The organism is Enterococcus sp. LJL120 (assembly GCF_054871765.1).
The window spans coordinates 230686-287917 of the sequence record NZ_JBTXLV010000006.1; the positions used below are offsets into that span (position 1 = coordinate 230686).

A 57232-nucleotide genomic window follows, 5' to 3' on the forward strand; every position below is an offset into this window, starting at 1 on the left:
GAAAGTATTAAAAATCCGCTTGCCGGAAAAATTCAGGCCGCAGCCATTGAAGAAATTATTTTTGATGATAATGCTATCGACTTCAGTCAAACGGAATTATCATTAGGCAATGAAAATCAGGTGGCCCTATGAGCTATGATTTTGATCAGCTCATAGATCGCCGCCAAAATAATTCTTACAAGTGGGGTATTAAAGAAAATGAGCTGCCGATGTGGGTGGCGGATATGGATTTTGCGACCGCTCCAGCCATTACTGAGGCTCTAAAATCACGTCTTGAGGAAAATGCTTTTGGCTATAATACAGTCCCCGAAGAATTTTTCGCAAGCTTTATCAATTGGTGGCAAGACTATCATCAGGTGAGTATGCAAAAATCAGGTCTGATGTTTTGTACGGGCGTCGTGCCGGCAATTTCCTCGATTGTCCGCAAGGTGACCAAGGTTCATGATAATGTCGTTATTTTGACGCCCGTCTATAATATTTTTTTCAATTCGATTTTAAATAATCAACGGCAGGTCTTAGCTTCACCGATGACTTATCACGAAGGAAATTATCAGATTGACTTTGAAGACCTAGAAGAAAAACTGGCTTTAAAAGAGACCACGCTTTTTATTTTTTGTAATCCCCATAATCCGATTGGCAAAGTTTGGTCGCAGGCTGATTTGGAAAAAATCGGCGCCCTCTGCGTGAAACATCAGGTGCTATTGTTAAGTGATGAGATTCATTGTGATTTGACCCATGAAGGGTATCAATATCGTTCTTTTATTGATATTTCCCCGGCGATTTCGCAACAACTGATAGTTTGTTTGGCACCGACGAAGGCCTTCAATTTAGCCGGACTGCAAACTTCGGCAATTTATGTGGAAAACCCAGCACTTTTTGAAAAAGTAAATCGGGGGATTAATACAGATGAAGTGGCGGAACCGAATACCTTTGCCATTCAAGCGGCAATCGCAGCTTTTACTGACGGTCGCCCTTGGTTAGAGGCGCTAAATTCATATTTAAGTCAGAACCGAAAGATTTTGACGGCGTTTTTTAAAAAGCGTTTTCCTGAAATTCGCCTGATTGAAAGCCAAGCGACCTATCTGGCTTGGTTGGATTGTTCTGCATTGACGAAAGATACGGCTGATTTTTGTCAATTTTTAAGAAGGACAACCGGTTTAATCTTATCGGAAGGGGATATTTTTGGCGGCAACGGTCAGCAATTTGTCCGCTGGAATTATGCTTGTCCTGTCAGCCGTTTACAAGACGGCTTGGAGCGCTTTGAAAAAGGCACTAGAGAATTTCTTTTAGTAAATAAAAAATAAACGCAAGCATTAACAGCTTAAGCAACTTTGTTTAAGCTGTTTTTTTGCATTTTTTTGAAGGACATAGAATAATTTAATACAGCTTATATGGCTGTTTTATAAAGAAGCCATAATTTTATAAAAAGGAAAGAAGTGGTTAGATGTATTCAGAATTAGGCAATAAAGTTGCGATTATCACCGGCGGGTCAAAGGGAATCGGCACCGCCATTGCTGAACGATTTGGCAAAGAAAAAATGAAAGTGGCCGTCAATTATCATTCTGATGAAGCGGGGGCTAAAGAAGCCGTCGCAATCATTGAAAAAGCTGGCGGAGAGGGCATTGCCATACAAGCAGATGTTGCCACAGAAGAGGGCAATCAAAAATTATTAGCTGAAACACTAAAGGCCTTTGGGGATTTGGATATTTGGATTAATAATGCTGGTCTGGAAAATCAATACAATACCCATGAACTACCTCTGGCTGAATGGGAGAAAGTTGTCAGCACAAATCTGACTGGCGTTTTTCTCGGAGCTAAGACAGCTCTTAATTATTTTTTAAGCCAAGATAAAAAAGGCAATATCATCAATACGTCTTCAGTGCACGAACAAATTCCTTGGCCGACTTTTGCTCATTATGCGGCATCAAAAGGCGGTGTCAAATTGTTCACCGAAACGATTGCAATGGAATATGCAGCTAAAAAAATTCGCGTTAACAGCATTGGACCGGGAGCTATTAACACACCAATTAATGCTGAAAAGTTTGCGGATCCCGAAAAATTAGCAACGACCACCAGTATGATTCCGATGGCCCGGATTGGGAAACCGGAAGAGGTGGCGGCAGCGGTCGCTTGGCTGGCATCAGATGAGTCTAGCTATGTGACGGGCATTACCTTGTTTGTGGATGGCGGGATGACCTTATATCCTTCATTTCAAGGCGGACGAGGCTAAAATAAAAAAAGGATGAGAACTCATGGGAATTTTAATTGCATTAATTCCCGCTTTAGGTTGGGGCTTACAGCCGTTAATCTTAGGAAAATTAGGCGGGAAAACTAGTAATGAAGTTTTAGGAACAGGAATTGGCGCGCTTGTCGTTGGTCTGTTAATCAAATTATTTTTTTCACCAGCAGCGATTTCTTGGCCGATTTTTTTAGTCAGCATGGCCTCAGGCGCCTTTTGGATTTTAGGACAGTCGGGGCAATACCGCTCACTAGAAATTATGGGCGTCAGCAAAACGATGCCGATTACCACGGGCTTGCAATTGGTGGGGACTTCGATAATTAGCGTACTGGCCTTTGGTGAATGGCCAGGAGTTACCAATAAAATTTTTGGAGGGGTTGCGATTGTTTTACTAATTATCGGTGCCAGCATGACCTCCTTTAGTGAAAGTAAAGGCGGCAACAATCAGTTAAAACAGGGGATTAGTATTTTGGCTTTGACCAGCTTTGGTTATTGGATTTATAGTGTCATTCCCAAAGCAATTGATGCTTCTGGCTTGTCCATTTTCTTTCCTCAAATGTTAGGAATTTTTGCCGGCGCTGTTGTTTATACGCTGATTAAAGAACCAAAAGCTTTTACCGAGAAAAAAAGTTGGCAAACTAGTATTGTCGGGGTGATTTTTAGTATCGGTGCTTTAGCTTATATTTTCTCTGCAGAAGAAAATGGCGTGGCTACTGCCTATATTATCACGCAGTTAAATGTTATTGTCGCAACTTTAGGAAGTATTGTTTTTCTAAAGGAAAAGAAAACGCCTAAAGAATTGCGTCTGACTTTAGCCGGTCTAGCTCTGATTGTCGGCGGCAGTATTATCACTGTTTTTCTCTAAAATGAACGATAGCCACCTCAATTTTGAGGTGGCTATCTAACTAAAGAATATTCATAATTTAAAGCTTACAGGTAAAACTATTACTATCAGTTAACTATTTCTCATTTAAACAATGACATCCCTACCTCTATGTCATCCTTGCAGCTCTCAAGCTACGCCAGTGAGAATAAATTTCTTCAAAATAAATTAAATTGTCGCATAAAAATATTTTAGTGTAATAAAACTATAGCATACCTTGAGGTCAAGCCGTCGAAATCTTAAGGGAACTTAATAAATATCCGTCTCAAGTCTGAGAGACCGACTCAAAATCAGTCTTCACAAAATCGAAAGAAGCCAACAAAAAAAGCATCTACCATGAGGATTGGCAGATGCTTTTATAAATGGTACGAAGAATAGTTCTTCACGTGAGTGGACACTCCTTAGATAGATTTTTTCAATTCTTGTACAGCTTTTTCAATCGTCGTACCAGTGGCTACTTGATTAGGATTTACTTTGTTGAAAACAACAAACAAATTTAATTTAGTATCCAAGGTTACTCGGTATTGAAAATTTTTGTTATCGAATGTCATAGTCATTCTCCTTTCAATTGTCTTAGGAAAGGCAACGATGTATTGATAACGAAATTCCAATTGTTATTATAGCATAAGTTCCCACGAAGGGGTAATAATCGAGCCGGCAAATTTAAAATCTCTTAATTTTTAGCCAAGTTTCTTCAAATACCAGCGATTCATCTGTGTGTGTTCTGTTTCAATCAGCGGTGCAGATAGCCTTTTAAAGCCAAGTGCTTCATACAATTGACAAGCCTCAGTAAGCTTTGAATGGGTCTCTAAATAGCAATCAGTATAATGCTCACGGGCAAAAGTCAAAGCAGTGTTCATTAATAATTTAGCTAGGCCTTGACCTTGAAAATCATCTCGAACATAAAGTTTTTGTAACTCACAAGTATTTGGATAAGGAAAACTGCCGATACCGACACCGGCGATAATTTCTTTTTGATAAGGAATCACCCAGTAAGTACCAAAGGCTTCTTGTTGATAAAATTCATAGAGTTGAGCCAAATAAGGATCGAAATAAGCAGTCCCCGGCAAGTCCATCTGCCGCTGTTTTAATGAATGTTGAATCAAGTTTTTAATGTCTAAATTATCTGCTCGTTGAATTTCTCGTAGCTCTATTGAATGCTCCTTGGAAGTTTTTTTCATCATAACCTAAAACGAAGCTTTAGCCAAAATTTTTTTTGAAAAAATTTTTAGGGATGAGCTACAGAAAAAGCCTTTCATTTCTCTATAGGGCAAAACAATTTTCAAAAAATAAAGAAAAAATCCTTGGTTTTATCGGAAAGAAAACACTTTTCAAAAAAGTGTTCATTCCAGTTTCAAAAAATATCAAAACTAGTTTAGCGGTGGTATGCTAACCTACGAAATAAATTAAGAGGTGATTGAGATGTTCTTAGCAATAAAAGAAATGAAATATGCAAAACTCCGCTACAGTTTAATTATCGGCATCATGGTCTTAGTCGGCTATGTTGTTTTCATGCTCTCCGGCTTAGCCGATGGACTTGCCAGCGGTCATACAAAAGTTGTCACCGATTGGCAGGCATCAGAAATTGTTTTATCAGAGGATGCCAATAAAGTTGCCACGGCTTCCCAACTGACTGCCGGCGACATTGACCGGGTCAGCACAGATGATGACAATAAAGCGGCCGTCAGTATTTTTTCTGGTTCCATCAGTGAAAATGCCGACTCTGATGATAAAACCAACATCACCGTTTTTGGCGCAGCTCAAACGAGTTTTGTTGTCCCTGAGGTAACGAGCGGCACGACGTATACTGCTGATGATGAAATTGTGATTTCCCAAAACTTAGCCGATCAAGAAGGCTATCAAGTGGGTGACACTGTCAGTATCGGCAATGACGATAGTTTGACAATTGTCGGCATCATTCCAAGTTCTTCTTATAATGTTGCACCAATTATTTATACTTCTTTGGCAACCGAAGCCAAAATCAAATACGGCGATCAAGATTTCGGCGGCGCAGAAAATATTCCCGTCAACTTAATCGTGGTGCAAAATGAAGACAATGTTGCGGTGACAAATGCTGATGGCGATACTAAAATCGAAGCAATTGATGAAGCGACTTTCATTGAAAATATTCCCGGCTACAGTGCTGAAAGTTTAACCTTGAATTCCATGATTGCTTTCTTGTTTGTAGTGGTTGCAGCAATTGTCGGCATCTTCATGTATGTGATGACGTTGCAAAAAACTAGTCTCTTTGGAGTGATGAAGGCCCAAGGGGTGGCAACAAAATATATTGTGCGCTCGATTATCGCGCAAGCCTTCTTTGTCGGCTTGTTCGGCGTTATTATCGCCTTTGCCTTGTCCTATGGTACGAGCTTCATCTTACCAGCAGCGATGCCATTTGCGGTTGATTTAATCAAATGGTTAGGCTTTGGCGGAATTTTAATTGTCGTAGCAGTCTTAGGCGGCGTCTTTTCAATTAGAACCGTCACCAAGGTTGACCCGATTACAGCGATTGGAGGAGAATAATCATGGCAATTTTAGAAATGGAAAATATTAAAAAATCCTTCGGCAGCGGCCACACAGCGGTTGAAGCCCTCAAAGGAATTGATTTCAAAGTTGAAAAAGGTGAGTTTGTCAGTATTATCGGCCCTTCAGGTTCAGGAAAAAGTACCTTTTTAACCATCGCCGGTGGCTTGCAAAATCCCACCTCAGGCACGATTAAAATTTCCGGCAATGACTTTACGCATTTAAAGGAGAAAAAAAGAGCAGCCCTGCGCTTTAAAGAAATCGGCTTTATTTTACAATCAGCCAATTTAATTCCTTTTTTAACTGTTGCTGAACAATTTCAATTTGTTGAAAAAATTGAACACCAAGCAAAAGCTGACTTTGCCAAAGATTTATTAGAGTCTCTCGACATCTACGACTTAAAAGATAAATATCCGAAAGATTTATCCGGTGGTGAAAGACAACGGGTGGCTATCGGTCGGGCGCTTTTCAATGACCCAGATTTAATTTTAGCAGATGAACCGACTGCCAGCCTTGACACAGAACACGCTTATGATGTGGTTAAGCTTTTAGTCAAGGAAGCCCATGCCAAGGAAAAAGCAACGGTGATGGTGACCCATGACCAAAGAATGGTGGAATGGTCTGATCGCGTTTTAAAAATGGAAGACGGCCAATTAATTCCGCAAATGTAAAAAAGTTCAGTCCAGAATTTATTTTGGACTGAACTTTTTTTATAACTGATAACCATTCTCAACTCTCTTTGGTTGTGATATACTTAACGAATAAAGCGAGTGAGGTGTGGTTGTTGAAAAAAATCCTGTTTATTATTTTAGGTGGCTTGATGTTTGGTTTAGGCACGTTAGGTATTTTTTTACCATTTCTACCAACGGCCGTTTTTTATCTGCTGACCGCCTTTTTCTGGGTGAGAAGTTCTGAGAAATTATATGGCAAACTTGTCTCTTCAGATGCGTATCAAAATTACGTGGTGGAGACGCTTGTCAAAAAAAATATTTCGACTAAGAGTTTGCTTCGCATGTTTTTTGTGATTGGGCTGGTCTTTTTGATTCCGGCGATTTTAGTCGATAATCTCGTGATGCGGGTCACAATGGCGATTGTTTATGTCGTCCATGTGATTGCCTTGTCTTGGTATATCAAGGGACGCAAAACTAAAAATAGGAAAGTTGCTGAGGTGCAAAAGCCTTATGATCGATAAACGACTGTTTCAGTTGACGGCGAAAAAGCCGCTGCTTTTATTAGTATTTTATAAACTAATCAACCTTTTATTATCGATTCTGCTGTGGTTTTTAATCGCAGAAACAATTGATTTATATATAAAAAAAGGTACCATCAATCCAGCTGTGCTTTTGGGCGGCGGACTGGTGGTTTTATTTGGTAAAATTTGCTTGAGTCAGCTGACTGATCATGCGACTTATGCGGCCTCCGCTAATTTGCGCCTGCAATTAAGAGAACAGGTGATGGCCAAAGCTTTTCGTTTAGGCAACAGTCAAGCCCAAATTTCAGCTACCCGCTTGAGTCAATACTCAGTCGATGGTATCGAACAGTTGGAAATTTATTATGCTCGTTTTTTGCCGCAGCTCTTTTATTGTTTGGCCGCTTCTTTAGTTATTTTTATTGTGCTGGCGCAATTTGCTTGGCAGCCGGCTTTGATTTTATTAATTTGCTTGCCAATTATTCCGATTGTTATTATGGCGGTGATGAAGCTGGCAAAAAGAATTTTAGCGGGCTATTGGCAAAATTATACTAATCTAGGAGTTAAATTCCACGAAAACTTGCAGGGCCTAAGTGTTTTGAAGGCATTTAATCGGGACCAAGCTAAACAGCAGGAGATGGCAGCAGATGCTGAAAAATTCCGCAGAGTGACCATGAGTCTTTTGTCGATGCAATTAAATTCAATTACGATTATGGATATTGTTTCTTACAGTGGAGCTGCTTTAGGAATCGGGTTAGCGTTATTCGCTTATCAAAGCGAACAACTCTCCTTAGTGGGTGTGCTGATGTTTATTTTATTGAGTGCTGAATTCTTTTTACCAATGCGGCAGCTAGGTTCACTCTTTCATGTGGCGATGAATGGCATCAGTGCCTGCAAAAATTTATTCGATTATTTGGAGCGACCGGAAATAGCTTACGGTAGTCAACAATTAACAGAAGAGTTAACCAGTATTACCGTGAAAAATCTTAGCTTTGGTTATCAAAATCAAGGGAGCGTTTTGAAAAATCTGCAGGTGACCTTTAAGAAAGGTCAGTTCACCGGGATTGTCGGTAAATCAGGTTCCGGCAAGAGCACCTTTGTCCAGTTGCTGACCCATCAGCTGGTGGATTATCAAGGGGAGATTTTATGGAATCAGCAGTCTTTAAATGATTTATCCCGCGCTGAAATTAATCAGCGGGGCAAGTTGGTTAATAATCACGGCTACCTCTATCCCATCAGCTTAAAAGAAAATTTATTGCTGGCTAAGCCGACTGCCACGGAGGCTGAGTTATGGAGGGTCTTAGAAAAAGTTCAGTTGCGAAATTTTGTAGAACAATTGCCGCAACAATTGGCAGAAGTTCTAACTGAAAATGGCGGCAATTTATCCGGTGGTCAACGTCAGCGTTTATTGCTGGCTAGAGCTTTACTAAGTGAAGCCGAGTTGTTTATTTTCGATGAAATTACTTCGGGGATTGACTTAGCTAGTGAGGAAATTATTTTGCAGGTGCTGACAGAATTAGCTGAAGATCATATCGTGATTTTTATTTCCCATCGGTTATACAACATTGCCCATGCCGGCCAAATTTTGGTCTTTGAAAATGGCGAACTAGCTGCTCAAGGTTCGGCTGAAGAATTAGCCGAGAAGTCAGCTTTTTATCGAGATTATTTTGCTGAGGAAAAACGTCAGCTGGAAGGAGTCGTGACAGAATGACGAATATAAGCTTAATTCGCTGGCTTTTAGCTTTTGTCAAACCACTCCGCTGGCTGATGGCTGGCGCAGTCAGCTTAGGCATCATTAGTAATATTGTGGTGATTATCATTCCGGTATTAGCGGCGGTGACCGCCTATCAAATTTTTAGCGGCATGACGGTCAATTTAACAGCGATTATGATTGTTTTAATTTGCTGCGGCGTCATTCGTGGGGTAGCCCGCTATTGTGAACAATATTTGAATCATAATATTGCCTTTCGCTTGCTGGCAATTATTCGGGAGAAAATTTTTGCTCAATTGCGCCTTTTAGGACCAGCCCGCTTGAGCGGTAAAAAAAGCGGCGATTTAATCACAGCCATTACCACGGACGTTGAAGCGCTAGAGGTCTTTTTTGCTCATACTGTTTCCCCCGTTTTAATTGCTTGCGGCACGACCATTTTGACAGTTGGCTTTGTGGCTCGCTATCATTTGGGGTTGGCGCTGATTTTATTGGCGGGACAATTAATTGTTGGTGTTCTATTGCCATTTTTCAGCTACCGCAAACATCAGCAGATTGGCGATAATTATCAAAAAGATTTTGTTGCTTTAAATCAGGCTGTGATGGAGGATATTGCCAGTCTACAGGACATTGACCAATACAATCTCCAGACAGAAAAATTATTCGAGCTGCAGCAAAAAGGAGCCAATTTAAATCAACAATACCGCCTGCGTTTGCAACAGGGGAGTGTTTTGCGGATAGCTGGAGAAGTGACCTTGATTGCCACTTCGGTCATTATTTTAGTCTTAGCTGCTTTTTGGCAGCTGCCAATGGAAACAATTATTGTGGCACCAATTTTGAGTTTAAGCGGCTTTGGGTCAGTGTTAGCTTTAAATGGCTTGGGAAATGATTTATTGATGACCTTTGCCAGTGGCCGCCGCATCTATGCTTTAATGCAAGAAATACCAGCTGTGACCTTTGGAGAAAAAGAAAAAACTTTTGCTTTAGATGAAGTGAGTTTGCAAGATGTTGCCTTTAGCTATGAGCAAGGCAAACCGATTTTAGAAAATATTAATTTTACTCTAGAACCTGGGGAATGGTTGGGCATCGGGGGTGAAAGCGGCAGCGGTAAAAGCACCTTGGTGAAATTATTGATGCGCTATTGGAATCCTGAAAGCGGTCAGATTGATATCAATCAAAATAATCTCAGCGAGCTTTCAGAAGAAGCTCTCCATCAATTAGAAGGCTTGATGGAACAGCAGACTTTTATTTTTGAGACGACTTTGTTGGAAAATATTCGTTTAGGTAATGCCGCTATTTCACAAGCGGCTGTCTTAAAAGCTGCTGAGGAAGCCGAAATTGCGGAATGGATAAACAGTCTACCAGATGGCCTGCAGACGGTGGTAGGTGGCCAGGCCCGCAGCTTATCTGACGGCGAGCGGCAAAGAATCGGCATTGCCAGAATGCTGGCCTATGATGCGCCGCTGCTTTTATTAGATGAGCCGACTAGCAATTTAGATTATCTAAATGAGCGAAGTATCCTGAACACCTTGACCAAGAAAATTCACGGAAAAACAGTTTTATTGATTTCCCATCGTCCAACGACTTTGGCAATCACACAAAAACAATTGCATGTGACTGGAAAAACCTTAAAACCATAAATAAAACCCTCGATTAAACAGACGAGCCATGCATCAATTAATTTAGCAATTAATTGAGTGGCTGAGAGTTTAATCGAGGGTTTTTTTGTTAGTTTTCAGTAGGTAATTGATAGTGCACTTCTGTTTCATTGTTAGCTAACTGAACAATTTTGGTGGATAGTTTGATCGTTTGAGAGTCTTCTTGACATCGGATAAGTTTTTTTGAAGTAGCAAGAAACTGACTAAATAGTTTTTTGAAGCTGACTTTTTGCCGTTGTACTTTTTGCGGTGTCACAACTTCTTCGACAATTTCTGTTTCCAATGGCTGATCATAATCCGTTAATTGGTAGGCTTCAATGATTGCATTTAATTTCAAAGCGTAATTTTGATCTGTTGCATACCGCCCTTGTAAAAAGGCAGTCGCATCGGTATAGGAATTTGTTGTAGTTTTCCAAGTAGACTGGTAAAAATCAGCGTCACTTTCCAAACCATTTTTCAAAAGCTCTGCATAGTCTAGCAAACTTTCTTTGTAAGAAGGATATTGTCTAAAGTCGGCAGTGATTTGATAGATTTGGCCTTCCAGTGATTGTTCGAGGGTTTTCATCGCAACAGCTGCCCCTTGATACTGACCTTTAATGCCAAATAAATTGAAATTCGGTTCTGCACTGAGGGTGCTGTTACCTGAGCCGCTTTCTAAAATGGCTTGGGCAATCATCACGGAAGCATACAAATCATTTTCTTGCGCAATTTCGCGGGCGTCCTCTGCAATTTCAGCAATAAATTCACTAGTTGTTTGATTTTTTGTCACGATAAACTCACTCGACCAAGTGGTATCAACTGAATTGCCCGCAACTCCACCAAGAACACTGATTGCATAATTTGGCATAAAGCCGGCGGAGAAGGTTGAGATTTTAACAGTTTGGCCAAAAGTTGGGGCCGCAATGTATTGATTATTTCCTAAATAAATCGCAACGTGATGGGAATAATTTGAGTCACTATCCTGCCAAAAAAGTAAGTCCCCCGGTTGGGCTTGAGCAACAGGTTTATGCAGACCAATATTTTGTTGTTCACCAGTCCAGCCCCCAATGTTTAGACCTAATGCTTGTTTAAACACATATTGGGTAAAACCCGAGCAGTCGAAGCCTTGAGGAGTTTTTCCACCCCAGACATAAGCAACGCCAATATGCTTTAAGGCCTCTGCAATAATCGCTTGCTGCCCAGCCTGCGATTGAGTTGGCGAAACAAAATCTAAGAGGGGAGCTGCTTCTTGTTTGACAGTAGTCGTTGTTGTTTTTGATTCAGTGGAGGCTTGCGCTTCTGCTGATTTGGTTTCTGTAGTGACATCAGGAGTTGTTGTCTCTTCTTTTGATCCAACTGCTGCATCGTCAGTTTTTGCTGGTTCTTCTATTGTTGGTGTTTCAGTTGCTGCTTCTGATTCAGGAGGAATAGTTGATTCAGGTGTTTCGACCGGTACTTCACTTGGCGTTTCTGGTTCAACCGTATTTTCTTCTGCAGGAACTTCCTCAGGTATGTCAGTTGCTTCTTCATTCTCAGTTACTTCAAGTTTTTCAAAATTAACGGAGACACTTGGTTGCAGGGCGGTCAAAGTAAACGATCCAGTCTTGCTTTTTGCATCATAAAAATAATTTTCAACGTTTCCAATCATCAAGCTGACTAGCTGATAGTCAACGGCGACTGTTGCGGAAAATGTGATTGTTTCCCCTAAAAGTAAGTTGCTGTTTTTACTAAAGACAATCCCGTTAACACCGCTTGCATCATAATAATTATTTAATTGATAATTTAAATTTTGACTATCAGCTTCTGGTTGTTTTAACAGTTCCTCTTGATTTTCTTCGGCTTTCACAGGTAGGGCGAAAGCAAACATTGAAGGAGCAATTAAGACCAGGGCAGTCATTACTTTTGTTAACTTATACTTTTTCATTTCATCACCTCAAGTATAACGATACAAATTAAATGCGTTTCCTGCACTTCAAAATCCAGCCTTTTATGACAAAAAAATGACAAGGAATCAAGCAGCCTGCTGTGATTCCTTGTCATTTGCTTTGTAATTATCTTATCTCAAAAATTTGCTTTCAAAAAAATTGTCCTGATAGCTGATAAAAAAGAAAACTCTATCATTTAAAAGATAACCTCAGCCGGAAATTTCATCGTTACTCTTGAATTAATCCTAACTGGAGGCAAGCTTTCCAAATACCATCGTCGCCAACATCTGCGGTGACTAAGCGGGCTTTTTCTTTAAGCTGGGCAGTAGCATTGCCCATGGCGATTGGAAAACCAACGGCCTCAAACATTTTTAGATCATTCTCTTCATCACCAAAGGCTATTGCTTCGGCAGGTGTGAGTTTTAACTGATTAAGCAACGCTGAAATTCCGGAGGCTTTGCTAATTTTTCCGGCGTGAATATTAGCAATTGTCGGGGCTACTTTTTCCACGACTACTGCTGGATTAGTTAGGGAAAGCGGCTGATTGTCAGTTAGCTGACAAATAAATTGTAAAATATTTGGTGGTAAATGAGTCTTACTTGTCAAAGGCTGTGGATTCAGCTGACTATCGCCACGAAAGTCAGCTTCCGGTGGATAAAAAATGGCCTCGGTTGTTTCAATTAAATAGCCTATCTGGTGCTTTTCCAATTCCTCAATAATTTGCTGAACTAATTGCGGGGCTAATGCATGCTGCTGGATAGTTTGTCCGTGGTGAGTAACTTGGGCTCCATTAGAAGCGACGATGCTGCCAATTTTTAAGCGAGCTGCTAATTCTTTGATAAAAGAATAGCTGCGCCCAGTGGCAATTACCGTTTCAATCTGTTGTTCTTGTAATTGCAGCAACGCTTTTTTAGCCAAAGCGGGGATTCGGTCATAAATACTTAAGTTTTTGGGCAGCTGATTATCAGCTAAAGTGCCGTCAATATCAAAAAAAGCAATTTTATAAGCGGTCATTGGGACTCTCCTTTAACATTAAAGTCAGAGATAAACTTCTGATAGACAGAAATTATTTGATTGCGCTTATTAATCTCTAACTTAATAAAAATATTATGGACATGGGTTTTGACTGTGCCGATGGATAAATACAAGCTATCGGCAATCTCTTGGTTTGATTCTTGTTGCAATAGCCGCTGAAAGATTTCGGTTTCCCGTTGAGTCAATTGATAATGGCTTTCAAAAGCCTGGCAAATTTTTTGATCAGCTAAATCAGGTTTGTCAGGAGAAGCCTGAGAGCTGGTTTGTGTTAGGGGGAGGTCCTTCAAAGTGTAGCGTAAAATCAAAAGACAGCTGGCAATTGAAAATAAATCTTCGCTAAAATTGCGATTGAAAATTTTTAAGGTTAAGGAGCTGTATTGATCAATATTAAAGATAACAAAAGTATCTTCACTTAAAATACAAATGCCGCTGATTAAGGCCAAGACGGCAATCGCCTTTAAATAAAAAGTTGCTGTTTGACTGGGCTGCTTGCTTTTTAATTGAAGCAGACAATAACCACCCAAATAAAATAGTAGGAGTTGATTTGGTAGGTAAAAGAGCCAGACTTTTAAAGCCGAGTCGGCTAGCATCGGCACTGAGAGCATCCAAATTGCCATGATGATTAAAATGGTCAGTTGAGTGGTTTTGATTTTTTCTCCCAAAATCAAATTGATAATCCAAATACAACAAAAGCTGTTCATCAATAGAATGAGGGCTTTAATAATAGGCACGAGCATAAATAAGGAGTTGTAGCTGGCTGCAAAACCGACTAAAAATTCTGTCATATAAATAATGACATTATCGAGAATAAAGAAACTCAATAAACATAGCATAGCTACAAGAAGCGGTTTCTTATCTTTAAGGTAACTGACAAAGACCATCGAAAAACTAAAAGTGTAGAGTAGAAGGAGTAAAATATTATAAATAAAAATAGCGACCATCATCATAAGAACCCTTTCAATTAGCAGTGACAAAAAATTTATTCTGCTTTTTCTTTGACACGTTCAGTATAACATTTTTCCCCTCAGTTATTTTGCTATCTCAGCTAAACTTCCAACTAAACTTTTCTAAACCCTTGATAAAACTTAGGTTTATACCTCAATTTAAACCCGTAATTTTGCTAGGTTTTCAAAATTGGTAGCGTTTACATCTGTGAGTTTATCGTAAACCTGCAAAAAAATTGTTAACTTGAGGATGCAAGAAAGATAAACCTGAGGAGGAAACACAAATGAGTACAAAAGATTTTATTACAACAGAGGATTACAGCAAGGAGGAAATTTTGAAAATCGTCCATCTTTCATTAAAGATTAAAGCGGCTATCAAAAATGGTTTTTATCCGCAGCTACTGAAAAACAAATCTTTAGGCATGATTTTTCAACAATCTTCTACTAGAACACGGGTTTCATTTGAAACAGCCATGACCCAATTAGGCGGTCATGCCGAATATTTAGCACCAGGGCAAATTCAATTAGGCGGTCACGAAACTATTGAAGATACAAGTCGAGTACTATCACGTTTAGTGGATATTTTAATGGCTCGAGTAGAACGCCATCACAGTGTCAATGATTTGGCGACCCATGCGGCGATTCCAGTGATTAACGGCATGTCTGATTACAATCATCCGACGCAAGAAATAGGCGATCTATGTACCATGTTTGAACATTTACCAGTAGGTAAGAAAATTGAAGACTGCAAAGTCGCTTTTATTGGAGATGCGACGCAAGTTTGTTTCTCTTTAGGATTGATTACAACCAAAATGGGCATGGATTTTGTGCAATTTGGACCAAAGGGTTTCCAATTAAATGCCGACCATCAAGCGAAGCTGCAAAAAAATTGTGAAATCTCCGGTGGAACGTTTGTCGTGACCGATGACTTGGAGGCAATTGTCGGTGCTGATTTTGTATACACAGACGTTTGGTATGGCTTATACGAAGCGGAGTTATCGGAAGAAGAACGGATGAATGTCTTCTATCCGAAATATCAAGTCAACCAAGAATTAATGAACAAAGCAGGAAAAAATGCGAAATTTATGCACTGCTTGCCGGCTACTCGTGGCGAAGAGGTGACCGATGATGTCATTGATGGCAAAAATTCCATCTGTTTTGATGAAGCAGAAAATCGTTTGACATCAATTCGGGGACTGCTGGTGTACTTAATGGACAATTATGCAGCTAACCATCCGATTGACATTACTAAACAAGCCGAAGCTAAAGCTGATTTAGAAATTTTCTTAGGCAAACCACTGTAAAAGTTCGTGGCAATTGTGGAAGCAAATTTTTTCATTTGCTTCCACAATTGCAGCGCTAGAAAGGATGAACAGCATGGAAAAAAAGAAAAAATTTAGCTTGATGAGTGCTATCTTGTCGGTTATCTGCGTCGTTTTTGTAGCAGAAGCGGCAGCTCCGGTAGCAGCCATCGGTAATTCACAATTTTTCTGGTGGATTTTTTTACTGATAACTTTCTTACTCCCCTATGGTTTGATTTCTTCTGAATTAGGCACAACTTATCTTGGCGATGGCGGCATTTATGATTGGGTCACCAAAGCTTTTGGTCATCGTTGGGGTTCACGGGTTTCTTGGTATTATTGGATTAATTATCCTTTGTGGCTGGCTTCTTTAGCGGTGATGTGTCCGGAGTTGGTGACAACTATTACCGGTATCGAATTTCCAACAATCGGTGCGGTCATCATCGAGCTGATTTTTATCTGGGTAATCGTTTGGATTAGTTTTTATCCGGTTAGCGATAGCATTTGGATTTTAAATGGTGCAGCAGTAATTAAAATGCTGCTGGCGGTTTTAATCGGTGGCTTAGGTGTCTACGTGGCTTTGACAAAAGGTATGGCCAATGAATTTACTTTAAGCTCACTTTTACCAAGCTTTGATTTAAACAGCTTATCCTTTATTTCGGTGATTATTTTTAATTTATTGGGCTTTGAGGTCATTTGTACTTTTGCCGATGACATGGAAAATCCCAAAAAACAAATTCCCCAATCAATTATTGCCGCTGGTTTAGTGATTGCCGCTATCTATATTTTTTCTGCTTTTGGGATCGGTGTGGCAATTCCGACTGATCAAATCAGCACCAGTAGCGGCTTGATGGATAGCTTTAAATTATTGACCGGCTCAACTACCGGCTGGTTTATTATCGCGATGGCCTTTCTATTTTTACTGACGCTGTTTGGAAATATGATTTCTTGGTCCTTAGGAGTCAATAACACAGCCTGCTACGCCGCTGAAAATGGCGATATGCCAAAATTTTTCACAAAACGCAGTCAAAAAAACGGCATGCCAACTGGTACGGCCTTAATGGATGGTATTGTCGCTTCTGTCGTGGTGGTGATTGCGCCGATTTTACCAAATCAAGATTTATTCTGGGCCTTCTTTTCTTTAAATTTGGTGATGTTCCTATTGTCTTATGTGCCAGTCTTTCCAGCATTTTATAAACTGAGAAAAATTGATCCAGATACGCCAAGACCCTTTAAGGTTGGCGGCGGGAAATTCTTTTTAGGTTTACTAGTTGTTTTACCAATGGTGATGATTATTATCTCACTTATTTTCACAGCCCTGCCTTTACAATTCGATGCAGCTTCATTAAGTGAGCAGCTGCCGATTACAATCGGGGCAATCGTCTTTATCTTATTTGGCGAAGGAATTATTTGGGTAAAAAAAATAAAGAAAACAAAGATAGGAGAAAATCAAGATGGCAAAGAGAATTGTGACATCAACACCGAAACAGGACGGCTTTAGAATGCCGGCTGAATTTGCAGCTCAGGAAAAAGTTTGGATGATTTGGCCAGAGCGTCCAGATAATTGGCGGGACGGAGGTAAACCAGTCCAGGCGGCTTTTACCGCTGTGGCTAAAGCAATTAGTGAGTTTACGCCGATGAATGTAGTGGTCTCGCAGCAGCAATTTCAAAATTGCCGCCGGCAGTTGCCACCAGAAATTACGGTTTATGAAATGTCGAATAACGACGCTTGGATTAGAGACTGTGGACCGACCTTTTTAATTAACGACCAAGGTGAGCTGCGGGCTACCGATTGGAAATTCAACGCATGGGGCGGTTTGGTAGACGGCTTGTATTTTCCGTGGGATCAAGACGATTTAGTAGCGCAAAAAATTTGCGAAATTGAAAAAACGGATTCCTATCGAACAGAAGATTTTGTGTTAGAAGGGGGCTCCTTCCATGTTGATGGAGAGGGGACAGTTTTGACAACTGAGATGTGTCTGCTTAGTGAAGGCCGGAATCCTCAGATGACTCAAGCAGAAATTGAAAAAATGCTCTGTGAGTATTTAAATTGTGAAAAAGTTTTGTGGTTGAAAGATGGCATTGATCCAGATGAAACCAATGGCCATGTCGACGATGTTGCTTGCTTTGTTGCTCCCGGCGAAGTTGCCTGCATTTACACCGAAGATCAAAGCAGCCCTTTTTATGCCGCCGCTAAAGATGCCTATGAACGTTTAAGTAAAATGACCGATGCCAAAGGACGCCAGTTGAAGGTCCACAAGCTGACTTGCCCCGTTGAAAATGTCACGATTAAAGGGGAATTTAAAATCGATTATGTTGAAGGGACGATGCCGAGAGAAGATGGTGACATTTGTATTGCCTCCTATATGAATTTTTTAATTACCAATGGCGGCGTGATTGTTCCCCAGTATGGTGATGTCAATGATGCTTTGGCTTTAGAACAAATCCAAAAAATGTTCCCCGATAAAAAAGTGGTTGGCGTCAATACGGTTGAAGTGGTCTATGGCGGCGGTAATATTCACTGCATTACCCAGCAACAACCAAAACGGTAGAGGGAGAGAATAATATGGCAAAAGTAGTAATTGCTTTAGGCGGTAATGCATTAGGAAATTCAGCAAACGAGCAATTGACTAAGGCTGAATTGGCGGCTAAATCCATCGCCGATTTAATTAGTGCCGGCCATCAGGTAGTCATCGCCCATGGCAATGGTCCGCAGGTGGGACAAATTCGGTTGCCCTTTGAAAAATTCGATGCAGCTGAACCGGAAAAAATAATGCCGTTTCCAGAATGTACAGCAATGAGTCAAGGTTACATCGGCTATCATTTGCAACAAGCGATTGATGAGGAGTTAGTCAGCCGTGGCTTTCAAAATATTCCAGTCATCTCAATGTTGACACAAGTTGTAGTTGATCCCAATGACCCGGCTTTTTCAAATCCTACAAAGCCGATTGGCGGCTATTATTCAGAAGCGGAAGCCAAAAAAATAATGGCTGAAAGTGACGATGTTTATAAAGAAGATGCCGGTCGTGGCTGGCGCCGGGTCGTTGCCTCGCCAAAACCGGTTGATATCTATGAAAAAGTTAGTTTAAAAACTTTAGTAGAGGCCGGACAAGTTGTAATTGCCTGTGGTGGAGGTGGTATTCCAGTTGAATATAAAGGAACTCGCTATCAAGGAGTTGAGGCGGTAATTGACAAAGATTTTGCCGCAGCGAAAATGGCGGCTCTGATTGACGCGGATATTTTTATTATCTTAACTGCTGTCGACCATGTCTTTGTCAACTTTGGCAAAGAAAATCAAAAAGCATTAATTGAGGAACCTGTTTCAACGATGCAACACTATATTGCAGAGAATCAATTTGCCCCCGGTAGCATGCTGCCTAAGGTGGAAGCTGCCATTAATTTTGCGGAATCAAAAAAGGGCCGCAAAGCGATTATCGCTTCTTTGGAAAAAGCGACAGAAGCGATTGCCGGTTCAAGTGGGACAGTGATTGTCAATTAAACCAAAAACCTATTTAAAGTCCCGGCTTGTACCGGGCTTTAAATAGGTTTTTAGTATTTAGCAAAGAATTTAAAAACAAATCTGTTAGTTGACTAAGGCAAAGCCGATATTTAAATATGTGGCAAATAAAATCCACACTAGATAAGGAACTAATAAATAAGCCGCCCACTTGGAAATCCGTCGATAATAAATAATTTGGCACAAGACGAGTAAGTCCAAAGCTAGAATATTAAAAATCGCCAAAAACATTTGGTCGCCGCCGAAGAAAACCAAGCTCCATGTGAAATTTAATAAAAGTTGTAGGCCATAAATTCCATAGGCAAACGTCTTAGTCGAGCGTTTTGCCGGAGTGATGATAATCAAAAATAGTGAAAGCCCCATTAAAAAATATAAAATCGGCCAGACGATGCCAAAAAGTGAGCCTGGCGGTGAAAGGGGAATTTGATTAAAGGATTCATACATGCCGCGGATGTCGCCGGCTAAAAGTCCTGATAAGCTACCAACTAATTCTGTCCCAACAACGGCTGCTAGTAAAATCAGCCATCTTTTCTTGTTCATGTTAACGCCTCCTTGTTTTTCTTTAGTCTAGCAGAAGTAGGCGAAAAGAGCGGGTTAACTGATTAGGACAAATCTTTTACTGGACAATAAACTTCTAAGTGTGCCGGAAGGAGTTTTAAATGAATTGGCAGCTTTAAACCACCATCGCCATCGACATTGACGGGTAGCTGCTGGTGATCGGTTAAAGAAATTTCAGCCTCGGTAAAGGTGCGATAGCTTAATTTGGCACCATCTTCTGTGACACCCATCAGCAGTTGCGGAGCAGAACGAATCATGTCTAATTTATTTTGATCCTCTAAGTAAATCATATGAAATTTTCCGTCATCAACTTTCGCATCAGGAAATAAATTTTCGAAGCCCCCCATCGAATTGGTCAAACCAATCATCACGGTACTCCCGACAAAAATTTCCTGCTGACCGTCAATGACCATCTGGAATTCATGGAGCTCATTTTTAATAAAACTTTTAGCACCAGCAACAAAATAAGCTAGGCTGCCTAATTTAGTTTTTTCCTCAACGCTGACATTGTTTACCGCCTCAGAAATATCGCCCAATGCAACGGAATTCATAAAATAGCTGTCATTGATTTTTCCGACATCTAATGGCCGTGGCTGATAAGCGACGACCTCTTGAATCGCTTGTTCCGGTTCTAGCGAAATCCCTAAGGCCCGTGCTAAATCATTGACAGTGCCCAAAGGAAAGAAACCAAATTTTGGTGGCCGCTCAGCTCCCGCCAAGCCGCTGATTGTTTCGTTGACACTGCCGTCGCCCCCCATAACGAAGACAGCATCCATATTTTCATCGACGGCGGTTTTCGCAAATTTTGTCGCATCACCATCGCCAGTCGTTTCTTTGGTCACGACCTCTGTAAACATTTTTTGTAAACTTTCCTGCGCCCTTTTTTTGTACTCTGCGGCTTTTTCGCCGCCCGAACTTGGATTGACAATTAATAAAACTTTAGTCATGTGATAACCTCCTTAAATGATTTACTCTAAGGATAGCATGGATTTTTTTAAGGGTAAGCTATTTTGATTTTTGAAAAAAATGATATGCGAACTTTTTGACAGCATTTGAGTGAAGAAATTCAACTTTATACGAAGAAAAAAATTTCGTAATGCTTAAGGTCATCTCACGATTTACTTACATGCCTGAAAAGCATAGGTGAGATTTTAAAGAGTATTAGACAAATATTTTTATAACTTGTACTCTTAAATAGAGTGTAAAATTTAGGAGGCGACTTATTCAATGAAAAAAAGAAAAATCGGCAGTTTAACCGTAGCGCCAATTGGCATGGGCTGTATGGGCTTTTCCCACGGCTACGGTGCAGTACCTGATGAAGATTACGCAATTGCGGCTATTCAAAAAGCCTATGAATTTGGCTGTGATTTTTTTGATACAGCAGAAGCTTATGGAAAAGAAATGTTTTTTGCGGGTCACAATGAGCAGCTCTTAGGCAAAGCGTTTAAAGATTTTCGTAACGAGGTCGTCCTGGCTACTAAATTGCATATTGACGAAAAAGAGCTGACGGCTGAAAAAAATTTATCCCAAGTCATTCGGGAACACCTGCAGCAATCATTAAAAAATTTACAGACAGACTATGTCGATTTATACTATCTCCACCGCATCAATGAGGCGATTCCTTTAGAGGATGTCGCAGCGGTGATGGGGGAATTAATTGCCGAAGGTTTAATCAAAGAATGGGGGCTGTCACAAGTTTCAGCAGAAACTTTAGCCAAGGCTCATGCAGTTACACCGGTGGCCGCTGTTCAAAATTTGTATTCAATGTTGGAGCGGGATGCTGAGATAGATATTTTTCCCTACTGCTTAGCAAATGGCATCACAGTGGTACCATTTTCACCGATTGCCAGTGGTTTTTTGTCGGGAAAAGTAACCAGTGAAACCAAGTTTGAAGGCGACGATGTGCGCAAATTTGTACCCCAGCTTTCTAAAGAAAACATTGCTGCCAATCAACCGGTGTTGGAAATTTTAAATCGCTTTGCAACAGAAAAAAAAGCGACTAATGCACAAATCTCATTAGCTTGGATGCTCCACAAATATCCAAATGTCGTGCCGATTCCCGGTTCTAAAAATCAAGAACGCATCCTAGAAAATCTAGCGGCTTGGAATGTGACACTAACTGAAGAAGAGTTTAGCGCTTTAGAAGCAGCTCTTGATAAAATCACTGTTCATGGTCATCGGGGCCATGTTGAATCGCAACAGGCAAGTTTTGGCCAACAATGGTCCAAAAAATAAGAAAAATTGTAAGTTTAGTGCAGCAGTCTATTGAAACAAAAAAGCGTCAAATGCCTTTTAAGCATAGTGAAGTTTGCTGGAGAAGTATTGGACGAAAAAAAGGCCCAGCAGTAAACTTAATGGGTAAATAATTTTAAAGGAGCGGTCTTATGGAGTATACAAAATTAGGAAATACTGGTTTAGATGTCTCAAAAATTTGTTTGGGAGCGATGAGTTTTGGCGACCCAGTCAACTGGTTTCACAAATGGGTGCTGGAAGAAGATGCCAGCCGGCCGATTATTAAAGGCTCGTTGGATTTAGGCATTAACTTTTTTGACACGGCCAATGTATATTCAATTGGCCGCAGCGAAGAAATCTTAGGTGCTGCTTTAAAGGATTACGCTGACCGGGATAAAATTGTTTTGGCCACCAAGGTTCATCAAAAAATGTTTGATGGGCCAAACGGCGGCGGGCTGTCCCGCAAGCATATTATGTCGCAAATTGACCAAAGCTTAAAACGCCTGCAAACAGATTATGTCGATTTGTATATCATTCACCGTTGGGATTATACAACACCTATTGAAGAAACAATGGAGGCGTTGCATGATGTAGTCAAAGCCGGTAAAGCTCGTTATATCGGCGCGTCGGCCATGCATGCTTTTCAATTTCAAGCTGCCAATAATGTTGCTGAAAAAAATGGCTGGACGCAATTTGTTTCCATGCAAAACCATTTGAATTTAATTTATCGGGAAGAAGAGCGGGAGATGATTCCTTATTGTGAATCAAAAGGAATTGCACTGACGCCTTATAGTCCGCTGGCTTCTGGTAGATTAGCCCGCAATAATAACGAGACTTCTAAACGTTTAGAAACAGATGATACGGCGCGTTCTAAATATGATAAAACTGCTGAACAAGACCAGCTGATTATTGATCGCGTTGGAGAATTAGCAGAGCGCTATGGTGTTAGCCGTGTCGAAATTTCTTTAAGTTGGCTCTTTAGTAAACCAACTTTAGCAGCCCCAGTAATTGGCGCTACCAAATTGTCCCACGTTGAAACCGCAGTGAAGGCTGTCGATATGAAATTAACACCAGCCGACATCGCTTATCTAGAAGAACCTTATCTGCCTCATTCAATCGTCGGCTTTAACTAATAACATGTCTGCAAAAGGACTGTGAGAGTATAAGTTTTATCACAGCAGTAACTAAAGTCTTGTCTACCGTCTCAAAATTTGTCGGCTATGGACAATAGAGAAAAGTTGCTGCTGCTGAAACTTAGGTCTCCAGTCTTTTTTTAAGGAGTGAGAAGATGTATTTATTTCAAAAAATAGAAGATGCGGCCTTTAAAGAAAACGATGCCCGCCGTTCGATTGGCGAATTTCTTTTGGAAAATAAAGACCAGCTGGCGAATCTGACGATGCAGGAAATCGCCCAGCGAACTTTTTCCTCTAAGCCGACCTTGGTGCGCTTTGCTAAATATTTTGGCTATTCCGGCTGGCGGGAATTTATTTACGCCTTCACCCATGAAGTTGCCAGTTTAGAATTAAGCGCCAGTGACAGTGTCGATCCTAATCTACCTTTTGACGAAAATTCTGAGACTCTGGAAATCATTGAAAACATTGCCAATTTAAAAATACAAAGCCTGCAAGAAACAGTAGCCCTTTTTGAAGAAGAGGATTTAAATACGGCGGCGGCTTTAATTAACCAAGCCGAAAATTTAGTGATTTATGGGGCGAGTCCCAATTCTTATTACGGCGAATTGTTTCGCCGAAAACTACTTTCCATCCAAAAAAAAGCTTTTATGGCCCGCCCCAGTGAAATGGGACTGATTTCCCACTCACTGACTCCTGCTGATTGCGGCTTAATCATTTCTTATTCTGGCAATAGCCCAGAAAAAGATCCCATCAGCAGTGTCAAAATTTTAAAGCGCAACGGGGTGCCGATTATCGGCTTAACTAGCGGCGGTCAAAATTATTTGCGGGATTATGCGACAGTGGTATTAAATATTTCTAGTCGGGAAAAGCTCTATTCTAAAATTACCAACTTTGCGACGGAAGAATCAATTATGATAGTCCTAGATGTGTTATACGGAAAAGTTTTTGCTTTGGATTACCAAAAAAATCTTGCAATCAAAATTAATAATGCCAAAGATTTGGAATCAGAACGGGCGAGTAATTTTAAAGCGATGCAAGAAGATTTTTAAAAACGCCTCAAAAGATGGAATAAATTTCATAAAAAAACGGGTTTTGAGAACTTTCTCGAAACCCGTTTCGTTGTTGCTGGAAACTATTGGAAGCGTTAACTTTCCGTGTTAATCTTCTGCTATAGAACTAGTTCAAACGTTGAAAAGTTTTTGCGGGACTTGAAAGGAGCCTCTTTATGAGTAAAAAATACCAAGCATTAGCCAAAGAAATTATCCAAGATTTAGGCGGCAAAGAAAATATTAGTGACGCCTATCATTGCCAAACCCGATTGCGCTTTAAAATCAAAGACGAAAGCCAAGTGCAGACAAAAGCCCTTGAAAATTTGGATGGAGTGGCAAAATATCTTGTCAGTGGTGGGGTCCATCAAGTGGTGATTGGCACCCATGTGAAAGAGGTCTTTGAAGAAGTCGAAAAAGATATCGATGTCAGTGGTCCTGTTGAAAATGGCGAGAAAAAAGGCATCTTAAATACAATCATCGAATTTGTTTCCGGTACGTTTCAGCCGGTTATTCCAGCTTTATCCGGTGCGGGGATGGTTAAAGCGGTGTTGGCCTTGCTAGTTGTTTTTAATCTCACTACTACGGATTCACAAACCTATTATTTATTAAATCTTTTTGCTGATGGCGTCTTTTATTTCTTGCCAATGTTGTTGGCCTTTACCGAAGCGCAGAAATTAAAATCAAATCCGATTTTAGCAGTGGCGGTGGCAGCGATGATGATGCATCCCAATTGGGCCAGTTTAGTCGCTGCAGGGGAGCCCGTGCAACTCTTTAATATTATTCCTTTCTCTTTAGCAACTTATTCCAGCACGGTTATTCCAATTTTAATTATTGTATTTGTACAATCCTATGTTGAAAAAGCACTGAATCGTGTGATACCAAAATCAGTCGAATTAGTTTTTGTGCCGCTGTTAACCTTTTTAATTATGGGAACGCTAGCTTTTTCAGTTTTAGGTCCTATTGGCAGTGTCTTGGGAGGCTACTTAGCCAGCTTCTTTACTTTCTTAAGCGTCAACGCCAGCTGGGTACCAGCAGTATTAATCGGTGGCTTTTTACCAATCATGGTGATGTTTGGTCTGCATAATGGGGTTGCACCTCTAGGCATGATGCAAATGGCAGAATTAGGCTACGATAGTATTTTTGGTCCCGGTTGTGTTTGTTCCAATATCGCTCAAGCAACAGCTTCAGCCGTGGTGGCCTTTAGAACAAAAGATAAAAAGTTGCGGCAGATTGCCACATCCGGTTCAATCACTGCCTATATGGGCATTACCGAACCGACCTTGTATGGCGTTAATTTACCGAAAAAATATCCGTTAGTCGCGGCAATGATTGGTGGCGGCTTAGGCGGCTTGTACGCTGGCTTAACCAACACCCATCGTTTTGCTACCGGTTCATCTGGCTTGCCTGCGGTTTTACTTTATATTGGCGATAACACGATGACTTTTTTCTGGAATATTATTATCGCCTTAATTATTTCAGCTGCGGTGACTGCGGTGTTAACTTATGTTTTAAGTTTTAAATTTGAAGACACGACGATTCCCGAGGTCAAAGAAATTATTTTAGAAGATATTTCCTTGGTTAGCCCGCTTAAAGGAACGATTATTCCTTTAAGTGAAGTAAAAGATCAAGTTTTCGCTTCAGAAGCCTTAGGTAAAGGCTTCGCTGTTGAGCCAAGTGTAGGGGAAGTTTTAGCGCCCTTTGATGGCAAAGTCGTGACAATTTTCCCAACAAAACATGCAATCGGTTTGGAATCTGATACTGGCGTCGAAGTTTTAATTCACGTTGGCTTAGATACGGTGGAGTTAAACGGTCAATTTTTTGAAACCTTTGTCGAAGATGGTCAACGAGTTACAAAGGGGCAGCTGTTGTCGACCTTTGACATTGAAAAAATCACAGCTGCCGGCTACAGCACCCAAGTACCAGTTGTGGTCACCAACACGCCGCAATATTCAACGATTGAACCGTTAGTAGCCGGTCCGACCACTTGTAACGAAGATGTTTTGGCAATTAAAGTCTAAGAATAATACTGGAGGAATTTTCAATGTCTTTACCTAAGAATTTTTTATGGGGCGGCGCAACGGCTGCTAATCAAGCCGAAGGGAGCGTCCTTGAAGATGGTCGCGGCTTGTCAAATATTGACATGCTGCCCCTTGGTGCTGACCGTAAAGCGGTCGGTTTGGGAGAATTAAAAATGTTAGCGTGGGATGATGAGCATTATTATCCCGCTCAAAAAGCGATTGACATGTATCAGCGCTATCTCGATGATATTCAATTATTTGCGGAAATGGGCTTCAAGGTCTATCGCATGTCGTTATCTTGGACTAGAATTTTTCCTAATGGTGACGATACCGAGCCAAACGAAGCCGGCCTGCTGTTTTACGAAAATATTTTCAAGGAACTAAGAAAGCACCAGATTGAACCATTAGTAACAATTGCCCATTTTGATGTGCCGTTGGCTTTGATTAAAAAATACGGCGCTTGGCGAGACCGTCAGATGATCGAGGCTTATGTGAACTATGCCCAAACTGTTCTGACTCGCTATAAAGGTCTGGTAAAATATTGGCTGACCATTAATGAGATTAATATTTTATTGCACCAACCCTTTGTCGGCGGCGGTTTAGTTTTTGAAGCAGGGGAGAACCAAGAAGAAATTAAATACCAAGCTGCCCATCATCAGTTAGTTGCGGGTGCCTTAGTGACTAAAAAGGCCCACGAAATTGATTCAGAAAATTTGGTTGGCTGTATGTTAGCGGGGGGCAATAATTATCCTTATACTTGCCGTCCTGAAGATTATCAAGAAGCTATCAATCGCGACCGTGAAGGGTATTTCTTTATTGATGTGCAGGCACGTGGCAAATATCCCAATTATGCCTTAAAGCGTTTTGAACGCCTGGGCTTAAAAATTGAGATGGACCCAGAAGACTCGAAAATTTTAGCCAGCGCACCAGTTGATTTTGTGTCGTTTTCTTATTATTCTTCCCGAACCGTCAGTGCCCACGAAGAGGATTATGAACAAACCACCGGCAATATTTACGGCACGATTAAAAATCCTCATTTAACAAATACTGAATGGGGCTGGCAGATTGATCCACTGGGTCTGCGTAATTCTTTAAACCAGCTCTATGATCGCTACCAAAAGCCACTCTTTATTGTTGAAAATGGTTTGGGGGCCGTTGATACTCCTAACGCAGATGGTTTTGTTGAAGATGATTACCGCATCGATTATTTAAGACAGCATATCCAAGCCTTCACCGATGCGGTCACAATCGATGGCATTGAGCTAATCGGTTATACAACTTGGGGCTGTATCGATTTAATTGCCGCCTCCACCGGACAGATGAGCAAGCGCTATGGCTTTATTTATGTCGATTGCGACAATCAAGGCAATGGCAGCTTTGCCAGAAGCCGAAAAAAATCTTTTTATTGGTACAAGCAAGTCATTGAAACCAACGGAGAAAATTTGGCAACGATTGAAATGGCAGCACCAAGTTCAGTCAAGAGCTGAAATTGATTTTAACTATCAAAAAAATTATTTGTGGAAAGCCAACTTGAAGGAGGGAGAAATTTGCAAACAAGAATGTTAGGTAATGATGATTTTCTTTCATCAGCCATCGGGTTTGGCTGCATGGGATTGAACCACCATCGAGGCGTTGTTAAATCAGCAAAAGAAGTCAAAGCAATTTTAGACCAAGCCCTCGATGCTGGCTATACGATGTTTGATACTGCGGAAGTATATGGGCCGTATACAAATGAAGAACTTGTGGGACAAGCCTTAAAGGACAAACGCAATCAGCTGCAAATTGCTACAAAAGGCGGCTTTCAAATTGATGGTTTGAAAAATTGGCCAGACAGCCGCCCTGAAACCTTGAGAAAATCACTTGAGGGTTCCTTAAGAAGATTGCAAACTGAGACCATTGATTTGTATTACATTCACCGAGTTGATCCCCATGTTCCAATCGAAGAAGTTGCTTTTACCATGCAGCAATTTAAAAAGGAAGGGAAAATCAAACATTGGGGACTTTCTGAGGCCAATGGTGAAACAATTCGACGCGCCCATAACATTGAACCCTTGACAGCTATTCAAAGTGAATACTCAATTTGGTGGCGTGATTTGGAAAAAGAAATTTTTCCAATCTTAGAGGAGCTGTCGATTGGTTTAGTAGCCTATAGTCCATTAGGCAGAGGCTATCTTTCTGGGAAAGTCACGGCTGCATCGATTGCTGCGGAAAATGATAATCGCAAAGAGCTGCCCCGCTTCACTGAAGAAGCATTAGAAGCCAATCAAAAATTATTAGACCTCTTGACAATTATTGCTCAGGAAAAAGCTGCTAGCTTGGCTCAGATTGCGATTGCTTGGATTTTAGCGCAAAAGCCGTGGATTATTCCGATTCCTGGCACCACAAATAACGAGCGTGTCCAAGAAAATGCCCAGGCTGCAACAATTTCTTTTACAGCAGAAGAATTGAGCAAGCTGAATCAAGCACTCGCTGCGATCACAATTGTCGGTGACCGCTATCCCCAAAGTGAAAAGGAACGCACAGGCAAGTAATTCTACAAAATTGATAGATGAGTCACGAAAAAATCCCCATCTTCGCTAGTTTTTTTAAATCTAGCAGAGGATGAGGATTTTATTTTTTACTGATGAGAGACTAATGAAAAAGCTTCTCCAGCCGCCAACACCCGAATTCGTTCGGGATTTGTGACGACTGGAAATAAATCATCAGGGTTACCGTTAAAGACATCTTTATCAAAGGCGTCAACAGTACCCCAGTGGCTTAGAAGTAAATCAGCATGGGGATAAGTGTTGGCTAGTTTCACAGCATTATCAAAACCAATATGCCAGCTGTTATCTGAAAAATCAAAAAGAATTGCATCTGGTTCAGGTAGAGTCAATTGCTCTGGCAGCAATCTTGAATCGCCGGGAATAAAAAGTGAACCATCAACGGTTTTTAGATAAAAACCACAAAAATCTTCAAACCGAAAAACACGATTAAATTTTGTCGTGTCATTTTGCCAAGCATGATCAGCCGGTGTGACTTCGACTTCAATATCGTTGACCTTAAAATGGTCATGAAGGTCGTGACCGCTAGCCGGCCCGCCAATTTTTTCTGTAAATAATTCGGCGACATATTTTGGTCCATGGATAGTCGGCGTTAATCTTTTTAATTTTGTTAACGTGGGCACACTAAAATGATCATTATCAGAATGAGTTAAGAGCACTGCATCCAGTTGAGGAATTTCTGCGGCATTTAAAGGCATATCAATTAAAAGCGGAATGTCAAAGCCCTCAAGCACTGGGTCCACCAGAATGGTCGTCCCTCTACTGTTTATCAATAAACCAGAATTTCCCAACCAGTACAAAATGGTTCCCTCTTGCTTGTTAAAAGCCTTTGTTGGAATAGGCTGTGTCTTATTTGGAATGGCTTGGCCCTTTTGATTTTTCATCTATTTTGAATTCCTTTCCGTTGATGGATTAATGGTTTCAATGTAAGTGAAGCTTTCTTCGTGGTAGGCAAATTTTATATAGCCGCAATTTGCCAGCTGCAAAGGTTGCTGACCCAAAGGATAAATTTGCTGTAAAAAATAAAAAATAGCACCATTGTGAGAGACAACCAAAGCATTTTCTTGAGTCTCTTCCATAATAGAAGTCAATTCTTTACGCATTCTCTGACGCACTTCCTCCGCTGATTCCCCACCAAACTGTTCGTAAAAATGCTCATAATTTTCCGGCCCCACTGGTTGCAGTCGTGTACTTTCTCCTTCAAAGCTACCGAAATTCATTTCTTTGAGATTTTTTCGGCGGCTATACGGCTGATCCGTGATTACTTCAAGTGTATCACAGGCTCGTTCCTGTGTTGAAGAAAAATAATGGTCAAAAGTGATATTATGCTGAGTTAAATAATGTTTTGCTTGCAATGCTTGTGCTTTACCAGCTTCCGTCAACGGAGAATCACACCAGCCTTGGATTTTGTGCAGCTGATTAAACAAAGTTTCGCCATGGCGCATAAGGTATAAATATTTCATTGTGGCCTCCAAAGTTTTTCTTTAGTGTACAACTTAAAGGTCACTGGAAGTCAAGGGGGGATTTGTAAAATGATGTTTGCTGGAGAAAAGAGTGGTTTAATTATTTTTGAAATAGATAGGTGAGGGAGATAGATAACAAGAAATTAATCAGGCGGATGAATGTGATAATGCAAAAATGATGCAGAAATATTTTTCTGTCGTTGAAAACTCAGAAAATAAAAACTCCGAAACCCTTGATGCTCAGGTTTCGGAGTTTTGCTCATTTCCACAGAATTAATAGAAATGGAGACGGCGGGAGTCGAACCCGCGTCCAAACACATTGCCACTTCAACTTCTACGCTCATAGTCAATTCAATTAAGTTTCACTTGGCCCGCTGCCGAATGACAGGCGACGAACTTCGCTAGTCTGATGAACTCTTCTAAATTTTACAGACGGAAAAATTTAGCGTATCCCACTTAGTTTTGAGACCCTTACCCGAGCACATGGGCGATGCCGGGAGGATCTACGCAAGCAGTTTTTAGGCTGCTAAAGCGTAAGAGTTGTTTTCGTTTTTAGCAGTTATATTTAACTGTAACGTTTTAACGTAGCCGTAACCTACGAAGCGCAATTCAAGCTCAAACTATGCCTGTCGAATCCGTAACGCCCCCGAAAATTAAAGGGTGCACGGGATTTGTGCTCAAACAGTATAACATGTCTGCGAAAAAAAGCAAAGCTCGCAGTTCAAAAAGTAAGAAACTTGTTGTACTCAGAAATTAATTGAAATCTGTTGGGTGGAAATTTAAATTAATTCAAAATGTTTTAGCGCCTGCACAATGCCACCTTCAGTATTTTTAGCTGTGATATAATCAGCTGCTTCTTTCACTTCAGGGCGAGCATTATCCATCGCAATTGCTGTATCACAAGCCTCTAGCAAGGCTAAATCATTTAAGCCATCGCCAAAGCCGAAAGTTGGCACATCTGTTAAGTTCAAATTGTGTAATAAATTTTTTACACCGGTTCCTTTATTGGTTCCTTTTTTTACTGTGTCAATTGAAAAAGGCGAGTTACGATAAAAAGTTAGCTCAGGAAATGCGGCAAGATATTGTTCATCATGGTCGCTACCAAGAACCAATAGCATATTCACTGTTTCATCTGGAAATTCGGAAACAATTTTCGGCATGTTGGCATGGATGAAACTATAGGCTTTTTCCATAGAATCATTTGTGTCAAAGGCCCAAATTCGACGCGCATTGTAAAAGCTGACCTCATGACCTAGATTTTTGGCAAAATGATAAAAACGCTGATAGAGTTCTGGTGCAAAAATATCTTGATAGACCGTTTCGCCATTAACTCGAATAAATTGGCCGTTCATCACAATACAGGAATCAATGCCAGCTGCCTGCATAATTGTATCTATTTCAACCTCTGTCCGGCCAGTAGCAATCACCGGCAGGACTTTATTTTCTTTTAGTTGTTGCATTGCTTCAGTTATTTCTGGAGTAATTTGACTGTTCTCATTTAATAAAGTGCCATCTAAATCAAAAAATGCCACTGCTTTTAGCTCGTTCATGGAAAACTCCTTTAATAATTTTCTCTCATTTTAGCAGATTGTGAAGAAAAACGGAAACTTTCTTGAAAAATGACTGTCAACATTGGTCTTTTAAGGATTTTCTTGTATACTAAAGCAGAGGATATTTCAATTTTTAGAAAAAAAGTGGTTTGCTTAGTGCAGGTTTTTTTTGAAATAGAAATTTTATATCATGAAATTGTTAAAGGAGCGAAAATGAATGAATATTTTAATGATTGAAGACAATGAATCTGTCTCTGAGATGATGCAGATGTTCTTTTTGAACGAAGGTTGGGACGCAACCTTTAAATATGACGGCAAAGAGGGCCTTGATGCCTTTTTAGCTGAACCGGATAAATGGGATATGGTGACCTTGGACTTAAATCTACCAACGATGGATGGTATGGTTATCGGTCGGGAAATCCGCAAAGTTTCCACCACGGTACCGATTATTATGCTGACGGCCCGTGACTCAGAAAGTGATCAAGTGATCGGTTTAGAAATGGGTGCGGATGATTACGTGACAAAACCCTTCAGCCCGTTGACTTTGATTGCCCGAATCAAAGCCTTGCATCGTCGTTCAGAAATTGCCGAAACTACTGGACCCAGTGAAGGCGGCAGTGATAATAATTTTGATGTGCAAACAGATCATTTCAAAATGAACACTAAAACCCGCGAAGCTTACCTCAATGGTAAATTGATTGAAGGCTTGACACCGAAGGAATTTGATTTGCTTCATACTTTAGCCAACAAGCCGCGGCAAGTATTTTCCAGAGAACAGCTGCTGGAATTAGTTTGGGATTATCAATATTTTGGTGATGAGCGGACGGTTGATGCCCATATCAAAAAACTGCGGCAAAAAATTGAAAAGGTCGGTCCCCAAGTTATTCAGACCGTCTGGGGAGTCGGGTATAAATTCGACGACTCCGGTGCTGAACAATGAGATACCTCTATCAACAACTTTTAGCCTTTTGGTCAGTCATCATTATCGTGATGCTGATCATTGGCTTTTCTTTCACCCAATTGACCAGAAACACCATGGAGCAGAATAATTATCAGCAGCTGTATAATTATTCTCAATCAGCAAGTTTACTTGAATCAGCGACAGATACTTATCAATCAGCCTTGACTTCTGTGACGAACTTGCTCGCTCCTCAAGGTGTAACTTTTGCCATCTTTGACACAAATGGCGATTTAAGTTATCCAACAGATGATAGTACGATAACCTCGATTACTGATCAGCTAACTGATAGCGAATGGACAGCCTTAAGTGATCCTTCAAGCAGCACAGTGATTAGCAAGACATTAGAAACCAATCTAAAAGGAGAAAAAGAGACTACTTCATATGTTTTCCGTACAATGGTTCAAAACGGGACAAGTATTTATGCGGGTGTCCTCGTAATTAGTCAACCCGCCCGCAATCTTCAACAAAGTATCCAAGCAATTAACTCTAATTTGATTAAAGCATTCATCGTATCCTTATTTATCGCCTTAATCATGAGTTACTATTTTGCCCGTTTCCAAGTCAAAAAAATCAATCGCTTGAAGCAGGCGACCAAGCAAATTTCTGAAGGGAATTTTGATGTGGAAATTCCTAATCACAACAAAGATGAATTTGATGAATTAGCGCAAGATTTCAATAAAATGGCGGGCTCGTTAAAAGAATCAAATGAAGAAATTGAACGACAAGAGGAACGCCGCAAGCAGTTTATGGCGGATGCTTCCCATGAGATGCGAACGCCGTTGACGACGATTAAAGGCTTGTTAGAGGGCTTAGAATACAATGCGATTCCTGAGAATCAAAAGGAAAATGCGATTCATTTGATGCAGACGGAAACCGAGCGTTTGATTCGCTTAGTTACAGAAAATCTCGATTACGAAAAAATTCGGACTAATCAGCTGAGCATTGTTATCAAGAAATTTGATGCCACGGAAACGATGGCGAAAATTTTAAATCAGCTGGAAAGTAAAGCTCAAGCCTCCAATGATAAATTGGAATTGTTGACTACAGATGCGGTCGATGTCTTTGCAGATTATGACCGATTTACTCAGATTATGGTTAATATTTTACAAAATGCGATTCAGTTTACTAATGACGGCACCATTTCCGTTGCCGTTGACAAAGGTTATCTGGAAACCATTGTGTCAATTACAGATACGGGTATCGGTATGGACGAAGCCCAACGGAAAAATATTTGGGAGAGGTATTACAAGGCCGATCCTTCGAGAACTAGCACGAAATACGGTGAGTCTGGTTTAGGTTTATCGATTGTGCAACAGTTAGTCAAATTACACAAAGGTTCAATTGAAGTGGAGAGTGAAGCCGGTAAGGGGACAACCTTTAGAATTTCCTTCCCTGATATTGAATTGGCTGATGGCGAAGAAAAGCCGCAGCTGCCTGAAGAAAGCAATAAGTAAAAATTAATGAACCGCCGCTAACTACAGCCGAAAATGCTGACAGTTAGTGGCGGTATTTTATTGTGCTGTCAGGCTAAGCAGTAATACTTAAATGATGAAGTCCATTGATTGTGACAAGAAATAGACAAAAAAAACTGCAAGCTCAATTTTCACTTTACAGTAAAATTAAACTCACAGTCTAGGATAAACCATATTTTAAAATGTAGCGTCCACATAATTGCTGTTGGCAATCGCGATATTATTTGTATAGCAGTATATTTCTAAATGTTCGTTGTGGGCTATTTGGTGCAAAAGCATCAGCAGATGTTGAATTTCTTTGGTATCTAACTTGTCAAAAAAATCATTTAAATAGATATTTTTTTTATTTTGAATCAAGGCCAACAACAGTTGCAGCTTAATTGCGTTTAGCAAAGTAACTTCTGAAAACTTTTTTTGAAAATTAGTCGTGGGAATCGCTAATTCAGCTGCTAAAGTCTGTAATTCAGCTTCATTAATGCTATTTTTTTTGCTGCCAAGATAAAGGGTATCATTAACTGTTAGATAGGGAATGCCGAGTATCTGGCCTTCTTGATTGCTGCTGATAATCGCTAAATTTTTATCTGGTTTGACCAGTTGTTGGGCCAGTTTTTGGTTTAATTGTTGGCCGATATTTTCAGAGGAATCTAGATGAATGAAGAGTCCTGATTTTTGGTTGTCTAATGCTCCGGGTGTTGCAATCATATCCTCACCTCAATTTTTTGGTTAAAAAGCGTAATCCAATGAACTGCCAAAGCCCAAGCATCAGGCTCAAAAGAACAATCACTAAGCCTAAACTTTTGGCAAAGTTTTGCAAGATCATCAGTAGGTTAAAGCCTTCTTCAAAATTTATATAAAACAGCGAGTTGCTTAAATCAGAGAAGGTCACGGAAAAAGTATCATTGGTAGCGACTGCTAACGATTGATTTGCTAGATTTTCACTCGTCAAATGCTGCAGTACGCCGAAATTTATTTGTTGCAAAAGTGTTTCATAATAGCTATCAAAAACCGACAATAAAGTCACAATAATTAAACAAACAAATAAAAGGGGAATCAGTAGTTCTAAAAGGGAAATGCCCCAAATCTGCCAAAAGTTAAAACCAAGAAGCTTCCAGTTCAGCAGCTCAGCCAATTTATTTTTTAAAAAGAAAAATAAAATCGCAAACATCAGAACAACGAAAATACCAATCGTTACGAGAATGGCAATCTCGTAAACCTCTTCAACAGATGCTAACCGATTTGCTGAAAAAGGAGTGCTAGTGTCCGTGCTGAAGTAACTGATTTTTTGCAAGATTTGCATGTAGAGCAATTGCGCACTGGAACGTAAGTTGAATAACAAACTGATAGTAAAAATAAAAAGCCCTAAAACAATACCGGTTAAAATCGATTGTTTTTTGTAATACTGGGCCCCCGACAGCGCATAGCGCAACTCTTGCATTTTAGTCACCTCTTTATCAATTAATTATAAAAGTAAACTGTGAATAATTTATGAAAACTGTAAGGATTTGTTTGGAAATTCCCAAGTTTTTAAGCTATGATTATGGCAGCTATGTTAAATGAGGAGGAAAACTGTGAAGACTTGTGGTGTGATTGTTGAGTACAATCCCTTTCATAACGGACATCGTTACCATCTGCAAAAAGCCCGGCAAGAAAGTCAGGCGGAGGTCGTCATTGCTGTGATGAGCGGTAATTTTTTGCAAAGAGGCGAACCGGCGATTGTCGATAAATGGCAGCGGGCCAACGCTGCCCTATTAAACGGTGCCGACTTGGTCTTAGAACTGCCTGTTCAATGGTCGGTTCAATCCGCTGATTATTTTGCAAAAGGAGCTGTCAAAATACTGCAGGAAATGAATTGTCAGGCCCTTTGCTTCGGGACAGACAGTCAAAATCATTTTGATTACCAAAAATTTGGCGAGTTTGTTAGCCAACAGCAGCCTCTAATCGACGAAACCTTTCAAAGCTTAGCAGATAGCGATTTGAATTATCCGCAAAAAATGACCGCTGTCTTTCGCAAAATTTATCCTGAAAATCAATTGGATTTTGCTACACCAAATCATATTTTAGGCCTGAGTTATGCCAAAGAAAATGCCAAGTATCCTCAGCCGATGAAACTGTTGCCGATTCAGCGGGAGCAGGCCGGCTATCATGATCAAAAAGCCGGCAGTGGCGATATTGCCAGCGCGACAGCGATTCGCAATTTACTGAAGAAAAACGCAGCTGTTGATGATTTTATGCCGCAAGAAATGGCGGCGGCATTTAAGGACTCACCGTTGATTGATTGGGAAAAGCTGTGGCCTTATTTAAAATATCAAATTCTGACCAGCAGCTTAGAGGACTTAGCAAAGATTTATCAGATGAATGAAGGGTTAGAATATCTATTTAAAGAAGCGGTAGTGACAGCTGAAAATTTTGCATCTTTTATTGAAGCTTTAAAAAGCAAACGGTATACGTGGGTCAGATTGCAGCGGCTCTGTCTTTATGTTTTAGGAAAAGTGACCGAAGAGGAAGTCATACAAGCACAAGCAAATTCGCAATTGCGAATTTTGGGTTTTACTGCAGGTGGTCAGCAATTTATCAGCGAAAATCGCCACTTGCCATGGCTGAGTCGCTTCAGTAAAGAAAGTGGCGCAGCGTGGAACTTGACCGTTAAAATGGATCGGGTGTACCAACTAGCAGATGCTAAAATTCCAGAAGAAAATTTTGGCCGACCGCCGATTAGAGTTTAAAATCGTTAATCAAAGAAAATACTTCACAGAAAAGCCGTGGGCGAGTATAATATTAAAGGATGAATTTCTTTTTAAAGAAATAAACTGCAGAAAGCGAAGTGAGACAAATGGGTCGTAAATGGGCGAATATCGTGGCGAAAAAAACCGCCAAGGACGCAAACAACAGTAAAGTATATGCAAAATTCGGAATCGAAATTTATGCAGCAGCAAAATCAGGTGATCCTGATCCCCATGCCAATCAAAAATTGCGTTTCGTTATTGAACGGGCAAAAACTTATAACGTACCAAAACATATTATTGACCGGGCGATTGAAAAAGCAAAAGGCTCTGGCGATGAACAATTCCAAGAGTTGCGCTATGAAGGCTTTGGACCAAATGGCTCAATGGTCATCGTGGATACATTGACGAATAATGTCAATCGGACAGCCGCTGACGTACGGGCCGCCTTTGGTAAAAACGGCGGAAACATGGGTGTCTCTGGTGCAGTTGCCTATATGTTTGACAACACTGCTTTGTTTGGTTTTAAAGGCGATGATGCCGATGATATTTTAGAATATTTGATGGAAAAAGATATTGATGTTAAAGATGTCGTTGAAGAAGATGGCCAAATCATCGTTCACGGCGAACCAAATGATTTCCACGTTATTCAAGAGGCCTTAAAGGAAAAAGGTATTGAAGAATTTTCAATTGCAGAAATGCAAATGATTCCACAAAATGAAGTAACGTTGACTGGGGAAGACTTAGAAAAATTTGAAAAAATGATTGATGTCTTGGAAGATTTAGATGATGTTCAAAACGTTTACCATAACGTAGCGGACGCTGAAGAATAAAAAAAGTGAGACTGTGCATTAGTTTTTAACAGACGAAATTCCGAATTATATTGTACTTGGTAGTGCTTGCTAAATACAAGATAATTCGGAAAGATCAGTTCTGTTTTAACTAATGTCACAGTCTTTTTTTATAAATGCCAATACGCTTGTGTTGTGCCATCAGGGGCGGTAAAGACGATGGTCGACGCATCGCCAACCGGATGCATTAAGGCAAATTTACCGCTAACCATTGCGCCGTTACTTAAAATAGAAGTTTGCAGGGCTTGTTCTGCCATGTTAGGACTTAAAGTTTGTTCAATCAGCTGTCCTTCAGCATTCTCAATGCTAAAAGTATTTTCAAGGGTCACTTGCGCAGCGGCGTCTTCTGCGTTCATCATAATGGTCACCTCAAACAAAAGCCATTCTTGCCCTTCAGGTACATTTGGATTAGAAGGGTCCAAATCATGCATTTGATAATAGGCTTCTTCACCAGTGGCAATATTTGTCAAGTTGATTGAGAGCATGGCGGATTGAAGCGCCTCATTTTGATCAGTAAAATTAAATTGAAAATTCAGCGGCTGACCTAGCGGCGCTGGATTTTCTTTGGTGCCTAATTCAATTGCGGGTGTCGAGCCTTCAGAATCAGCTGTGGAGGTTTCCGTTTCCAATGTGCTTGAGCTGTTCAAACTGCTTGAATCAGTTGTTGTGGTACTGCTGCTGATTTCACTGCTAGAGGATGAATCAGTTTGCGTGTCATCAGTTGAACAAGCAGTCATAAGTAAAGCGGTAGTTAATACTAATGGGATTCCCAATATTTTTTTCACAATAATGCCTCCGAAAATAATCACTTTCTTTTTATGATAACAAAAATCTAGTGGCTGGGATAGAGTATTTAAAAGAGGTTTATGAAAGGTTATCATTTTCTTTCGGTTATGTTTTAGCGGTGATAAAATTAGCTTTTGATATTTTTCGATAAATTTGAAGAAACATTTTAACCGTCTTTTTATTTTTGCTGAAAATTAATCTTGATAATCATTATAAGTTTTGAAACCAAGTATTGTTTTTTTACATCAGTTTCACAAACACCTCCACAAAAAAACGCTCAATCAACTTGTTCAAAAGAGTTGATTGGGCGTTTGTTTTTCTGTCAAAGATTTTATTTTTAAACTTCTTTTAAATAGGCCGTTTCTGGAACAGCTTGTAAAAAGTGGCTAGTTGGACCATTGGTAAAAATTGTTAATTCATGCATGGCACGAGTAGTCATCGTGTAAAGAATTAATTGATCCTGCGGCGATTTGAAGCTCGTTTCATTGGCATCCCAAAGAAATACTTGGTCAAACTCTAAGCCTTTTGCTAGATAAGCGGGAATCAAAATAATTTGTTTTTTCATGAAATCATCTTCTGTTTCAATAAATTGAAGCTTAGCTTGTAAGTTTTCTGATAAGGAGCTATACAACGCTTGGCAATCTGCCAAAGATTTTGCGATGATGGCTGTGCGCCAATAGGAATTTCTTTGCAAAAATTCTGTGAGCTTTGCAGTGAGTTGCAAGACTCCCGCCGCTTGACTGTCAGTTTCCAGAAGGACGGGCAGTTTTCCATCTCTAGCAGTGGCTTCAATCGGGCTTTCTTCAGCTAAAAGAAAACTGGAAAAATCAGTGATTTGTTTGGTAGAGCGGTAGCTGGTGGTCAGTTCAAACTGATGCACCTCTTGATCAGGAAACAGCTGGTCAATCAAGGTGACAATCGTTTCATTATCAAACACCTTTTGATTCAAATCTCCACAGAAGTTAAAGCCAGCTCGTGGATATAAATTTCTTAAAAGCCAAACCTGAGAAGGAGAGAAGTCCTGCATTTCATCGATGAAAATGAAACGAGCCTTCTGATAGACATCCACGGGATAAATCTTGCTCATTAAAAGGAAAAAGAGGACGCCATCTTCTTGTAGAAGTTCTTTTTGCCGCAAGCGCTGTTTAACTTCAATAATATTTTGTGCCCATTCGGCTGGGCTGACATTGCGAGCCAGCAAAATACTTTGCGGGACTGATTGCAGAAAATGTAAATACTGCTTGCCATAATTAATAAAGCGGTAGCGATGAATTTTTCTCACTAGCGGTTTAAAGCGGTCGGCTACAATTTTTTGGGCTAATTTCCGTCGTAGTTTGCGCTCATTTTGCTCCGTGTCTTCAAAATTTGGATCGTTGGCAACTACTTCATCAATCACCGCTTCAACGGCGGCTTTGACCCAATCTTTTTTGGCTTCGTCCTTTTGGAGTCCGCCGATTTTTTTCAAAAGCTTCGTCTGCAGGAGCTGCATTCTTTGATACATCGGCAGCTGATCATTGGTTTCTTGATACCAAAAACGAATCTTTTCTTTAGGAATAATGGTTTCGCCAGTAATTTTCAAATCACTAAACAAAGGTCCTAACTCAGTGATAGAAGCCGCATATTTATCTAAAAAGGCCGGCAAACTGATGCCAGATTTTAAGCGATTGCTTTTATTTTCCTTGCCGGTTAAAAAATTCTCCTCCTGCTGCATTTCATTGATAATTGTATATTGCGGCAACAGACGTCTTAGGAAAATCTGGAAGGTCTCCGTCGGGATGCCGCTTTCGCCTAATGAAGGCAAGACGGTAGAAATATAATCGCTAAATAAATGATTGGGAGAAAATAACAGCACTTGTTCCGGGTCCAGCCATTTGCGATTGCTATAAATAATATAAGCGACCCGCTGCAATAACGCCGAAGTTTTGCCGCTACCGGCAATCCCTTGGACCATCAGATGTTTGTGTTTGTCCCGAATGATAGCATTTTGCGATTTCTGGATGGTCGAAACAATGTTTTTCATTTTATCAGAGGAGGTCTCATCCAAAATATCCAACAGAAAATCATCCGTCAAGGTGTCGGAGGTATCCACCATCGACTGGATTTCGCCATCACGAATTTTAAATTGCCGCTTTAAATCAAGACTGACATCATGCCAGCCATCGACGGCTTCATAGCACGTCGCCCCAAGCTCGCTTTCATAATACAGATTGGCAATCGGCGCCCGCCAGTCAATGACCACCGGATTTTCTTTTGTATCTCTTAAAGAGGCGATGCCGATATAAAGTTTTTCCTGCTCAGCTTCTTCCGTGAAATCAATCCGGGCAAAATAAGGATTGCCCTCCATAATGTCCAGTGCTTTTAAGCGTTTTTCTTGGGCCTCCAAGGTTTTATACCGGATTAATAATTCCTGCTCATGCAGGCGATAATCCATCGCCGATTCATAGAAAGCTTCATCGGAGCCAAAGCGAATTTGCTGCTCACCGGTTTGACTGCTAGCTTCCTTCATAATCGATTGGGCAACCTGTTGTTGTTTTTTTAATAATTGTGTTTCGTTATCGATAATGGCGATTGTTTCTGCCACATGTCCTTGTTCTAATTGACGTTGAGTTTTCAAATCAAAAGAGCTCCTTTAGCTTCAGCCTAAACGCTTCAGTCGGTAAATTATTCGTGAAATTTTTATATTTGCGAGTAAAAATTATAGCACAGCCAGCGCCAAAAAGACAAAAGGCTGTTTATCAGAGATAAATCTTCAGCATTGTGAAGGCCAGCGCCAAAGTTTCCCGCAGATAACTATAATATTTCGAGGAATTTTCAGTGGCTGCACTTAAGCCCTGCAGATGCAGCCCTTGATGGTTGGCAATCAGCAAACTTCGGTACATATGAAAATCGCTAGTGACTAAAACGGCATCTGTTAGCGGACGAAGTTGATTAGAAAATTGCAGATTTTCTTTGGTGGTTGTTGCCTGATTTTCTTCAATTATTCTTTCTTTGGCAAGACCACGCTGCTGTAGATAGCAACTCATCACCGCAGCTTCACTAGCTGATTCGTCGGCTCCCTGGCCACCAGAAACAATCACAATGGTTGAAGGATGTTGTTGCAGGTAAGTAAAGCCGGTATCCAGCCGCTCCTTTAGAGTTTGACTAGGAAAGGCGTTGCCGTGGCTAGTTTTTACTTGAGCGCCCAAAATCAGCATGGTTTCAGCTGGCTTTTTTGGCCGAGCTTTGCGTTTTGAAAAAATCAGCAAAAAAATTAGCAGGCCAATCCCAGTGAACAAGATGAAAATAAGCGCTACACTGGCAATCAGTGTTTTATAAATTTTTTTCCTCACGCTGTGATGCCTCCATTTCTCCTTGAACAGTCTAGCAGTCTTCTTAGCTTTTTTCGAGGGTAAAAAAGGATTTTAAATAAATTTTGAAGATAAACTTTGTTATAATAAGAGAAAAACGAGGTTTACTAATGGAGATTTCGGAAATTACAGAAATAACTGAGGTGGAATGGGGCCTTTTATTAGATGCCGACCCCGCTAAAGAGTTGGTGGCAGCGTATGTAAATCGCAGCCGTGTGTTCGGCATGGAGGAAGCGGGCAAAGTTGTCGGCATCATGGTGTTATTGCCAACTAGACCAGACACGTTAGAAATTGTCAATATTGCTACCGATGCCGATTTTCGCGGACAGGGCATCGCTACCAAGTTAATTCAATTTGCTCTGCATTATGCAAGTAAAGCCAAATACCACAGAGTGGAAATCGGCACTGGCTCGACTGGTTTTGAGCAACTGTATCTCTATCAAAAATGTGGTTTTCGCATGGTGGCGATTGAGCAAGATTTTTTTGTTAAACACTATCCAGAACCGATTATTGAAAATAATTTAGTGTTAAAGGATATGGTTCGCCTCGCAATTGATTTATAAACACCTTTAAGGAGGTCTTATGAAAATTCAAATTGTCGGTTATTCCGGCAGCGGCAAATCGACACTCGCCAGCTATTTAGCGGAAAAGAAAAAATTACCGCTGCTTTTTTTAGACTCGGTTCAGTTTACCCAAAACTGGCAGGAGCGAGATTTCGCAGAAAAAGAAGCACTAGTGCAAAGCTTTATGCAGCAATCAGCTTGGATTATTGACGGCAATTATCAAACACTCTTTTTCGAGGAACGAATTGCCGCCGCTGATCAAATTATTATCATGACCTTTTCTAGATTGGCTGCTTTATGGCGGGTCTTCAAAAGATATCTGACTTATCGTGGCAAAACGCGGCCCTCGATGGCAGAAGGCAATCTTGAAAAGCTGGATTGGGAATTTATCTGGTGGGTCCTTTATCAAGGTCGCACCAAAGAACGCCGCCAAATGTTTACTGATATCCAACAAGCTTATCCGCAAAAGGTTGTTTTAATTAAGAATCAAAGACAGTTAGACGCTTTTTATCAAGAAATTTCTTAATAAAATTTTTCTGATAGCATTTTAATTGAATGCTTTGGTGCTGTTTTCAAGCGTTGGAGATATGCTTGTTTGAGTATGGTTAAATAGTTTCCTGAAAACCTATTTTTTATGTCAGTTCAACAGGAAATTTTTGCATAATAAATTTTCGGAGATTTGAAATTTATCTTAAAGGAGACTTATATGGAAGAAAACAAATTGGTTGTATTAGCGGAACACCAGTATTTAAAAACCGAGCGCCTCTTGCTAGAACCTTTGAAACTTGCCCATCTTTTAGATTACCATGAATACATTTCAGATGAAGAGACACTGACCTATGAATTCTTTCCAACAACGTCACTAGCTGAAAGTAAAGAGTCACTAGTTTTGTGGAATTTAGCTCAACCATTAGGTCGCTATGCCATCATTTTGAAGGAAAATTACAAAATGATTGGTCATATTACGCTGCGATTAGCTGAGGACCAAAAGTCAGCAGAACTAGGTTATACCTTAAATAAAAATTTTTGGAATCAAGGTTTTGCGACAGAAGCAGTCGCAGAAATCATCCGCCTAGCATTCGCTGAGATGGGGCTTACCGAATTAATTGGCCATTATTTGATAGAAAATGGTGCCAGCAGTCGTGTCCTAGAAAAAAATGGTTTTGTAGAAACGATCCGAGAAGAACGGGAATCTTTGCGGGGCATAAGTAAATTGCATGGAACTGCGGTTTTGGTTAATTGGAATTAAGAAATGATTTTACTCACAAAAAAGGTGCGGGTTTTTGAATTTTTCTAAAAATCGTAGGACTAATCACGTAATTAATTATCTGTAAAAAAGCTAGAAAGGAGTTTTAGATGAGCATTAGTCAAAAAGATATGATACATTCTTTGAGCAATCTTCTCAGTTGGCTAGAGCAAGAAAATAATTGGGGAACTAACAAAGGTGAACTGAAATTTATTATAGGCCGTCTTGGCGAAGTTTATACAGCAATTATGACAAATGGTCAAATGGCAGAACAAACTAATCAAAAAGGATACGATGTTGTATCTGAAGACAACGAAAGAATTAGTGTAAAAACAACGGCCAGTTTGCAAGCAGGCCGACACTTTAGCTTTAATAGAAATACTCTAGTAGTGGTTGATCGTGTGGTGCTAGTTTATGTTGATATTGATGAGTTAACAGTCAGAATAATTTATGATGAGCCGATCGAAGTAGCTGAAAAGTTGATGGCCCCTTCAACTGATCAAAAGCAAAGCATCATTTCAATGAGTAAAGTCATGGATAATGTAAAAAGACAAGAAAAAAGGCCAGTTATTATTAATTCAGCAACCTATAAACAATTTCAAATAAATCGATTTGAGAACGGTAAAATCGAATTACTGAAAGCTAATGTTAGCCAAACGCCTGTAAAACCACACTTAAGAGAAATTGCCAAAGAGATTGGCGTTGATATTAACAATTCAAAAAGTAACTTGAAGAATACACAAGTTTTGGGTTGGGATATTATCAAACAATTGAACGGTTAACAAATAATTGAAAAGTTTATGCTATAGTTGTTAATGAAGCAAAGTAAAGAATTATGAAATTAGGAGGAAAATCATCATGCCATTTATCCACATTGAACTTTTAGAAGGTCGCACGCAAGAGCAGCTGACAAAAATGGTCAAGGAGGTCACTGAGGTTGTATCCAAAAATTCTGGTGCACCGAAGGAAAACATCCATGTGATTATTAATGAGATGAAAAAAGGGACTTACGCGCAAGGCGGCGAGTGGCGCTAGATTTTACTTGCATTTTCAGTGAATAAGTGTTTAAATGATTTCTATAATTGATTGAAGAAAAAGACAACAGAGCTTGTTAAAGATTTTTTAGAGAGGAAAACCCCGGCTGTAAGTTTTCTAAATCCGCAAGTGCTGACCACTTTTTTAAACCTTTGCTAAATCCAGAGGCGGTCGTTCCGTTATCACGTTCAAGGAACAATATGTTCAAACATTAGGTGGAACCACGATGATTCGTCCTAGTATCTAGACAGATACTAGGGCTTTTTTATTTGTCCGGTTCTTCAATCAATCAAAATAAAGGAGGATTTCCATGTCAATTCAAATTACTTTTCCTGATGGCGCCATTCGTGAATACGAGGCAGGTGTGACAACCTTTGATGTTGCAGAAGGAATTTCAAAAAGTTTAGCTAAAAAAGCGCTAGCCGGAAAATTTAACGGCGAGCTGATTGATTTAAATCGCGCAATTGAAGCGGACGGTACAATTGAAATTGTAACCCCCGACCATGAAGATGCTTTAGGCATTTTGCGGCATTCAACGGCGCATTTAATGGCCAATGCGTTACGCCGTTTGTTCCCTCACATTCATTTTGGTGTGGGCCCGGCGATTGATTCAGGTTTTTATTACGATACCGATAACGGTGAAAATCCAGTAACAGTTGAGGATTTGCCAGCGATTGAAGCGGAAATGATGAAAATCGTCAAAGAAAATAACCCAATTGTCCGCAAAGTGCTGACAAAAGAAGAAGCGCTAGAAATTTTTGCAAGTGACCCTTATAAAGTTGAATTAATCAATGAAATGCCCGCTGATGAAATTATCACTGCGTATGAACAAAAAGACTTTATTGATTTATGTCGGGGACCTCATGTACCGTCAACAGGTCGCATGCAGATTTTCCAATTGCTCTCAGTGGCCGGAGCTTACTGGCGGGGTGATTCCAATAATCACATGATGCAACGGATTTACGGCACAGCCTTTTTTGATAAAAAAGCTTTGAAGGAATTTATCAAAATGCGGGAAGAAGCTAAAGAAAGAGACCATCGTAAATTAGGCAAAGAACTTGATTTATTTATGGTGTCTCAAGAAGTCGGCTCTGGTTTGCCTTTCTGGTTGCCAAAAGGGGCAACTATTCGCAGAACTATTGAACGCTATATTACAGATAAAGAAATTAGTCTGGGTTACCAACATGTTTATACACCAATTATGGCGGATGTCGAGTTGTATAAAACTTCTGGTCACTGGGATCATTACCATGAAGATATGTTTCCACCGATGGATATGGGAGACGGAGAAATGTTGGTCTTACGCCCAATGAACTGTCCCCATCATATGATGGTTTATAAAAACGATATCCATTCTTATCGAGAATTGCCAATTCGGATTGCCGAATTAGGTATGATGCACCGTTATGAAAAATCCGGTGCCTTATCTGGCTTGCAACGGGTGCGGGAAATGACGTTAAATGATGGGCATACGTTTGTGCGTCCAGATCAGATTAAAGATGAATTTAAACGGACATTAGATTTGATGATTAATGTGTACGCTGATTTCAACGTGACTGATTATCGTTTCCGTTTGAGTTATCGTGATCCTAATAATACTGATAAGTATTTTGATGATGACGCCATGTGGGAAAATGCCCAAAAGATGCTGAAGGAAGCGATGGATGATTTAGAGCTGGATTATTTTGAAGCCGAAGGAGAAGCGGCCTTCTATGGTCCAAAATTAGACGTCCAAGTTAAAACAGCTTTAGGCAATGAAGAAACTTTATCCACCATCCAATTAGATTTCTTATTACCAGAACGGTTTGAATTAACTTATGTCGGTGAAGACGGCGAAAATACCCATCGGCCTGTCGTCATTCACAGAGGAATCGTTTCTACAATGGAACGTTTTGTCGCTTATTTGACTGAAGTTTATAAAGGCGCTTTTCCAACTTGGTTGGCACCAATTCAGGCAACAATTATTCCGGTTTCAGTTGAAGCCCATAGTGACTATGCTTATGAAGTGAAAAGACGGTTGCAAGAGCAAGGTCTGCGGGTTGAAGTCGATGATCGCAATGAAAAAATGGGCTATAAAATTCGGGCTTCGCAAACGCAAAAAATTCCTTATCAAATTGTTGTTGGCGATAAAGAGCTGGAAGAAGTGACTGTCAATATTCGTCGCTATGGCAGCAAAGAAACAGCTGTTGAAGATTTAAATGTTTTTGTTGAATCAATGGCAGCAGATGTCAAAAACTACAGCAGAGTCTAAGATTTTTTAGTAAGTGTAGCAGTGACATTAGTCAAAACAGAAGAGAAATTCACGAATAATATCTAAAAAGAGCAATCAAGGTTGTCGATTTGTTTCGAGGATTTACTGGGTCGCAAGAACAAATGTATTTTTTGTTTTGCGGCCCTAGTGAATTACAGAGACAAATACAAGATAGTTCTGGATTTCATCTGTAAAAAAGACTAATGGCACAGCTACGCTTTTTTTAGTTATCCACATCAACAAAATTTTTATTTTGTTTCACAAACGCTTGACAGCTTTAAAAATTGATTTAGCAAGCTTTTTTTGAAAATGAAAACTTGTTGCCGTGTAACTGTGAAACATCCGCTAAAGGACAAAATTTTTAAATATTTATTTATTCCTCCTTTAAGGCTTTTTTCTTAGGGGAAAATTCGCTACAATAAGACAGGTATTTGTAGAAATTTTGGAAAGGTGGATACAATGAAAAAAAATGATAAGTTTGACACGAAGGCCTTCGTGGGCAAACTGATTTCGGGGGGCGAGGAGCCGCAGCAAAAACCCGGCAAACGATCACATATTCCTTTCCGCTTAAATTTATTATTTCTAGTTATTTTTGGATTGTTTGTAGCGTTGATTGCTCGCTTGGGCTACGTCCAAATTATTGAAGCTTCCAGCATTGAAGCGCAAGTTGATACCTCAGACACTGTTGAAATTACTCAGAGCTCACCGCGGGGCATGATTTATGATGCGAATGGCAATGTTTTGGCTGCAAATGTGGCGAACAAGGCCATCACTTATACTCGCGGGAATAACGTTTCCTCCGCTTCTGTTTTGACGATTGCGCAACGAGTGGCAAATCTGATTTATGTACCCGTCGATGCAGATTTAACCGAACGGGATTTAAAGGATTATTTCTTGGCCAATTCAGACAATTATGATGCCGTAGTTGCCTCCATGACCGATGCTGAAAAACAAGATGAAAATGGCGACGAATTGGGCACCAGTGAAATGTATGCCGCTGTGGTGGCAAAAGTTTCGGCTGAGCAAATTGTTTTTTCTGATGAAGAATTAGAAATTGCGACAATTTTTACTAAGATGAATGAAGCTTCTGCTTTAAACACAATTTTTATTAAAAATGCCGATGTTTCTGATGCTGAAGTGGCCATCATTGCTGAAAACGAAGCAGAATTAGATGGCGTATCAACCGGCACCGACTGGGCTCGTCAATACACGGACAATGCAAATATTCGCGGACTTTTAGGAAATCTGCAGGATGGACTTTTAGCTGATACAGCTGAACAGTATTTATCAGAAGGTTATCTACTGACAGATCGGGTCGGTAACAGCAATCTTGAATTACAGTATGAAAATGTTTTGCAAGGAACCAAATCAAAATACACCGTCAATTTAAACTCTGATGGTTCAATTGAATCCCGGACCCAGACGGAAGCTGGTTCAAAGGGTAATAACTTGATGTTGACCATTGACAGCGATTTTCAAAATCAAGTGCAAAGTATTGTTGAAACAACTTTCAACAGTATTGCCGGCTCAACGGGACTTTATTCACCAGGCGCCTATGTTGTTGTGATGGACCCTGATGATGGCTCTGTTCTGGCAATGGCGGGCGTTTCCCATGAAGAAGAAACTACGACAACGTCAGCTGACATTACAGGAACTTATTTGAACCAGTTTGTACCAGGTTCAACAGTCAAACCTGCGACAGTTGCCTCAGCCTATGAAAATGATTTAATTTCTGGTAACCAAACGTTAGTCGATCAGCCGATTCGTTTAGCAGGAACAGCTTCAAAATCTTCTTGGTTTAATAAATCCAGTACGATGAACATTACGACTGAGCAGGCCTTAGAATATTCTTCCAACTCCTACATGATGCAGCTAGCTTTAAAAATGATGGGCTTAGAATATACCTCTGGCATGAGTCTGCCGTATGCAAATTCTGATACGCAGGAAAATGCTTATGCAAAATTGCGGGCGACTTACGCTGCTTTTGGGATGGGCGTGTCAACTGGTTTAGATTTACCAAATGAAAATACGGGTTACGTGCCGACGAACTTTGAAGACATCGATGCCGGTAATATTCTCGATTTATCCTTTGGTCAGTTTGATACTTATACAGCGATGCAATTAGCTCAATATGTTTCGACAGTTCACAATTATGGAAATCGGGTTCAGGCCCATGTAGTCGATGGAGTATACGGTAATGATGCTTCAGGAAATATTGACACCAATAATTTGATTCAAGATCTGGGCGGCAATAGTCTTAGCCAAATCAGTGATTTGAGCCAAGCTGAGTGGGATATTATTGATACAGGTATGTACAATGCAGTTCATGGTTCCAGCAGCTTAACGACTGTTCGGGCTTTGCAGGCATCACCAGTTACAGCTTACGCAAAATCCGGTACTGCTGAAACGGAATATATTACTGCAAACGGAACGACTGTTAATACAGACAATAGTAATCTGGTCGTTTACACACGAACTGACGATGGCAACGACATCGCAATCTCGGTTATCTTACCACAGTTAACGAATGCCGGTGGGGAAAACACCAGCATTGCCTTACAAATTTTAAACGCTTATTACAATTCAGAAAGCTAAAGCTTTACAGGTTGGCACTTAAGTATCACAAGACAAAAATTTCTTTTGTTGGGTACTTAATGTGCCAACCTGTTTTTTTATATTTTTAGCTAAAGTTTGTCGAGTGCAGTTTGATTAATTGCATTTATGAAGAAGATGAAAGAAAATATAGTAAATTTTAGGAAATGAGGAATTCACATGAGTATCTATGAATATCAGATAAAAGAAGTCTCTGGCACTGAAAAAGCTATGGCCGATTATAAGGGGAAAGTTTTGCTGATTGTCAATACAGCAACTGGCTGCGGTTTCACACCGCAGTATGAAGGATTGGAAAACTTATATAAAGAATTTAAAGACCAAGATTTTGAAATTCTGGATTTTCCCTGTAATCAATTTGGTCATCAAGCACCAGGTTCCAACGAAGAAATTGTCGAATTTTGTCAACTCAACTATGCGACTACTTTTGAAACCTTCGCAAAAATCGATGTCAACGGTAAAAACGAAGCGCCATTATATCAATTTTTGAAAAAGGAACAGGGTGGACTGGCCGGCAAAGCCATCAAATGGAATTTTACCAAATTCCTAGTTAATAAAGACGGTGAAGTCGTTGCCCGCTATGCGCCAACTGTAAAACCAGAAGAAATTAAAGCAGATATTGAAAAACTGCTTTAAAAGCATTCATTTCTTCGTCAAGTAAAACTACTTAACAAATTTCATTAAAACACTGGTATTCTTCCCTTGTTCATGATAATATATTAAAGTCTGAGAGCAATCTTAGTTGACTCTAGAAAACAAGGGGAGGGAAAATCATGCGCGTAAACATTACATTAGAATGTACTTCTTGTAAAGAACGTAACTACCTAACAAGCAAAAATAAACGTAACAACCCTGATCGCTTGGAAAAGAAAAAATATTGCCCACGCGAAAGAAAAGTTACTTTACACCGCGAAACTAAATAAGCTATTTAGTAATCTGCTGAAACCCTTGTGCTATAAGGGTTTCAGCTTTTTTTATTTTCTTAAATTGCTTACTGATTACGTTTTTGATTACGTGGTTTTAAAAATTAGCGAACTGAGCGACTTTTTCAACGGTTCTTTCTTGGGATTTTTTACCTAAGTGAGTATAAGTATCCATAGTCTGAGTGATTGAGCTATGTCCTAACCGCTCTTGAGCTTCTTTCATAGATACACCACTTTCAAACAGTAAGGAGGCATGAGAGTGACGCCAACCATGCGTACCGATATTATGCAAGCCGACAGCTTCAGCAAGCCTTCTAGATCGTTGGTATAAATCCTGTCTATTCATGAGCTTGCCATCAATGTTGACAAAGATATGCTCAGAGGGCTTTTGACGATTAGCAAATAACATTTCCTTTTGTCTAAGCTGCCATTTTTTCAAAAGATGAAGTGTTTTATCATCAAGGCTAATAGTTCGATTAGAGCTTTTAGTCTTTGGTGATGATACAGCATAACCGCCTTTTACTTCTGAGAGCGTCTTACTGACTGTAATTGTCTTTGCCTCAAAGTCTATATCTTTGAAGGTCAGAGCCGCTGCCTCGCCACCACGCAAGCCAGAGAAGGCTAGAAGGCGGTACAAGGTTAAATCATACTCCGCAAAGTATTTTTGAATGAGTGTGCCGGCTTTGGCTTCTGCTGCTTTGTCCTCTAAAAAAATCATGACTTGCTGAATTTCCTCAACAGAATAAAACTTCAATTTTTTTTCAGTCTGCTTATCAACTACATTAGGCCTAATCACTTTAGCAAAAGGGTTGGTGCTGATTAACTCAAGATTGATAGCAAACTCCATCACTTTACTACAATACTGCAAAACGATTTTATAGGAGCTTCTTTTACTAGCCCAATCATTAATTGTCTTTTGAGCCAATTTAATATCTATCTTATTAATTTTGAGATTGCCAAAGGCTGGTAGTGCGTGAGACTTCATGAGGCGGTCTGTCGTGAGGCTAGTCGTCTCTTTAACAGTCGTCTTATAACTTTCAAACCATAGTTCGTAAATCTCCTGAAAAGTGTTCTCAGGGGCTTTTTTGTTGAAGTCACCTTTAGCAAAAGCAGTTTGTAATTTAGCAGCCTCTAGCTTGGCAGCCTTTTGGCTAGCGAAGCCACGTCTTGTTACTCTGATTTCTTTTCCATTTGAATCTCTGCCTAAATACATGGAGGAAATCATCCACATTTTAGTACCATTTTTCTTTGTATATTGAACATATTTTGTCATTGCTATTCTCCTATCTGACCTGGGGCAAGGTGATAGGGGTTAATTTATTAAATCAATCTTTTTAAAATTATAATGACGATCAATAAAGTAGATATTTTTTTCAGTTATTGACTTACCTTTCAAGATTGTTTTTTCATATAAATCATATATCTCATTAAATACTCGGTTTAAAACATTTTCTTCCATGCTACGGCGGGCGTTTACATAAGAGTTTATGTCAATTACATCATCCAAAGAAGAGATATTACCTAAATCATTTTTTACTTTAGGTACGTCACTTTCAAATTTTACTAGAAGCTCGTCATCATAATTTTCAAAGTAAAGTTCGACTTCATCGTTGGAATTATTTGCATCAAATGCTCTGACAATAAAACATTTTTCAACAATGTTCTCTTTTTTTAACAATACTAGAAAATAGTAGAACGAAAAGTTAGTCGGACTATTTTTATTAGTTTTAGCAATGATGGCAATAGGCTTGGTACTGTATAAAGCTATTTCTTGTAGTGGCATCGGATTGCCTAAGAGGTCTGATATCCCCATTAAGTATGCAATTGAAACTCCAAAGTATTCAGCGATATTTTTCCAAGTCTCGCTATCTCTGGGCGCTCGTTTACCATTCTCATAATTAGATAGTTGTCCATCAGAAATTTTTAAATTATATCTTTGGTTAAGGTCTACGCTAAGTTCTTTTAAAGTCATATTTTTTCCTTTTCGGAGTTCTTTAATGCGATTCATAAGTCACCTCGAGTTATGTGTAGTTAATATTTATTATAGTCATTTTGTAAAGTATAACAAGGAAAACTTTCAAATTGAAATTTTTTATTGACACTTTCAGATTGAAAGTTTATTATAGTGTTGTACTTTCAAATTGAAAGCGAGGTGAAATTATGTTTGAGATAAATGAGGTGTTTACATTGAGGGTTAGGGAACGAAGAGCAAAATACAGACTTACAGTTTCTGCAGCAGCTAAAGAAATCGGAATTTCTAGAAGAACTTTAGCTTTAATTGAAACAAATAAACTACAGAAAATATCAAAAACTGTTTATCACAAAACTATTGATTGGCTTATAAAATAAAAATCCGTCAATTATTAATGAATGCTTATAGGTTCCTCTTAGATTCTAATGCTGAATTTGTAAAGTAAATTACTTTAAATAAAAGAAGGTGAAAAAATGGCAGAAGTAAAAATCGTTCTTGCTGATGAACAAGAAAATGATTTAAAAAAATATTTTTATGAGCTTGCACTTGAAACTTTACAGCAAGCAAAAAAAGATGTTGGTTTAGATCGTGACATTGTAAATCGTGGTGAGATTCAAGATTGGCTTGGAGTAAGCCCGCAATTCTTAGACTTCCTAATGACGGAAGGTTTACCTTATACATTAATTGGGTCTAAGAAGTATTTTTTCAGTAAACAGGAAACAAGAAAATGGATTATTAATTTCAATAAAAAATAGTACCTGGGGCAAGGTAGCGTAATCAAAACACGTAATCAATTATGAATTTTCATAGAAAATCATTGATACTAAAAGTTTTATTTTAAAATATTTAGTTTTACCATCAAACGAAAAGGAGAAATCTACATGAAAATCAATGAAGAAAAGTATGATCAAGAATGGGCGAAATGGGAAACAAGTATGGAAACGGCAAAAGCGTGTCTTGAAGCAGCTGGTGACCTTAGTTCAGCAATAATGCAAGACGGCGAGCTTGTTGAACTTAGCAGTGAGAAAATTCAGATTGCAATTGATGAACTGCAAGCAGCTAAACAGTTAGTCGAGAAGCTAGAGTTTGTGGAATTTATAGAGGAATAACATGTATGAGAGAAAAGAAAAAAGCCTTTGCTGTAATATTCTTGGCGGAATCAGCAAATGGCTACACGATAGGGTTTCTTACCTATTATTCTTTTCTCTATTATATCAAATTTTAGGAGGAAAGACCATGAAAACAATTAAAAAAGGTGATTTTTGCCGAGTGATAAAGTCAAAATATTTAAGTACAGGGGCGTTCGTTGAAATTCTAATGGAGATTCAAGAAGGAATTTTCTTATGCCGTAACGAACAAGGGAACACGATTGTAGTAGAGAAAAATCTTGAATTGGTAGGGGGGTTGTATTGATGAATACTGAACAACTATTCAACAGCGAACTTACCGAATTAATTAGAGAAATATTAATTTGTGCTATCCAACTAGATGATGATGGCAAAATTCTTCTAGCAAATTCAATTCGGAGTGAAGTACAAGAAAATGATATTCCACTTGTAAAAGAGGTCTTGGCTAGCCTAGCAAATGTTATTGAGAGTAAGGCGGTGATGAATGAATGATTTATAAAGGAAAAGTTATTCCGTCTATCATGGAAGAACCTACTCAAAAAAAGGTGATTGAGTTTTTCAAGGACTATCAACCAATCACAGTACAAGTACCTGATGACCCAGAAGAACAAAAAAAATTAAAAACAATGGGCGTAGATGGGTTTATTGCTGGTAAAATGTCGGCACTCGTCCGTAAAAATGAAAACTTAGTTTATCGGGATTGTCTAATTTTAGATTTAGATGATGTGGTTGTATCAGAGGGAACTTTAATTCAAACGATCCATAAATTATTAAGCGATGTCTCTTATGTCCTTTATCCGACTATCAGCCACGGTTTGAAAGGTGTCCGCTATCGGTTAGTTATTCCGCTAGATGGTGCTGTAAAGGAAGCAGATTATAAGCTGTTAGTTCGTTTCTTCTCTGAAAAGCTGCTTAAAAACGTGTTAAAGAATGTGGACTTATCCAATGGCACTTGGTCACAGATTCAATTGTTACCAGTATTTACTCAACACGTCCACAAGGGGCAAGTTATTATCCACGAAGTAGAAACACCATTCCCATTAAGTCAGACGTTAGAAACGGCTAGGAATTGGGTTGTACCGCAAACTAAAGGGAAACCAGTTAAGAACCTGAACCAGTTTAAAAAAGGCGGGTCACGTTACCGCAATGCCACCACAGAACTGTTTGAAAGTCTAGTGTCTGGTGGTGAAGTGGGAAACCGTAACAATCGAATAGCAGCCATTACAGGTGGGTTATTAGCAAGGGCAGTAAATGTTACGGCTGTCTTTGAACTGGTGAAGGTAGCCAATCAATATTTTGACGAACCACTACCAGAAGAAGAAGTGGAAGAAACCTTCTTTTCAATTTCTAGGAAGGAGCTTGGTGCTGATTGAGTGAAATAGTAGATTTAATGGAACTTCAAAAGAAACGCCAAGAAGAAAAAAGCAATCTACCAAAATGGATTTACTATGACGAGAACGGCACTATGAAAGTCAACGCTCAATTATTAGGCTATGAAGTTATAGACGAAGTTCCTATGATTCGAGCTAGTGAACTATCTTATGGCGCAAGATTCGATAAAAAAATCGGGTCTTGGCGCTTAGATAGTTTGAGTGACTTTTTAGATGGCTATATCACGAAAAAGTTAGAATCCGTTGGCAAGTGGAGCCAGCAGAAATTAAGTGAGACAAAGAAATTTATCTTCATTAAAATTTTTGATTCCAGCTTAAAAGAAAATCCATTTAATCGGAGCAAGCCATACTTGGCCAACTTTAAAAATGGCACGTATAACATCAAGACAGGCGTTTTAAAGCCCCATGATACAAAGGACTATATTTTGCAAAGCCACAACTATTCTATTGACTTAGAAACTATACAAGTCCCATTAGAAACTCTTAAATGGCTTAGCGATTTAACTGGTGATAGTGACAGCGCTAAGTATTTAATGGAAATAATCGGCTACTGTTTTTATCGGAGTTATGCCCCTTTTCAGACCATTACCATCTTACAAGGGGCAGGGGAAAACGGAAAATCAACTTTCTTAGAAATTCTAACGAAGCTGCTAGGGTCGGATAATGTTAGCAACATGACCCTACAGGACTTAGGAAATAAGCAGAACAGGTTTGCCAGTGCGAATTTATTTCAGAAAGAAGCCAACCTCTTTGCGGACGTTGATTCAGAGTTTCTCAAGTCAACAGGGTTACTCAAAGCCCTTACTGGTGGAGATCGTTTATCTGCTGAATTTAAAGGGAAAGACCATTTTATGTTTGTGAACTTTGCCAAGCTGATATTTTCAGCCAATGAGTTACCAGCATTCAATGACTTCACACACGGCTTTGAAAGACGGCTGTACGTTGTTCCCTTTGATTGTGTGATAGATGAATACTTCAAAGCCACGCACGATTTAAAGGCGATTGAAAAAGAAATTCCACTATTCGCCACCTATTGCATAAGTATGTTTAAAGAAGCGTTAGACCGTAAAGAGCTGACCGTTTCCGACAAGATGAAACAAGCAAAAGAAAAATGGCTGAAAGATTCTAATCACGTCTTACGATTTATTGAAGAAATGTGTGATTATGATGAAACACAAGATGGTGGCGATTCTTCAAAAATGATTTACGAAGAATACAAAGATTTCTGCTATAGAGAAAATTTAAAAGAACTATCGCAACCAAGATTTACAAAACAGCTAGAGAAACAAGGCATATACAAAAAGAATCCTCGTGTAGCTGGTAAACAAATGAAACGGTATATTCACTTATTCTTAAAACCGAAAGAATCGCTAATAAATTAGTGTACCCCCTTTAAAAACACAAAAAGGCAGACACACCCGAAACATCTTAGTAAAAAGCCGTTATAACAGGCTTTGTAGATGTAACTATAACTATTAAAAACGAAACTGAACCGAAACAAAAAACGACACAGAAAAAGTGTTTCGGTTTATGTTTCGGGTAAATATTATTGAAACTATAAATAAGACGCTTTGAAACGTTGATATAAAAGCATTTTAAAACCTGTTTCGAGTGTGTCGGGTATTTTTAATTTCTAGCAGGGGTACACATATTTTTAAAAATATATAGTTATTAATCAACAAGTATACCCTATTCCAAGTTAAAAACTGGCGAAGCACCCGAAACATAGGAGTTTAACGTTGATATAACGATGTTTTATACTCGAAACACACTCAAATATAAAATGAAACACCCGAAACACATTGAAAAGGAGATTATTCATGGAAAAGGCAGATAAATTCTTAGAAATAGTTATTCAATAGGAAGTGGCGGTGTATGCTAATTCTCAATCATACCGTGGTACCTTAGCAGGTCAGACTAGAAATTAGGAGGAGCGTATTTGATGGATAAAATTTATGTTGAAACTAACGAAAAAACTACGAGCATAGAAGTGCCGGAATATGGCGAAATCAACTTAATCATTAAAGAGGGTAAAGTAGTGAAATATAACATTACTCATTCATTGATTGTTAATAGGAATGACCAAAAAACGTTGTTAAAACAGAATAAAATGTAGAACAAACGTTCTGTTTATGTTATAATAAGGTTAAATAAATATCAGTATCTTACTAGGAAGAACCAGAGGATATGAGCTTTTTTACACAAAAACGTGTAATTGCTTATGTCCTCTTTTTATGTTTTAGGAGTAACTCAACAAAAGCCTCTAAAAATCAACAGAAAGTAGGTGTCAACTTGGCAGAACTGAATATTAGACAAGATAGATTTCTAAAAGCCTTGTTGCAATCAGCTTCTATTGATGAGGCTTGCAAGGTTGCAGGTATTAATCGAACTACTGGCTATAAATATTTAAAAGATCAGGATTTTATCACTGAATATCGGTTGTTAAGACGGGAGGCAATGCAACAAGTTACCTCGCAACTACAAAAGAAGGCTGAGGAGGCTGTCGGTGTTCTTGCCGAGGTGATGAATG

At 39.6% G+C, this 57232-nt stretch carries 58 protein-coding genes and 1 other RNA gene (2 of these 59 running past the window's edge); 41 read left to right on the plus strand and 18 right to left on the minus strand.

Translation table 11 applies throughout. From position 1 onward, the window contains the following. From ACYSNU_RS11795 to ACYSNU_RS11810, 4 genes are all read left to right on the plus strand, one after another. Positions 1–132, plus strand: the 3' end of a protein-coding gene (locus ACYSNU_RS11795) for a DUF3737 family protein (RefSeq protein ID WP_461737410.1). 726 nt of this gene lie to the left of the window's left edge; the window shows 132 of its 858 coding nt (coding positions 727–858); the start codon falls outside the window, past its left edge; the stop codon is at positions 130–132. Further along, a complete protein-coding gene (locus tag ACYSNU_RS11800) occupies positions 129–1304 on the plus strand; it encodes a MalY/PatB family protein (protein WP_461737411.1) in 1176 nt (391 codons plus the stop codon). Before ACYSNU_RS11795 ends, ACYSNU_RS11800 begins: the two co-directional genes overlap by 4 nt. Positions 1305–1444: 140 nt before the next feature. Next, positions 1445–2230 carry a glucose-1-dehydrogenase gene (locus ACYSNU_RS11805; RefSeq protein ID WP_461737412.1) on the plus strand — a complete coding sequence of 262 codons (786 nt, stop codon included), beginning with the start codon at positions 1445–1447 and terminating at the stop codon, positions 2228–2230. A gap of 22 nt (positions 2231–2252) precedes the next feature. After that, on the plus strand, positions 2253–3104 hold the full coding sequence (locus ACYSNU_RS11810) for a GRP family sugar transporter (RefSeq protein WP_461737413.1): 852 nt from the start codon (positions 2253–2255) through the stop codon (positions 3102–3104). Between the two features lie 419 nt (positions 3105–3523). Here ACYSNU_RS11810 and ACYSNU_RS11815 read toward each other — a convergent pair whose 3' ends face one another. Both ACYSNU_RS11815 and ACYSNU_RS11820 read right to left on the minus strand, forming a co-directional pair. Beyond that, entirely contained in the window at positions 3524–3673 is a 150-nt protein-coding gene (locus tag ACYSNU_RS11815) for a hypothetical protein (protein ID WP_265456806.1), read from the minus strand. A gap of 129 nt (positions 3674–3802) precedes the next feature. Further along, positions 3803–4303 (minus strand): GNAT family N-acetyltransferase, encoded by a 501-nt coding sequence (locus ACYSNU_RS11820; RefSeq protein WP_461737414.1) that lies wholly within the window; start codon positions 4301–4303, stop codon positions 3803–3805. Positions 4304–4544: 241 nt separating this feature from the next. Here ACYSNU_RS11820 and ACYSNU_RS11825 point away from each other — a divergent pair, with 241 nt between their 5' ends. The 5 genes from ACYSNU_RS11825 (at position 4545) to ACYSNU_RS11845 (ending at position 10182) form a co-directional block, all read left to right on the plus strand. Further along, a complete protein-coding gene (locus ACYSNU_RS11825; protein ID WP_461737415.1) occupies positions 4545–5645 on the plus strand; it encodes an ABC transporter permease in 1101 nt (366 codons plus the stop codon). Then, positions 5645–6316 carry an ABC transporter ATP-binding protein gene (locus ACYSNU_RS11830; RefSeq protein ID WP_461737491.1) on the plus strand — a complete coding sequence of 224 codons (672 nt, stop codon included), beginning with the start codon at positions 5645–5647 and terminating at the stop codon, positions 6314–6316. The genes ACYSNU_RS11825 and ACYSNU_RS11830 overlap by 1 nt, the downstream gene beginning before the upstream one ends. Before the next feature lie 113 nt (positions 6317–6429). Beyond that, positions 6430–6837, plus strand: coding sequence for a YbaN family protein (locus tag ACYSNU_RS11835; protein ID WP_461737416.1), 408 nt, complete (start codon positions 6430–6432; stop codon positions 6835–6837). After that, positions 6827–8545 carry an ABC transporter ATP-binding protein/permease gene (locus ACYSNU_RS11840; protein ID WP_461737418.1) on the plus strand — a complete coding sequence of 573 codons (1719 nt, stop codon included), beginning with the start codon at positions 6827–6829 and terminating at the stop codon, positions 8543–8545. The genes ACYSNU_RS11835 and ACYSNU_RS11840 overlap by 11 nt, the downstream gene beginning before the upstream one ends. Continuing rightward, on the plus strand, positions 8542–10182 hold the full coding sequence (locus ACYSNU_RS11845) for an amino acid ABC transporter ATP-binding/permease protein (RefSeq protein WP_461737419.1): 1641 nt from the start codon (positions 8542–8544) through the stop codon (positions 10180–10182). Before ACYSNU_RS11840 ends, ACYSNU_RS11845 begins: the two co-directional genes overlap by 4 nt. Positions 10183–10270: 88 nt before the next feature. Here the strand turns inward: ACYSNU_RS11845 and ACYSNU_RS11850 are convergent, their stop codons facing one another. The 3 genes from ACYSNU_RS11850 to ACYSNU_RS11860 all read right to left on the minus strand — a co-directional run bounded on the left by ACYSNU_RS11850 (position 10271) and on the right by ACYSNU_RS11860 (position 14083). Then, positions 10271–12103 (minus strand): glucosaminidase domain-containing protein, encoded by a 1833-nt coding sequence (locus ACYSNU_RS11850; RefSeq protein WP_461737421.1) that lies wholly within the window; start codon positions 12101–12103, stop codon positions 10271–10273. A gap of 229 nt (positions 12104–12332) precedes the next feature. Next, positions 12333–13118, minus strand: coding sequence for a Cof-type HAD-IIB family hydrolase (locus ACYSNU_RS11855; protein ID WP_461737422.1), 786 nt, complete (start codon positions 13116–13118; stop codon positions 12333–12335). Continuing rightward, entirely contained in the window at positions 13115–14083 is a 969-nt protein-coding gene (locus ACYSNU_RS11860) for a LuxR C-terminal-related transcriptional regulator (RefSeq protein WP_461737423.1), read from the minus strand. Before ACYSNU_RS11860 ends, ACYSNU_RS11855 begins: the two co-directional genes overlap by 4 nt. Positions 14084–14367: 284 nt before the next feature. Here ACYSNU_RS11860 and ptcA point away from each other — a divergent pair, with 284 nt between their 5' ends. The 4 genes from ptcA to arcC all read left to right on the plus strand — a co-directional run bounded on the left by ptcA (position 14368) and on the right by arcC (position 18883). Then, positions 14368–15387 (plus strand): putrescine carbamoyltransferase, encoded by a 1020-nt coding sequence (gene ptcA, locus ACYSNU_RS11865; RefSeq protein ID WP_461737424.1) that lies wholly within the window; start codon positions 14368–14370, stop codon positions 15385–15387. Positions 15388–15460: 73 nt separating this feature from the next. Further along, on the plus strand, positions 15461–16885 hold the full coding sequence (locus tag ACYSNU_RS11870; RefSeq protein ID WP_461737425.1) for an APC family permease: 1425 nt from the start codon (positions 15461–15463) through the stop codon (positions 16883–16885). Beyond that, positions 16839–17936, plus strand: coding sequence for an agmatine deiminase (gene aguA / locus ACYSNU_RS11875; RefSeq protein WP_461737427.1), 1098 nt, complete (start codon positions 16839–16841; stop codon positions 17934–17936). Before ACYSNU_RS11870 ends, aguA begins: the two co-directional genes overlap by 47 nt. A gap of 14 nt (positions 17937–17950) precedes the next feature. Next, a complete protein-coding gene (gene arcC, locus ACYSNU_RS11880) occupies positions 17951–18883 on the plus strand; it encodes a carbamate kinase (protein ID WP_461737428.1) in 933 nt (310 codons plus the stop codon). 84 nt (positions 18884–18967) lie between these two features. Here arcC and ACYSNU_RS11885 read toward each other — a convergent pair whose 3' ends face one another. Together ACYSNU_RS11885 and ACYSNU_RS11890 are read right to left on the minus strand one after the other, a co-directional pair. Then, positions 18968–19441, minus strand: coding sequence for a TspO/MBR family protein (locus ACYSNU_RS11885; protein ID WP_461737429.1), 474 nt, complete (start codon positions 19439–19441; stop codon positions 18968–18970). Between the two features lie 62 nt (positions 19442–19503). Next, positions 19504–20406 carry a diacylglycerol/lipid kinase family protein gene (locus ACYSNU_RS11890; protein ID WP_461737431.1) on the minus strand — a complete coding sequence of 301 codons (903 nt, stop codon included), beginning with the start codon at positions 20404–20406 and terminating at the stop codon, positions 19504–19506. A gap of 280 nt (positions 20407–20686) precedes the next feature. Between ACYSNU_RS11890 and ACYSNU_RS11895 the strand changes: the two genes are divergently transcribed. From ACYSNU_RS11895 to ACYSNU_RS11920, 6 genes are all read left to right on the plus strand, one after another. Next, positions 20687–21694: an aldo/keto reductase gene (locus tag ACYSNU_RS11895; RefSeq protein ID WP_461737432.1), complete on the plus strand. Its 1008-nt coding sequence runs from the start codon at positions 20687–20689 to the stop codon at positions 21692–21694. A gap of 149 nt (positions 21695–21843) precedes the next feature. Continuing rightward, complete coding sequence (locus tag ACYSNU_RS11900; protein WP_461737433.1) at positions 21844–22824, plus strand: aldo/keto reductase; 981 nt, start codon at positions 21844–21846, stop codon at positions 22822–22824. Positions 22825–22979: 155 nt separating this feature from the next. Further along, positions 22980–23873 (plus strand): MurR/RpiR family transcriptional regulator, encoded by an 894-nt coding sequence (locus tag ACYSNU_RS11905; RefSeq protein WP_461737434.1) that lies wholly within the window; start codon positions 22980–22982, stop codon positions 23871–23873. Positions 23874–24049: 176 nt separating this feature from the next. Beyond that, positions 24050–25891 (plus strand): beta-glucoside-specific PTS transporter subunit IIABC, encoded by a 1842-nt coding sequence (locus tag ACYSNU_RS11910; protein WP_461737435.1) that lies wholly within the window; start codon positions 24050–24052, stop codon positions 25889–25891. Positions 25892–25914: 23 nt separating this feature from the next. Beyond that, positions 25915–27378, plus strand: coding sequence for a 6-phospho-beta-glucosidase (locus ACYSNU_RS11915; protein ID WP_461737436.1), 1464 nt, complete (start codon positions 25915–25917; stop codon positions 27376–27378). Positions 27379–27438: 60 nt separating this feature from the next. Beyond that, on the plus strand, positions 27439–28422 hold the full coding sequence (locus ACYSNU_RS11920) for an aldo/keto reductase (RefSeq protein WP_461737438.1): 984 nt from the start codon (positions 27439–27441) through the stop codon (positions 28420–28422). An 86-nt stretch (positions 28423–28508) separates the two neighbouring features. On the opposite strand, the gene ACYSNU_RS11925 is transcribed toward ACYSNU_RS11920, so the two are convergent. The 4 genes from ACYSNU_RS11925 to ACYSNU_RS11940 form a co-directional block, all read right to left on the minus strand. Beyond that, positions 28509–29318 (minus strand): MBL fold metallo-hydrolase, encoded by an 810-nt coding sequence (locus ACYSNU_RS11925; RefSeq protein ID WP_461737439.1) that lies wholly within the window; start codon positions 29316–29318, stop codon positions 28509–28511. Further along, the gene (locus ACYSNU_RS11930) at positions 29319–29897 is read right to left on the minus strand and encodes a histidine phosphatase family protein (RefSeq protein ID WP_461737440.1); all 579 of its coding nucleotides are present in this window, start codon (positions 29895–29897) and stop codon (positions 29319–29321) included. Positions 29898–30177: 280 nt separating this feature from the next. Then, positions 30178–30545: a transfer-messenger RNA gene (ssrA, locus tag ACYSNU_RS11935) on the minus strand. 131 nt (positions 30546–30676) lie between these two features. Further along, entirely contained in the window at positions 30677–31447 is a 771-nt protein-coding gene (locus ACYSNU_RS11940) for a Cof-type HAD-IIB family hydrolase (protein WP_461737441.1), read from the minus strand. 217 nt (positions 31448–31664) lie between these two features. On the opposite strand from ACYSNU_RS11940, the gene ACYSNU_RS11945 reads away from it, so the two are divergent. Further along, positions 31665–32387, plus strand: a complete 723-nt coding sequence (locus ACYSNU_RS11945) for a winged helix-turn-helix domain-containing protein (protein ID WP_461737443.1) — start codon at positions 31665–31667, stop codon at positions 32385–32387. Next, positions 32384–33862 (plus strand): ATP-binding protein, encoded by a 1479-nt coding sequence (locus ACYSNU_RS11950; protein ID WP_461737444.1) that lies wholly within the window; start codon positions 32384–32386, stop codon positions 33860–33862. Before ACYSNU_RS11945 ends, ACYSNU_RS11950 begins: the two co-directional genes overlap by 4 nt. A 195-nt stretch (positions 33863–34057) precedes the next feature. Here ACYSNU_RS11950 and ACYSNU_RS11955 read toward each other — a convergent pair whose 3' ends face one another. Both ACYSNU_RS11955 and ACYSNU_RS11960 read right to left on the minus strand, forming a co-directional pair. Continuing rightward, positions 34058–34582, minus strand: coding sequence for a hypothetical protein (locus ACYSNU_RS11955; protein WP_461737445.1), 525 nt, complete (start codon positions 34580–34582; stop codon positions 34058–34060). A 4-nt stretch (positions 34583–34586) separates the two neighbouring features. Beyond that, positions 34587–35315, minus strand: a complete 729-nt coding sequence (locus ACYSNU_RS11960) for a hypothetical protein (protein ID WP_461737446.1) — start codon at positions 35313–35315, stop codon at positions 34587–34589. A gap of 133 nt (positions 35316–35448) precedes the next feature. Between ACYSNU_RS11960 and ACYSNU_RS11965 the strand changes: the two genes are divergently transcribed. Together ACYSNU_RS11965 and ACYSNU_RS11970 are read left to right on the plus strand one after the other, a co-directional pair. Next, positions 35449–36603 carry a nucleotidyltransferase gene (locus ACYSNU_RS11965; RefSeq protein ID WP_461737447.1) on the plus strand — a complete coding sequence of 385 codons (1155 nt, stop codon included), beginning with the start codon at positions 35449–35451 and terminating at the stop codon, positions 36601–36603. A gap of 107 nt (positions 36604–36710) precedes the next feature. Beyond that, positions 36711–37433, plus strand: coding sequence for a YebC/PmpR family DNA-binding transcriptional regulator (locus tag ACYSNU_RS11970; RefSeq protein ID WP_461737448.1), 723 nt, complete (start codon positions 36711–36713; stop codon positions 37431–37433). A 128-nt stretch (positions 37434–37561) separates the two neighbouring features. Here the strand turns inward: ACYSNU_RS11970 and ACYSNU_RS11975 are convergent, their stop codons facing one another. The 3 genes from ACYSNU_RS11975 to ACYSNU_RS11985 form a co-directional block, all read right to left on the minus strand. After that, positions 37562–38236: a hypothetical protein gene (locus tag ACYSNU_RS11975; protein ID WP_461737449.1), complete on the minus strand. Its 675-nt coding sequence runs from the start codon at positions 38234–38236 to the stop codon at positions 37562–37564. A 338-nt stretch (positions 38237–38574) separates the two neighbouring features. Next, positions 38575–40851: an RNA polymerase recycling motor HelD gene (helD, locus tag ACYSNU_RS11980; protein WP_461737450.1), complete on the minus strand. Its 2277-nt coding sequence runs from the start codon at positions 40849–40851 to the stop codon at positions 38575–38577. Positions 40852–40972: 121 nt separating this feature from the next. Continuing rightward, positions 40973–41566 carry a YdcF family protein gene (locus ACYSNU_RS11985; RefSeq protein ID WP_461737451.1) on the minus strand — a complete coding sequence of 198 codons (594 nt, stop codon included), beginning with the start codon at positions 41564–41566 and terminating at the stop codon, positions 40973–40975. 128 nt (positions 41567–41694) lie between these two features. Between ACYSNU_RS11985 and ACYSNU_RS11990 the strand changes: the two genes are divergently transcribed. From ACYSNU_RS11990 to rpmG, 9 genes are all read left to right on the plus strand, one after another. Further along, positions 41695–42147 (plus strand): GNAT family N-acetyltransferase, encoded by a 453-nt coding sequence (locus tag ACYSNU_RS11990; RefSeq protein WP_461737452.1) that lies wholly within the window; start codon positions 41695–41697, stop codon positions 42145–42147. 19 nt (positions 42148–42166) lie between these two features. Further along, positions 42167–42673, plus strand: a complete 507-nt coding sequence (locus ACYSNU_RS11995) for a P-loop NTPase family protein (RefSeq protein ID WP_461737453.1) — start codon at positions 42167–42169, stop codon at positions 42671–42673. Between the two features lie 180 nt (positions 42674–42853). Beyond that, positions 42854–43396: a GNAT family N-acetyltransferase gene (locus ACYSNU_RS12000; RefSeq protein WP_461737454.1), complete on the plus strand. Its 543-nt coding sequence runs from the start codon at positions 42854–42856 to the stop codon at positions 43394–43396. 107 nt (positions 43397–43503) lie between these two features. Continuing rightward, positions 43504–44175 carry a DUF6998 domain-containing protein gene (locus tag ACYSNU_RS12005; RefSeq protein WP_461737455.1) on the plus strand — a complete coding sequence of 224 codons (672 nt, stop codon included), beginning with the start codon at positions 43504–43506 and terminating at the stop codon, positions 44173–44175. Between the two features lie 76 nt (positions 44176–44251). Beyond that, positions 44252–44428 (plus strand): 2-hydroxymuconate tautomerase, encoded by a 177-nt coding sequence (locus tag ACYSNU_RS12010; RefSeq protein ID WP_461737456.1) that lies wholly within the window; start codon positions 44252–44254, stop codon positions 44426–44428. A gap of 310 nt (positions 44429–44738) precedes the next feature. After that, complete coding sequence (thrS, locus tag ACYSNU_RS12015; protein WP_461737457.1) at positions 44739–46679, plus strand: threonine--tRNA ligase; 1941 nt, start codon at positions 44739–44741, stop codon at positions 46677–46679. A gap of 459 nt (positions 46680–47138) precedes the next feature. Further along, entirely contained in the window at positions 47139–49274 is a 2136-nt protein-coding gene (locus tag ACYSNU_RS12020; protein WP_461737458.1) for a penicillin-binding transpeptidase domain-containing protein, read from the plus strand. A gap of 177 nt (positions 49275–49451) precedes the next feature. Next, positions 49452–49925, plus strand: a complete 474-nt coding sequence (locus ACYSNU_RS12025; protein WP_461737459.1) for a glutathione peroxidase — start codon at positions 49452–49454, stop codon at positions 49923–49925. A 137-nt stretch (positions 49926–50062) separates the two neighbouring features. Further along, positions 50063–50212 (plus strand): 50S ribosomal protein L33, encoded by a 150-nt coding sequence (gene rpmG / locus ACYSNU_RS12030; RefSeq protein WP_010753318.1) that lies wholly within the window; start codon positions 50063–50065, stop codon positions 50210–50212. Between the two features lie 97 nt (positions 50213–50309). On the opposite strand, the gene ACYSNU_RS12035 is transcribed toward rpmG, so the two are convergent. Together ACYSNU_RS12035 and ACYSNU_RS12040 are read right to left on the minus strand one after the other, a co-directional pair. After that, positions 50310–51485: a tyrosine-type recombinase/integrase gene (locus tag ACYSNU_RS12035; RefSeq protein ID WP_461737460.1), complete on the minus strand. Its 1176-nt coding sequence runs from the start codon at positions 51483–51485 to the stop codon at positions 50310–50312. A 39-nt stretch (positions 51486–51524) separates the two neighbouring features. Continuing rightward, positions 51525–52220, minus strand: coding sequence for a helix-turn-helix domain-containing protein (locus ACYSNU_RS12040; RefSeq protein WP_461737461.1), 696 nt, complete (start codon positions 52218–52220; stop codon positions 51525–51527). A gap of 152 nt (positions 52221–52372) precedes the next feature. Between ACYSNU_RS12040 and ACYSNU_RS12045 the strand changes: the two genes are divergently transcribed. The 9 genes from ACYSNU_RS12045 to ACYSNU_RS12085 form a co-directional block, all read left to right on the plus strand. Then, positions 52373–52561: a helix-turn-helix transcriptional regulator gene (locus tag ACYSNU_RS12045; protein ID WP_461737462.1), complete on the plus strand. Its 189-nt coding sequence runs from the start codon at positions 52373–52375 to the stop codon at positions 52559–52561. A 96-nt stretch (positions 52562–52657) separates the two neighbouring features. Further along, on the plus strand, positions 52658–52939 hold the full coding sequence (locus tag ACYSNU_RS12050; protein ID WP_461737463.1) for a hypothetical protein: 282 nt from the start codon (positions 52658–52660) through the stop codon (positions 52937–52939). Positions 52940–53065: 126 nt separating this feature from the next. After that, positions 53066–53293, plus strand: a complete 228-nt coding sequence (locus ACYSNU_RS12055; protein ID WP_461737464.1) for a hypothetical protein — start codon at positions 53066–53068, stop codon at positions 53291–53293. A 127-nt stretch (positions 53294–53420) separates the two neighbouring features. Next, on the plus strand, positions 53421–53597 hold the full coding sequence (locus tag ACYSNU_RS12060) for a hypothetical protein (protein ID WP_461737465.1): 177 nt from the start codon (positions 53421–53423) through the stop codon (positions 53595–53597). Next, positions 53597–53803 carry a hypothetical protein gene (locus ACYSNU_RS12065; RefSeq protein WP_461737466.1) on the plus strand — a complete coding sequence of 69 codons (207 nt, stop codon included), beginning with the start codon at positions 53597–53599 and terminating at the stop codon, positions 53801–53803. The genes ACYSNU_RS12060 and ACYSNU_RS12065 overlap by 1 nt, the downstream gene beginning before the upstream one ends. After that, positions 53800–54684, plus strand: a complete 885-nt coding sequence (locus ACYSNU_RS12070; RefSeq protein WP_461737467.1) for a primase C-terminal domain-containing protein — start codon at positions 53800–53802, stop codon at positions 54682–54684. The genes ACYSNU_RS12065 and ACYSNU_RS12070 overlap by 4 nt, the downstream gene beginning before the upstream one ends. Next, positions 54681–56084: a DNA primase family protein gene (locus tag ACYSNU_RS12075; RefSeq protein WP_461737468.1), complete on the plus strand. Its 1404-nt coding sequence runs from the start codon at positions 54681–54683 to the stop codon at positions 56082–56084. Before ACYSNU_RS12070 ends, ACYSNU_RS12075 begins: the two co-directional genes overlap by 4 nt. Before the next feature lie 560 nt (positions 56085–56644). After that, complete coding sequence (locus ACYSNU_RS12080; RefSeq protein ID WP_461737469.1) at positions 56645–56818, plus strand: hypothetical protein; 174 nt, start codon at positions 56645–56647, stop codon at positions 56816–56818. Positions 56819–56889: 71 nt separating this feature from the next. Next, positions 56890–57232, plus strand: the 5' portion of a protein-coding gene (locus tag ACYSNU_RS12085; protein ID WP_461737470.1) for a phage replication protein. The gene runs 131 nt beyond the window's last position; the window shows 343 of its 474 coding nt (coding positions 1–343); the start codon lies at positions 56890–56892; its stop codon lies beyond the right edge, outside the window.

Bases quoted from the DNA above. Each gene is read 5' to 3' on its own strand.
- ACYSNU_RS11800 (WP_461737411.1), top strand. From the start codon at position 129: ATGAGCTATGATTTTGATCAGCTCATAGATCGCCGCCAAAATAATTCT.
- ACYSNU_RS11805 (WP_461737412.1), top strand. From the start codon at position 1,445: ATGTATTCAGAATTAGGCAATAAAGTTGCGATTATCACCGGCGGGTCA.
- ACYSNU_RS11810 (WP_461737413.1), top strand. From the start codon at position 2,253: ATGGGAATTTTAATTGCATTAATTCCCGCTTTAGGTTGGGGCTTACAG.
- ACYSNU_RS11815 (WP_265456806.1), bottom strand. From the start codon at position 3,673: ATGACATTCGATAACAAAAATTTTCAATACCGAGTAACCTTGGATACT.
- ACYSNU_RS11820 (WP_461737414.1), bottom strand. From the start codon at position 4,303: ATGAAAAAAACTTCCAAGGAGCATTCAATAGAGCTACGAGAAATTCAA.
- ACYSNU_RS11825 (WP_461737415.1), top strand. From the start codon at position 4,545: ATGTTCTTAGCAATAAAAGAAATGAAATATGCAAAACTCCGCTACAGT.
- ACYSNU_RS11840 (WP_461737418.1), top strand. From the start codon at position 6,827: ATGATCGATAAACGACTGTTTCAGTTGACGGCGAAAAAGCCGCTGCTT.
- ACYSNU_RS11845 (WP_461737419.1), top strand. From the start codon at position 8,542: ATGACGAATATAAGCTTAATTCGCTGGCTTTTAGCTTTTGTCAAACCA.
- ACYSNU_RS11850 (WP_461737421.1), bottom strand. From the start codon at position 12,103: ATGAAAAAGTATAAGTTAACAAAAGTAATGACTGCCCTGGTCTTAATT.
- ACYSNU_RS11855 (WP_461737422.1), bottom strand. From the start codon at position 13,118: ATGACCGCTTATAAAATTGCTTTTTTTGATATTGACGGCACTTTAGCT.
- ACYSNU_RS11860 (WP_461737423.1), bottom strand. From the start codon at position 14,083: ATGATGGTCGCTATTTTTATTTATAATATTTTACTCCTTCTACTCTAC.
- ptcA (WP_461737424.1), top strand. From the start codon at position 14,368: ATGAGTACAAAAGATTTTATTACAACAGAGGATTACAGCAAGGAGGAA.
- ACYSNU_RS11870 (WP_461737425.1), top strand. From the start codon at position 15,461: ATGGAAAAAAAGAAAAAATTTAGCTTGATGAGTGCTATCTTGTCGGTT.
- aguA (WP_461737427.1), top strand. From the start codon at position 16,839: ATGGCAAAGAGAATTGTGACATCAACACCGAAACAGGACGGCTTTAGA.
- arcC (WP_461737428.1), top strand. From the start codon at position 17,951: ATGGCAAAAGTAGTAATTGCTTTAGGCGGTAATGCATTAGGAAATTCA.
- ACYSNU_RS11885 (WP_461737429.1), bottom strand. From the start codon at position 19,441: ATGAACAAGAAAAGATGGCTGATTTTACTAGCAGCCGTTGTTGGGACA.
- ACYSNU_RS11890 (WP_461737431.1), bottom strand. From the start codon at position 20,406: ATGACTAAAGTTTTATTAATTGTCAATCCAAGTTCGGGCGGCGAAAAA.
- ACYSNU_RS11895 (WP_461737432.1), top strand. From the start codon at position 20,687: ATGAAAAAAAGAAAAATCGGCAGTTTAACCGTAGCGCCAATTGGCATG.
- ACYSNU_RS11900 (WP_461737433.1), top strand. From the start codon at position 21,844: ATGGAGTATACAAAATTAGGAAATACTGGTTTAGATGTCTCAAAAATT.
- ACYSNU_RS11905 (WP_461737434.1), top strand. From the start codon at position 22,980: ATGTATTTATTTCAAAAAATAGAAGATGCGGCCTTTAAAGAAAACGAT.
- ACYSNU_RS11910 (WP_461737435.1), top strand. From the start codon at position 24,050: ATGAGTAAAAAATACCAAGCATTAGCCAAAGAAATTATCCAAGATTTA.
- ACYSNU_RS11915 (WP_461737436.1), top strand. From the start codon at position 25,915: ATGTCTTTACCTAAGAATTTTTTATGGGGCGGCGCAACGGCTGCTAAT.
- ACYSNU_RS11925 (WP_461737439.1), bottom strand. From the start codon at position 29,318: ATGAAAAATCAAAAGGGCCAAGCCATTCCAAATAAGACACAGCCTATT.
- ACYSNU_RS11930 (WP_461737440.1), bottom strand. From the start codon at position 29,897: ATGAAATATTTATACCTTATGCGCCATGGCGAAACTTTGTTTAATCAG.
- ACYSNU_RS11940 (WP_461737441.1), bottom strand. From the start codon at position 31,447: ATGAACGAGCTAAAAGCAGTGGCATTTTTTGATTTAGATGGCACTTTA.
- ACYSNU_RS11945 (WP_461737443.1), top strand. From the start codon at position 31,665: ATGAATATTTTAATGATTGAAGACAATGAATCTGTCTCTGAGATGATG.
- ACYSNU_RS11950 (WP_461737444.1), top strand. From the start codon at position 32,384: ATGAGATACCTCTATCAACAACTTTTAGCCTTTTGGTCAGTCATCATT.
- ACYSNU_RS11955 (WP_461737445.1), bottom strand. From the start codon at position 34,582: ATGATTGCAACACCCGGAGCATTAGACAACCAAAAATCAGGACTCTTC.
- ACYSNU_RS11960 (WP_461737446.1), bottom strand. From the start codon at position 35,315: ATGCAAGAGTTGCGCTATGCGCTGTCGGGGGCCCAGTATTACAAAAAA.
- ACYSNU_RS11970 (WP_461737448.1), top strand. From the start codon at position 36,711: ATGGGTCGTAAATGGGCGAATATCGTGGCGAAAAAAACCGCCAAGGAC.
- ACYSNU_RS11990 (WP_461737452.1), top strand. From the start codon at position 41,695: ATGGAGATTTCGGAAATTACAGAAATAACTGAGGTGGAATGGGGCCTT.
- ACYSNU_RS11995 (WP_461737453.1), top strand. From the start codon at position 42,167: ATGAAAATTCAAATTGTCGGTTATTCCGGCAGCGGCAAATCGACACTC.
- ACYSNU_RS12000 (WP_461737454.1), top strand. From the start codon at position 42,854: ATGGAAGAAAACAAATTGGTTGTATTAGCGGAACACCAGTATTTAAAA.
- ACYSNU_RS12005 (WP_461737455.1), top strand. From the start codon at position 43,504: ATGAGCATTAGTCAAAAAGATATGATACATTCTTTGAGCAATCTTCTC.
- ACYSNU_RS12010 (WP_461737456.1), top strand. From the start codon at position 44,252: ATGCCATTTATCCACATTGAACTTTTAGAAGGTCGCACGCAAGAGCAG.
- thrS (WP_461737457.1), top strand. From the start codon at position 44,739: ATGTCAATTCAAATTACTTTTCCTGATGGCGCCATTCGTGAATACGAG.
- ACYSNU_RS12020 (WP_461737458.1), top strand. From the start codon at position 47,139: ATGAAAAAAAATGATAAGTTTGACACGAAGGCCTTCGTGGGCAAACTG.
- ACYSNU_RS12025 (WP_461737459.1), top strand. From the start codon at position 49,452: ATGAGTATCTATGAATATCAGATAAAAGAAGTCTCTGGCACTGAAAAA.
- rpmG (WP_010753318.1), top strand. From the start codon at position 50,063: ATGCGCGTAAACATTACATTAGAATGTACTTCTTGTAAAGAACGTAAC.
- ACYSNU_RS12035 (WP_461737460.1), bottom strand. From the start codon at position 51,485: ATGACAAAATATGTTCAATATACAAAGAAAAATGGTACTAAAATGTGG.
- ACYSNU_RS12040 (WP_461737461.1), bottom strand. From the start codon at position 52,220: ATGAATCGCATTAAAGAACTCCGAAAAGGAAAAAATATGACTTTAAAA.
- ACYSNU_RS12045 (WP_461737462.1), top strand. From the start codon at position 52,373: ATGTTTGAGATAAATGAGGTGTTTACATTGAGGGTTAGGGAACGAAGA.
- ACYSNU_RS12050 (WP_461737463.1), top strand. From the start codon at position 52,658: ATGGCAGAAGTAAAAATCGTTCTTGCTGATGAACAAGAAAATGATTTA.
- ACYSNU_RS12055 (WP_461737464.1), top strand. From the start codon at position 53,066: ATGAAAATCAATGAAGAAAAGTATGATCAAGAATGGGCGAAATGGGAA.
- ACYSNU_RS12060 (WP_461737465.1), top strand. From the start codon at position 53,421: ATGAAAACAATTAAAAAAGGTGATTTTTGCCGAGTGATAAAGTCAAAA.
- ACYSNU_RS12065 (WP_461737466.1), top strand. From the start codon at position 53,597: ATGAATACTGAACAACTATTCAACAGCGAACTTACCGAATTAATTAGA.
- ACYSNU_RS12070 (WP_461737467.1), top strand. From the start codon at position 53,800: ATGATTTATAAAGGAAAAGTTATTCCGTCTATCATGGAAGAACCTACT.
- ACYSNU_RS12080 (WP_461737469.1), top strand. From the start codon at position 56,645: ATGGATAAAATTTATGTTGAAACTAACGAAAAAACTACGAGCATAGAA.